The sequence below is a fragment of the Kribbella hippodromi genome, assembly GCF_039531045.1.
GTDB classification, from domain to species: Bacteria; Actinomycetota; Actinomycetes; order Propionibacteriales; family Kribbellaceae; genus Kribbella; species Kribbella hippodromi.
Genome location: NZ_BAAAPH010000037.1, coordinates 1 through 57,511, shown reverse-complemented (window position 1 = coordinate 57,511; position 57,511 = coordinate 1). Strand labels below are relative to the sequence as shown.

At 67.6% G+C, this 57,511-nt stretch carries 51 protein-coding genes; 24 read left to right on the top strand and 27 right to left on the bottom strand.

The window, feature by feature from the left end; genetic code table 11:
• Positions 1–470: 470 nt before the first annotated feature.
• Positions 471–3,563, bottom strand: coding sequence for a DEAD/DEAH box helicase (locus ABD260_RS36085; RefSeq protein ID WP_344241242.1), 3,093 nt, complete (start codon positions 3,561–3,563; stop codon positions 471–473).
• A gap of 362 nt (positions 3,564–3,925) precedes the next feature.
• Between ABD260_RS36085 and ABD260_RS36080 the strand changes: the two genes are divergently transcribed.
• A complete protein-coding gene (locus ABD260_RS36080; RefSeq protein ID WP_344241240.1) occupies positions 3,926–4,606 on the top strand; it encodes a ferritin-like fold-containing protein in 681 nt (226 codons plus the stop codon).
• A 390-nt stretch (positions 4,607–4,996) separates the two neighbouring features.
• Here the strand turns inward: ABD260_RS36080 and ABD260_RS36075 are convergent, their stop codons facing one another.
• The 5 genes from ABD260_RS36075 to ligD all read right to left on the bottom strand — a co-directional run bounded on the left by ABD260_RS36075 (position 4,997) and on the right by ligD (position 7,873).
• A complete protein-coding gene (locus ABD260_RS36075) occupies positions 4,997–5,272 on the bottom strand; it encodes a GlsB/YeaQ/YmgE family stress response membrane protein (protein ID WP_344241238.1) in 276 nt (91 codons plus the stop codon).
• Positions 5,273–5,419: 147 nt separating this feature from the next.
• Positions 5,420–5,647, bottom strand: a complete 228-nt coding sequence (locus ABD260_RS36070) for a DUF3107 domain-containing protein (protein WP_184841807.1) — start codon at positions 5,645–5,647, stop codon at positions 5,420–5,422.
• A 210-nt stretch (positions 5,648–5,857) separates the two neighbouring features.
• Positions 5,858–6,487 (bottom strand): TetR/AcrR family transcriptional regulator, encoded by a 630-nt coding sequence (locus ABD260_RS36065; RefSeq protein ID WP_344241237.1) that lies wholly within the window; start codon positions 6,485–6,487, stop codon positions 5,858–5,860.
• A gap of 207 nt (positions 6,488–6,694) precedes the next feature.
• Entirely contained in the window at positions 6,695–6,907 is a 213-nt protein-coding gene (locus ABD260_RS36060; protein ID WP_344241236.1) for a hypothetical protein, read from the bottom strand.
• A 39-nt stretch (positions 6,908–6,946) separates the two neighbouring features.
• Complete coding sequence (gene ligD, locus ABD260_RS36055; protein ID WP_344241234.1) at positions 6,947–7,873, bottom strand: non-homologous end-joining DNA ligase; 927 nt, start codon at positions 7,871–7,873, stop codon at positions 6,947–6,949.
• Between the two features lie 42 nt (positions 7,874–7,915).
• Here ligD and ABD260_RS36050 point away from each other — a divergent pair, with 42 nt between their 5' ends.
• The 3 genes from ABD260_RS36050 to moeZ all read left to right on the top strand — a co-directional run bounded on the left by ABD260_RS36050 (position 7,916) and on the right by moeZ (position 13,042).
• Positions 7,916–8,848, top strand: coding sequence for an alpha/beta fold hydrolase (locus ABD260_RS36050; RefSeq protein WP_344241232.1), 933 nt, complete (start codon positions 7,916–7,918; stop codon positions 8,846–8,848).
• Between the two features lie 155 nt (positions 8,849–9,003).
• On the top strand, positions 9,004–11,730 hold the full coding sequence (locus ABD260_RS36045; RefSeq protein WP_344241230.1) for a Calx-beta domain-containing protein: 2,727 nt from the start codon (positions 9,004–9,006) through the stop codon (positions 11,728–11,730).
• A 121-nt stretch (positions 11,731–11,851) separates the two neighbouring features.
• A complete protein-coding gene (moeZ, locus tag ABD260_RS36040; protein ID WP_344241228.1) occupies positions 11,852–13,042 on the top strand; it encodes an adenylyltransferase/sulfurtransferase MoeZ in 1,191 nt (396 codons plus the stop codon).
• Positions 13,043–13,045: 3 nt separating this feature from the next.
• On the opposite strand, the gene ABD260_RS36035 is transcribed toward moeZ, so the two are convergent.
• Both ABD260_RS36035 and ABD260_RS36030 read right to left on the bottom strand, forming a co-directional pair.
• Entirely contained in the window at positions 13,046–13,834 is a 789-nt protein-coding gene (locus ABD260_RS36035) for a maleylpyruvate isomerase family mycothiol-dependent enzyme (protein WP_344241226.1), read from the bottom strand.
• Entirely contained in the window at positions 13,831–14,469 is a 639-nt protein-coding gene (locus ABD260_RS36030; protein ID WP_344241224.1) for a TetR/AcrR family transcriptional regulator, read from the bottom strand. Before ABD260_RS36030 ends, ABD260_RS36035 begins: the two co-directional genes overlap by 4 nt.
• Positions 14,470–14,554: 85 nt before the next feature.
• Between ABD260_RS36030 and ABD260_RS36025 the strand changes: the two genes are divergently transcribed.
• The 5 genes from ABD260_RS36025 to ABD260_RS36005 all read left to right on the top strand — a co-directional run bounded on the left by ABD260_RS36025 (position 14,555) and on the right by ABD260_RS36005 (position 22,822).
• On the top strand, positions 14,555–14,821 hold the full coding sequence (locus ABD260_RS36025; RefSeq protein ID WP_184841823.1) for a DUF2277 domain-containing protein: 267 nt from the start codon (positions 14,555–14,557) through the stop codon (positions 14,819–14,821).
• A gap of 73 nt (positions 14,822–14,894) precedes the next feature.
• On the top strand, positions 14,895–15,734 hold the full coding sequence (locus ABD260_RS36020; RefSeq protein ID WP_344241221.1) for a TIGR03560 family F420-dependent LLM class oxidoreductase: 840 nt from the start codon (positions 14,895–14,897) through the stop codon (positions 15,732–15,734).
• 9 nt (positions 15,735–15,743) lie between these two features.
• Positions 15,744–16,040, top strand: a complete 297-nt coding sequence (locus ABD260_RS36015) for an MGMT family protein (protein WP_344241219.1) — start codon at positions 15,744–15,746, stop codon at positions 16,038–16,040.
• Between the two features lie 327 nt (positions 16,041–16,367).
• Entirely contained in the window at positions 16,368–19,586 is a 3,219-nt protein-coding gene (locus ABD260_RS36010; protein ID WP_344241217.1) for an ATP-dependent helicase, read from the top strand.
• Entirely contained in the window at positions 19,586–22,822 is a 3,237-nt protein-coding gene (locus tag ABD260_RS36005; protein ID WP_344241215.1) for an ATP-dependent helicase, read from the top strand. The genes ABD260_RS36010 and ABD260_RS36005 overlap by 1 nt, the downstream gene beginning before the upstream one ends.
• Here ABD260_RS36005 and ABD260_RS36000 read toward each other — a convergent pair.
• From ABD260_RS36000 to ABD260_RS35980, 5 genes are all read right to left on the bottom strand, one after another.
• Complete coding sequence (locus ABD260_RS36000; RefSeq protein WP_344241213.1) at positions 22,812–23,345, bottom strand: Uma2 family endonuclease; 534 nt, start codon at positions 23,343–23,345, stop codon at positions 22,812–22,814. The genes ABD260_RS36005 and ABD260_RS36000 overlap by 11 nt on opposite strands.
• A 3-nt stretch (positions 23,346–23,348) precedes the next feature.
• Positions 23,349–23,891, bottom strand: a complete 543-nt coding sequence (locus ABD260_RS35995; protein ID WP_344241211.1) for a Uma2 family endonuclease — start codon at positions 23,889–23,891, stop codon at positions 23,349–23,351.
• Between the two features lie 138 nt (positions 23,892–24,029).
• Positions 24,030–24,512 carry a Uma2 family endonuclease gene (locus tag ABD260_RS35990; RefSeq protein WP_344241209.1) on the bottom strand — a complete coding sequence of 161 codons (483 nt, stop codon included), beginning with the start codon at positions 24,510–24,512 and terminating at the stop codon, positions 24,030–24,032.
• 39 nt (positions 24,513–24,551) lie between these two features.
• Positions 24,552–26,273 carry an IucA/IucC family protein gene (locus ABD260_RS35985; protein ID WP_344241207.1) on the bottom strand — a complete coding sequence of 574 codons (1,722 nt, stop codon included), beginning with the start codon at positions 26,271–26,273 and terminating at the stop codon, positions 24,552–24,554.
• Entirely contained in the window at positions 26,273–26,860 is a 588-nt protein-coding gene (locus tag ABD260_RS35980) for a GNAT family N-acetyltransferase (RefSeq protein ID WP_344241205.1), read from the bottom strand. The genes ABD260_RS35985 and ABD260_RS35980 overlap by 1 nt, the downstream gene beginning before the upstream one ends.
• A 151-nt stretch (positions 26,861–27,011) precedes the next feature.
• On the opposite strand from ABD260_RS35980, the gene ABD260_RS35975 reads away from it, so the two are divergent.
• Positions 27,012–27,695 (top strand): GOLPH3/VPS74 family protein, encoded by a 684-nt coding sequence (locus ABD260_RS35975; protein WP_344241203.1) that lies wholly within the window; start codon positions 27,012–27,014, stop codon positions 27,693–27,695.
• On the opposite strand, the gene ABD260_RS35970 is transcribed toward ABD260_RS35975, so the two are convergent.
• The 3 genes from ABD260_RS35970 to ABD260_RS35960 are packed head-to-tail and all read right to left on the bottom strand — an operon-like array spanning position 27,681 to position 31,187.
• Entirely contained in the window at positions 27,681–29,246 is a 1,566-nt protein-coding gene (locus tag ABD260_RS35970; protein ID WP_344241201.1) for an acyl-CoA synthetase, read from the bottom strand. The genes ABD260_RS35975 and ABD260_RS35970 overlap by 15 nt on opposite strands.
• 8 nt (positions 29,247–29,254) lie before the next feature.
• Positions 29,255–30,379, bottom strand: coding sequence for a DUF5938 domain-containing protein (locus ABD260_RS35965; protein WP_344241199.1), 1,125 nt, complete (start codon positions 30,377–30,379; stop codon positions 29,255–29,257).
• A gap of 1 nt (position 30,380) precedes the next feature.
• Positions 30,381–31,187 (bottom strand): SDR family NAD(P)-dependent oxidoreductase, encoded by an 807-nt coding sequence (locus ABD260_RS35960; protein WP_344241197.1) that lies wholly within the window; start codon positions 31,185–31,187, stop codon positions 30,381–30,383.
• A gap of 168 nt (positions 31,188–31,355) precedes the next feature.
• Here ABD260_RS35960 and ABD260_RS35955 point away from each other — a divergent pair, with 168 nt between their 5' ends.
• Entirely contained in the window at positions 31,356–31,997 is a 642-nt protein-coding gene (locus ABD260_RS35955) for a TetR/AcrR family transcriptional regulator (protein ID WP_344241195.1), read from the top strand.
• A gap of 48 nt (positions 31,998–32,045) precedes the next feature.
• Here the strand turns inward: ABD260_RS35955 and ABD260_RS35950 are convergent, their stop codons facing one another.
• Positions 32,046–32,345, bottom strand: coding sequence for a hypothetical protein (locus tag ABD260_RS35950; protein WP_344241193.1), 300 nt, complete (start codon positions 32,343–32,345; stop codon positions 32,046–32,048).
• A 275-nt stretch (positions 32,346–32,620) separates the two neighbouring features.
• Entirely contained in the window at positions 32,621–33,334 is a 714-nt protein-coding gene (gene deoD, locus ABD260_RS35945; protein WP_184841847.1) for a purine-nucleoside phosphorylase, read from the bottom strand.
• A 39-nt stretch (positions 33,335–33,373) separates the two neighbouring features.
• Between deoD and nudC the strand changes: the two genes are divergently transcribed.
• Positions 33,374–34,297 (top strand): NAD(+) diphosphatase, encoded by a 924-nt coding sequence (gene nudC, locus ABD260_RS35940; RefSeq protein WP_344241189.1) that lies wholly within the window; start codon positions 33,374–33,376, stop codon positions 34,295–34,297.
• Here nudC and ABD260_RS35935 read toward each other — a convergent pair whose 3' ends face one another.
• Positions 34,298–36,667, bottom strand: a complete 2,370-nt coding sequence (locus ABD260_RS35935) for a hypothetical protein (protein WP_344241187.1) — start codon at positions 36,665–36,667, stop codon at positions 34,298–34,300.
• Positions 36,668–36,759: 92 nt separating this feature from the next.
• Complete coding sequence (locus tag ABD260_RS35930) at positions 36,760–36,999, bottom strand: mycoredoxin (RefSeq protein WP_344241185.1); 240 nt, start codon at positions 36,997–36,999, stop codon at positions 36,760–36,762.
• A gap of 101 nt (positions 37,000–37,100) precedes the next feature.
• On the opposite strand from ABD260_RS35930, the gene ABD260_RS35925 reads away from it, so the two are divergent.
• The 4 genes from ABD260_RS35925 (at position 37,101) to ABD260_RS35910 (ending at position 40,562) form a co-directional block, all read left to right on the top strand.
• Positions 37,101–39,218 (top strand): ATP-dependent DNA helicase UvrD2, encoded by a 2,118-nt coding sequence (locus ABD260_RS35925; RefSeq protein ID WP_344241183.1) that lies wholly within the window; start codon positions 37,101–37,103, stop codon positions 39,216–39,218.
• A 443-nt stretch (positions 39,219–39,661) separates the two neighbouring features.
• A complete protein-coding gene (locus ABD260_RS35920; protein WP_344241181.1) occupies positions 39,662–39,859 on the top strand; it encodes a hypothetical protein in 198 nt (65 codons plus the stop codon).
• Positions 39,860–40,024: 165 nt separating this feature from the next.
• A complete protein-coding gene (locus ABD260_RS35915) occupies positions 40,025–40,312 on the top strand; it encodes a WhiB family transcriptional regulator (protein ID WP_132151798.1) in 288 nt (95 codons plus the stop codon).
• 31 nt (positions 40,313–40,343) lie between these two features.
• Positions 40,344–40,562, top strand: a complete 219-nt coding sequence (locus ABD260_RS35910) for a hypothetical protein (RefSeq protein ID WP_344241176.1) — start codon at positions 40,344–40,346, stop codon at positions 40,560–40,562.
• Between the two features lie 72 nt (positions 40,563–40,634).
• Here ABD260_RS35910 and ABD260_RS35905 read toward each other — a convergent pair whose 3' ends face one another.
• Positions 40,635–41,162, bottom strand: coding sequence for an NUDIX hydrolase (locus ABD260_RS35905; protein ID WP_344241174.1), 528 nt, complete (start codon positions 41,160–41,162; stop codon positions 40,635–40,637).
• A gap of 17 nt (positions 41,163–41,179) precedes the next feature.
• Here ABD260_RS35905 and ABD260_RS35900 point away from each other — a divergent pair, with 17 nt between their 5' ends.
• Entirely contained in the window at positions 41,180–41,347 is a 168-nt protein-coding gene (locus ABD260_RS35900) for a hypothetical protein (protein ID WP_344241172.1), read from the top strand.
• A 1-nt stretch (position 41,348) separates the two neighbouring features.
• Here ABD260_RS35900 and ABD260_RS35895 read toward each other — a convergent pair whose 3' ends face one another.
• Entirely contained in the window at positions 41,349–42,134 is a 786-nt protein-coding gene (locus tag ABD260_RS35895) for a DUF899 domain-containing protein (protein ID WP_344241170.1), read from the bottom strand.
• Between the two features lie 118 nt (positions 42,135–42,252).
• On the opposite strand from ABD260_RS35895, the gene ABD260_RS35890 reads away from it, so the two are divergent.
• Entirely contained in the window at positions 42,253–43,725 is a 1,473-nt protein-coding gene (locus ABD260_RS35890) for an MFS transporter (RefSeq protein ID WP_344241168.1), read from the top strand.
• Here the strand turns inward: ABD260_RS35890 and ABD260_RS35885 are convergent.
• Both ABD260_RS35885 and ABD260_RS35880 read right to left on the bottom strand, forming a co-directional pair.
• The gene (locus tag ABD260_RS35885) at positions 43,712–45,034 is read right to left on the bottom strand and encodes an ABC1 kinase family protein (protein WP_344241166.1); all 1,323 of its coding nucleotides are present in this window, start codon (positions 45,032–45,034) and stop codon (positions 43,712–43,714) included. The two genes, ABD260_RS35890 and ABD260_RS35885, sit on opposite strands and share 14 nt — an antisense overlap.
• Positions 45,035–45,164: 130 nt before the next feature.
• Positions 45,165–45,323 carry a DUF5679 domain-containing protein gene (locus ABD260_RS35880; RefSeq protein ID WP_012922897.1) on the bottom strand — a complete coding sequence of 53 codons (159 nt, stop codon included), beginning with the start codon at positions 45,321–45,323 and terminating at the stop codon, positions 45,165–45,167.
• A 526-nt stretch (positions 45,324–45,849) separates the two neighbouring features.
• Between ABD260_RS35880 and ABD260_RS35875 the strand changes: the two genes are divergently transcribed.
• The 3 genes from ABD260_RS35875 (at position 45,850) to ABD260_RS35865 (ending at position 49,514) form a co-directional block, all read left to right on the top strand.
• Complete coding sequence (locus tag ABD260_RS35875) at positions 45,850–46,386, top strand: M48 family metallopeptidase (RefSeq protein ID WP_344241164.1); 537 nt, start codon at positions 45,850–45,852, stop codon at positions 46,384–46,386.
• A 188-nt stretch (positions 46,387–46,574) separates the two neighbouring features.
• On the top strand, positions 46,575–48,773 hold the full coding sequence (locus ABD260_RS35870) for an MMPL family transporter (protein WP_344241161.1): 2,199 nt from the start codon (positions 46,575–46,577) through the stop codon (positions 48,771–48,773).
• A gap of 60 nt (positions 48,774–48,833) precedes the next feature.
• Entirely contained in the window at positions 48,834–49,514 is a 681-nt protein-coding gene (locus ABD260_RS35865; RefSeq protein WP_344241159.1) for a nucleoside/nucleotide kinase family protein, read from the top strand.
• 27 nt (positions 49,515–49,541) lie between these two features.
• Here the strand turns inward: ABD260_RS35865 and ABD260_RS35860 are convergent, their stop codons facing one another.
• The gene (locus ABD260_RS35860) at positions 49,542–50,135 is read right to left on the bottom strand and encodes a CGNR zinc finger domain-containing protein (RefSeq protein WP_344241157.1); all 594 of its coding nucleotides are present in this window, start codon (positions 50,133–50,135) and stop codon (positions 49,542–49,544) included.
• Between the two features lie 64 nt (positions 50,136–50,199).
• Here ABD260_RS35860 and ABD260_RS35855 point away from each other — a divergent pair, with 64 nt between their 5' ends.
• The gene (locus tag ABD260_RS35855) at positions 50,200–51,369 is read left to right on the top strand and encodes an MFS transporter (protein ID WP_344241155.1); all 1,170 of its coding nucleotides are present in this window, start codon (positions 50,200–50,202) and stop codon (positions 51,367–51,369) included.
• Here ABD260_RS35855 and ABD260_RS35850 read toward each other — a convergent pair.
• Complete coding sequence (locus ABD260_RS35850) at positions 51,344–53,599, bottom strand: FdhF/YdeP family oxidoreductase (RefSeq protein ID WP_344241153.1); 2,256 nt, start codon at positions 53,597–53,599, stop codon at positions 51,344–51,346. The two genes, ABD260_RS35855 and ABD260_RS35850, sit on opposite strands and share 26 nt — an antisense overlap.
• A gap of 986 nt (positions 53,600–54,585) precedes the next feature.
• Here ABD260_RS35850 and ABD260_RS35845 point away from each other — a divergent pair.
• Together ABD260_RS35845 and ABD260_RS35840 are read left to right on the top strand one after the other, a co-directional pair.
• The gene (locus ABD260_RS35845) at positions 54,586–55,194 is read left to right on the top strand and encodes a DUF2064 domain-containing protein (protein ID WP_344241151.1); all 609 of its coding nucleotides are present in this window, start codon (positions 54,586–54,588) and stop codon (positions 55,192–55,194) included.
• A gap of 1,272 nt (positions 55,195–56,466) precedes the next feature.
• Positions 56,467–56,868, top strand: a complete 402-nt coding sequence (locus ABD260_RS35840) for an SGNH/GDSL hydrolase family protein (RefSeq protein ID WP_344241149.1) — start codon at positions 56,467–56,469, stop codon at positions 56,866–56,868.
• Between the two features lie 43 nt (positions 56,869–56,911).
• Here the strand turns inward: ABD260_RS35840 and ABD260_RS35835 are convergent, their stop codons facing one another.
• Positions 56,912–57,463, bottom strand: a complete 552-nt coding sequence (locus ABD260_RS35835; protein ID WP_344241147.1) for an NUDIX hydrolase — start codon at positions 57,461–57,463, stop codon at positions 56,912–56,914.
• Positions 57,464–57,511: the final 48 nt, after the last annotated feature.

Genomic DNA, 57,511 nt, shown 5'->3' with positions numbered 1-57,511 from the left:
ACCGTCGTTCGGTACGTGCCCGCGGGTGGTCGCTCCGTATGGTCGTGCCCCGTCGTTCCCGCACCTGGTCACGCTGGCCAGTGCCTGACCATCACCGTCGTTCGGTACGCGCCCCCGGTGGTCGTCCCGTACGACCGGACGCACCTCGCCGACGTGATCGCCGACGAGGGCCGGCGTGATCGTCGGCAGATTGCTGTGCGGCTGAGCGGAGTTTGGCTCCGCGGACTCTGCTCGGGAAGCCACCGACGTCCTCCACCAGTGCGGCCGGTCACCGCACCTTTCGCCGCCTGTCGCCGTAGCCCGGCGACGACATACGCGGGCGCCGGGCGGAACGTGCGTTGACATAGCTCACCGGCACGACCGTTGATCGGCCGCGCCGGTGAGCTGGGACTTGCTATTCGTCAAGAGCGTTGGAGCCGCGCGACCGACTTGGCCTTAGCCGCACCCGCCGCCCGCTTCGTGATGCCCGCCTACTTCTTCGTACCTGAAGCGCGCTTCTTCGCAGCCGCCGCCGTCTTCTTCGCAGCTACTGGCGACTTCTTTGCCGTCGTCTTCTTTGTGACTGCGGCCGTCTTTTTCGCGGCTACCGTTGATTTCTTTGTGGCTGCTGCCGACTTTTTGGCGGTCGGCGTTGATTTCTTTGCGGTCGCCGGAGCCTTCTTTGCCGCCGTTGCCGACTTTTTCGTGGCTGCCGGCGTCTTCTTTGCTGCTGTTGCCGTCTTCTTCGCGGCTACGGTCGTCTTCTTTGCCGCTGTCTTCTTTGTGGCTGCTGCGGCCTTTTTGGCGGTCGGCGCTGGCTTCTTCGCGGTTGCCGGAGCCTTCTTCGCCGCCGTTGCCGACTTCCTCGTGGCTGCCGGCGCCTTCTTTGCTGCCGTTGCCGTCTTCTTTGCGGCTACCGCGGACTTCTTGGCCGTCGCCACCGACTTTTTCGCGGCCGGGGCTGACTTCTTCGTGGCTGCCGGAGCCTTCTTCGTGGCTGTTGCAGTCTTCTTCGCGGCTACCGCAGATTTCTTCGCAGTCGTTGCCGTCTTCTTCGCCGCCACCGCCGGTTTCTTCGCGGGCGCTGTGGCCTTCTTCGCAGTCGTTGCTGGCTTCTTTGCTGTGGCTGCGGCCTTTTTCGCGGCTGCTGTCTGCTTCGTGGCCGGTGCTGGTTTCTTTGCGGCAGCCTTCTTCGCCTGCGCTTGCTTCGCCGGCGCCTCGACCGATGCCTTGGCTGCCGGCGTGGTGGCAGTCTTCCGGGCGCCCGCCCGCTTAGCAGGCGCCGCTTCGGTTTCCGCCGGTACTGCCTGAGCGGTCTTGCGGGTCCGCTTGGCGGGTGTCGTTTCGGCCGACTTGACCTCGGAGGCCGCGTTGTCAGCTTCGGCGGGTGCGGCGGACTTCTTGCCTACGGCTCGCTTCGCCGGCTCAGCGGTCTTCTTGGCTGCAGCTCGCTTGGCGGGCTTCTCGGCCGTGGCTCGCTTTGCAGGTTTCTTGGCAGAAGCCTCGGCGGCCGCTGCTGGAGCGACTTCCGTTGCCGCGGCCGGAGCGGCTTCCGTGGTTGCCGCCGGAGCGGGCTTCGTTACCGGAGCTGGAGTGGCCTCCGCGGCCCGAGCAGCTTCCGCTGCCGGAGTGGCTTCCGCTGCTGGAGCGGCTTCCGCGGGTGTTGTTGGAGTTGCGTTCGCGGAGGTGGCCGGAGTGGCGGACGTGTTCTTGCGAGTCCGGGTGCGCGTCGGCCGTTCGTTCGCGGTCGTCGGCTCCGGAGTTGACGCGTTCGCGGCTGCTTCGGCAATCGGTGCTGTGTTCGTTGCCGCAGTGTCCGTCGTGGGGGTGGTTGAGGCCGCCTGGACGGTTGTGGGCTCAGCAGAGTCCGCGCGCTTGCGGTTGCGATTGCGCTTGCGGGGCTTACGAGACGCCGACTCGGAACCCCCGGCAGTACCAGTAGTACCAGCGGTGCCTGCAGTCCCGGTGGCGTCGGCCGACCCGGTGGTACTGGTGGTGTCGGTTGTTGGGGGGACCTCGGTGTTGGTGGTTACGTCGGCGTGTTCCTCGACCGGCTGGCCGGCGCGGGTGCGCTTGCGGTTTCGGTTCCGCTTGCGGGAACGGCTGGACGATGCGCCCTCGGGACGCCCGTCGCCGGGCCGGTTGCGGTCGCCACCGTGCTCGGTCCGGCTGCGGTCGTCCAGATCCGTACGGCCGTGGTCGTCGCGACCGTGCGTGTCACGGGCACGATCGCCACGCGCGTGCTCGTCACGACGGCGGCCGTCGCGAGTGCGATCACCACGACCGCGCTCAGTACGCCCGTGCTCATCACGAGTACGCTCACTGCGCCCGTGCTCATCGCGCCCGCCACGCGAATCACGATCGCCACGCGCACCATGCGAGTCACGATCGCCACGCGCACCACGGGAGTCGCGGGACCCGCGCGACTCGCGAGCGTCGCGTGCCTCGTTGGGATCGCGGGCGGTGCGGAGCCGGCCCTTGGCGTCGGACGGGATGCCGAGGTCGTGGAACAGCTCCGGCGACGTGGAGTAGATCTCCTGCGGCTCGTCGTACGGGAGGTCGAGCGCCTTGTTGATCACCTTCCACCGGGTCAGGTCCGGCCAGTCGACGAAGGTGACGGCGATGCCGCTCGCCCCGGCGCGGCCGGTACGCCCGATCCGGTGGATGTAGGTCTTCTCGTCCTCGGGGCAGGTGTTGTTGATGACGTGCGTGACGCCACCGACGTCGATGCCACGGGCGGCGACATCGGTACAGACCAGTACGTCGATCTTGTCGCCGCGGAACCGGGTCAGCGCCCGTTCGCGGGCCTGCTGGTTCAGGTCGCCGTGGATCGCGGCCGCCTTGAAGCCGCGGTCCTGCAGGTCGTCGGTCAGCCGGGACGCCTCGCGCTTGGTCCGGCAGAAGATCATCACCCGGCCGCGGTCGTCGGCCTGGAGGATGCGCGCGACCACCTCGGGCTTGTCCAGATCATGCGCCCGATACACGAACTGCGCGGTCGTGGGCACCATCTGGGTGTCCTCGTGCGACTCGGCGCGGATGTTGAGCGGGTGCCGCATGTGCGTACGGGCCAGCCCGATCACCGCAGAGGGCATCGTTGCCGAGAACAACATCGTCTGCCGCAGCTCGGGGGTCTTGCGGAGGATGCGTTCGACATCGGGCAGGAAGCCCAGGTCGAGCATCTCGTCGGCCTCGTCCAGGACGAGCACCTTGATGTGGCTGAGGTCGAGTACGCCGCGGTTGGCCAGGTCGAGCAGGCGCCCGGGCGTACCGACCACGACGTCGACGCCGCTCTTCAGCGCGTCCAGCTGCGGCTCGTACGCGACGCCGCCGTAGATGGTCAGCACGCGCACGGTGCGTACGGTCGACGCGGTGGCGAGGTCCTTGGCGACCTGGATGGTCAGCTCACGGGTCGGGGTGACGACCAGGGCCTGCGGTTTGCCGGGCGCGGCCAGCTCCTCGTAGTCGGCTTCGCCGGGGGAGATGGTGCGCTGCAGCAACGGAATACCGAAGCCGAGCGTCTTGCCGGTACCGGTCCGGGCCTGACCGATCAGGTCGGTACCCATCAGAGCGACGGGGAGCGTCATCTCCTGGATCGGGAACGGTTCGATGATGTTGACGCGGTCGAGTGCGTCACAGATCTCGGGGAGAACCCCGAGCTCTCGGAAGGTGGTCAGGCTGATCGCCTCTCACATGCTTGTGCGGACAGTGTGCTCAGTGGCCGGGCGCCTGGGACCGTGACGGTCCCCTCGTGAGGCGCGGGGACACTGTGCAAGCACCTCGCACCAGCTTGCCCATCTGGGCGCGTCACCGGCGAATCGCCCACCAGTGTAACCGCTCCAGACGTCAAGGCTGCGCGCTGTGGTTTGCGCCACTCGGGCCGGCCGGGTGCCGTGACCGGGAGTGTGGTTCATACCACCCGCGCTCACGGGCAGATAAGGTGCCGGGCATGGAGCAGACGGCCTTTGACGATCCCGCCTACCGGGCCGCGGCGGTGGATTTGCTCGGTGTCCTCGCGTACGGGGAGCTGACCGCCTTCGAGCGGATGGCCGAAGACGCCAAACTGGCGCCGACGCTGGACGACAAGGCGGAGCTGGCGGCGCTGGCGACCACCGAGTTCGGGCACTTCCAGCGGCTCCGGGACCGGCTCGTGCAGCTCGGTGTCGATCCGATGGAAGCGATGCGGCCGTTCGTGACGCCGCTGGACGCGTTCCACGATCACACCGCGCCGTCGGATTGGCTGGAAGGGCTGGTCAAGGCGTACGTGGGTGATGGTCTCGCCAACGACTTCTACCGGGAGATCGCGTCCTTCGTGGATGCGGAGACGCGGGCGCTGGTGATGGATGTGTTCGCGGACTCGGGTCAGGCCGAGTTCGTGGTGGACCGGGTCCGGGCGGCGATCGAGGAGGACCCGAAGCTCGGCGGCCGGCTGGCGCTCTGGGGCCGGCGGCTGGTCGGCGAGGCGCTCAGCCAAGCCCAGCGGATCGCCGCCGACCGTGACTCCCTGACCGCCCTGCTGGCCGGCAGCGTCGACCGCCCCGGCCTGGACCTGGCCGCGATCGGCCGCATGTTCACCCGCCTGACCGAAGCCCACACCGCCCGAATGACCGCCCTAGGCCTCCAAGCCTGACCCCCCGCCGCACAACCCTCCACGTCACCGCACACCCCCCGGCTCGCCGTACAACCGTCCGGTTGGGGGCTGGCCCCTGAGGTGGTGGGTTGTGGTGTCGGCATTCGAGGGGGCAACCCACCAGCTCAGGGGGCAACCCCCGGCGCGCCGTACAACCCGCCGGCTCGCCGTGCAACCCGCCGGTTCGCCGTACAACCCTGCGGGCTCGTCGTACAGCCCTGCGGCTCGTCGTGCGGCCGTCCGGTTGGGGGCTGGCCCCTGAGGTGGTGGGTTGTGGTGTCGGCATTTGAGGGGGCAACCCACCGGCTCAGGGGGCAACCTCGGATGGGTGGGGGTGCGGCAACGGCCGCCCTCCCGGGTGGGGTGGCGGCCGTTGGGGTGGTGCTTGGTTCAGGCGGGTTTGGTTCTGCTGTTGCGGGCGGAGATGATCGCCACGACGATCGCGGCGCAGATGATCTGGATCAGGTACTGGATCCAGTCCGGTCCCGGAGTGTCCTTGACTCCGAGGAGCTTTGCGATCAGACCACCGATGAAGGCGCCGATGCCGCCGCCGAGGATGGTCCAGCCGAGGCTGATGTTCTGCTTGCCGGGGAGCACCAGCCGGGCCAGTGGCCCGAAGATGATGCCCGCGATGAGGCTGACGATGAGCATCCAGACCCAGTACACGGTTCCTCCTTGTGGGGGACGACCAACCTGCGCCGGTCCAGTGCCCCGTGACAAACCAGACCAATCACGGCGCAGGTCTTATCGTCAATCGTCCTCCCACCGAGGCTCCGCGCAACCGGGACACGCAGCACCGTGTCCAGAACGGGATCAGATCGCGCCGAAGCCCACCTTGCGGGCCGACACCTCGCCGATCTCCACGTACGCGAGCCGGTCGGCCGGGATCAGCACCCGGCGGCCCTTCTCGTCGGTCAGCTGGAGCAGGCCGGTCTTCCCGGCGAGCGCCTCGGCGACCAGCTCCTGGACCTCTTCCGGGCTCTGCTCGCTCTCCAGAACCAACTCACGATTGGCGTGCTGCACGCCGATCTTGACCTCCACGAAACCCTCCGGGCACGCTCCGACCGGCGGCTTTCGCCGGTGACGCTTCGAGCCTATCCGCTCCGGTCGCCGAGCCCGCACCCGTCCGCCGAGAGCAGAACCTCTCCGGACGGGATGAGCGCCCGATCAGCGCCGGACAACGACCCGGATCAGCGTCGGAGGCGGACCGGGGCCGGGGCGGATCGACGCCGGATCAGGATCGCTCTCGGGTTAGGTGTCGGTACGTGGGAAGCCGCGGATGCCCCGCCAGGCGAGGGATGCGACCAGGTCCGCGGCGTGTTCTTGGGGCAGTGACGGATTGCCCTCGCCGAGCCAGTAGCGGGCGCTGACCTGCGCCATGCCGACCAGGCTGACGGCCAGCACCATCGACTGCTCGCGGCTCAGCCCGGCGTCCGCGCTGATCACCTCGGACACCGCCTCGGCGCAGGCGTGGGTGACCCGGTCGACCCGCTCGCGTACGGCCGGCTCGTTGGTCAGGTCGGACTCGAACACCAGCCGGAAGGCGCCTTGCGCGTTCGCCACGTAGTCGTAGAACGCGTGCATGGTCGCGGCGACCCGGAGCTTGTTGTCCTCGGTCGACTTGAGCGCCTCCTGCACGGAGGCGACGATCGCCTCGCAGGAGGTGTCCAGCAGCGCCAGGTACAGCTCCAGTTTGCCGGGGAAGTGCTGGTACAGGACCGGCTTCGAGACGCCGGCACGGTCGGCGATGTCGTCCATCGCGGCGGCGTGGTACCCGTTCGCGACGAAGACTTCCTGGGCCGCCTCGAGCAGTTGCGCGCGGCGCGCCAGGCGCGGCAGGCGGCTGCCGCGGCGGGGTGCGGTCTCCGGTGTCGTCGACACGTCGGGCTCCTTCGGTGATGCGCCCGGTGGCCGGCTTCGTCCGTCACCAGGTCGTTCCACGAATCCTACCCAGCAGTCCTCCCGACCAGTAGCTTCCCCACCACCGGATCCGCCGCCGGCTCGTGGCGCGGGCGTTCCAACGTGGTAACGATCACGCCCGCCACGACCGACGAGCCCACCGGGCAGCCCGCGTGCGCCGGGCTTGGGTTAGCGGTAGTCGTCGTCTTCGGGGGTGGGTATTTCGTGGCGTTGTTCCTCGACGTCGGCTGGGTCTGCCTCGGGTGGCAGGGCGGAGTCGGGGTTCTCGGTTCGGTCGTCCACCACGGTCGACGCCTGGCGTTGCTCGAGTGCGTCGGCCTCGGAGGCGTCGGCGGGCAGGTTTTCGTCGCCCGGACCCTCGTAGTCGGTTTCACTGGTCATGCGACTCGCTCTCCTCTCGGACTGCGACGGCTATGACACCTACGACGGTAGCGGTTGCGGATCGTCGTACAGCCCGTCCAGTACGTCGCCGTACGCCTCGATCCGGTCCAGTACGTCGTGGGGCATGAAGCGGAGCTCCTTCGGTGACGTAGCGGACGCCACTTCGTCCCAGTCGATCGGTGTGGACACCCGGGGCTCGTCGGAACCGCGCAGTGAGTACGGGGCGAGCGTGGTCTTCGCGCTGGCGTTCTGGCTCCAGTCGATGAACACCTTGCCCGGCCGGAGCGCCTTGGTCATGTTGGCCGTGACGCTCTCGGGCAGCGCCTCCGCCAGTTGTTCTGCCAGCTGCTTGGCGAACGCACTGGTCAGTTTGGACGAAGCAGGTTCGATCGGTACGTACAGGTGCATGCCCTTGTTGCCGGAGGTCTTCGGCCAGCCCTCCAGCCCGTAGTGGCTCAGTAGCTGCCGCAGCGCCAGTGCGACGTCGCAGCACTCCACAATCGTCGCTCCGGGCCCTGGGTCGAGGTCGAACACGATCAGGTCGGCCTGTGGGTCCTTGCCCTGGTCGGACAGGCCGATCCGCCACTGCGGTACGTGCAGCTCGAGTGCAGCGAGATTGGCCAGCCACACAATCGTCTGTACGTCATCGGCCACCACGAAGTCGGCCTCGTCGCGTCCGGTGGAGCTACCAGGTGTCGGCAGCGTCACAGTACGTACCCAGGTCGGCGTACCGCGCGGAGCGTTCTTCTCGAAGAAGTACGCCGCCTCCGTACCGTCCGGCCAGCGTTTACGGGTCAGCGGCCGGTCACTGAGGTGTGGCAGCAGCAGTGTGGCGACCTGGTGGTAGTAGTCGATCACCTCGGCCTTGGTGAACCCAGTCTGTGGATACAACACCTTGCTGAGGTTGGTCAGCTTCATAGTCTGCCCATCAACCTCAGTAGTCAGCTGCTGCTGCGCTCCCGCCATGTATCCCAGTCTCCACCTGAGAAGAGACCTAACATGGTCACCGTGGATAGTTACGGGCCAGTAACCGGGGACGGGGTGCCGCTGGGGGCACGGGAGTGGCCGGCGCGGCGGGTGCCGGTTGATGGGGTGGAATTGCTTGTCAGGGACGTGCCGGACGCGGCGCCGGATCTGCCGCCTGCACTGTTCGTGCATGGTCTGGGTGGGTCCTCGCTCAACTGGACAGCGCTGGGCCTACTGCTGAACGACACCATCCGCGGCGTGGCACCGGACCTGCCGGGCTTTGGGCGTACGCCGCTGGCCGGGGTGACCGGGATCTCAGAACAGGCTGCCGTACTGGTGGCGTTGCTGGAGCATGAGTTCGACCAACCGGTGCATGTGTTCGGCAACTCGATGGGTGGAGCCGCGTCCGTAGCGCTGGCTGCCCAGCGCCCCGATCTGGTCAAGTCGCTGACGCTCATCTCACCAGCACTGCCACATCCGCGGGTGTCAGCCAGTGCACTCTGGTTCACCGTGCTGGCCACGCCGCGGCTCGGTCCGGCGGTCATGGAGCGTACGCGGCGGCTGCCCTTCGACCAGCGGTTCCAGGCGTCGTTGTCGATGGTCTTCGGCGACCCGCGGTCCCTGGCGCCGGAGGTACGTGCGGCGTACGAGCAGGAACTGCACCGGCGCGACACCGACCCGTGGAGCCAAGAGGCAACGGTCTCCGGCGCCCGGAGCATTCTGCGGTCGTCACTGGCCAGGCCACGGCGGTCGCTCTGGGCGGACGCCGCGAAGGTGGATTGCCCGGTGCTGCTCATCTACGGCGGCCGGGACAAGCTGGTCGACGCGCGGATTCGTACCAAGGCCCAGCGCACTTTCCCGAACGCCCGGCTGCTCTACCTGCCGCAGTCCGGCCACGTCGCGCAGATGGAGCATCCGGACGAGGTGGCACGCGCGTTCCGCCAGTTGATCGAGTCGAATCCGAGCCTGGACTGAGACACGACTGAGCGGCTGATCCGGTCAACTTTCCGCCCGCCTGACGAGTAGTACAGGTGATGTTTGCCGGATGACAATCGAATGAGAGGACCACTGTGCGAGTGCTCGGCAGAACCGCCCGAAGTCTGTCGTTGGGAATGGTCGCACTACTGGGTGTGGGGACACTCACCGCCGCGGCGGCGCCCGAACCGCCACCGCCCGCCGCCGTAAAGGTTGCACAGGGCAACCAATGGGACGTGCGCGCGGTCCAGGGCGGCTACCAGCTGACGCTGCGCCTGGACGCGCCGGCACCGATGCGGGCGTCGCTCCCGCTGCTGGTCGTCGACGGCCGCCCGATGGGCGTGGCGAAGCAGTCCGCGAACCGGAAGACGCTAACGCTGACTACTGCTGATCCGGCCGTCCTGAAGGCGCGCGACGTACGCCTGGTCTGGTCCGGTGACCTGGGACAGCAGACAGCCGGCAAGAGCCGCGGTATCGCGCCCGCGGGACCAACTGACGCGTACTGGTTGAAGGCGCGCAGCGCACCGCTGCTGCCGGCCGACCCCGGTGCGCTTGGCAAGTACAAGGTGGACACCGCCGAGTACAACCTCGGTGACGAGGCGGTCAACCTGCCTGGTCTGGGCCACCGCTCGGAGGTACGCGGCAAGGTGTACTCGCCGCGTGGTGCCGTCGGCCCGCGGCCGCTGGTGATGTTCCTGCACGGCCGCCACGAGGTCTGCTACGGCGAGCCGACGCACCCGTCCGACAACGACAAGCCCTGGCCGTGCCCGGCCGGTATGAAGCCGATCCCGAGCTACCGCGGGTACGACGGTGCCGCGAACGCCCTGGCCAGCAACGGCTACCAGGTGGTGTCGATCAGCGCCAATGCGATCAACGCCTGGGATGCGGACGCGTACGACGCCGGTGCGCAGGCCCGTGCCGAGCTGGTCCTGGATCACCTCGCACTGTGGCGGAAGTGGTCGACAGTCGGTGGCGGACCGTTCGGTACGCGCTTCGTCGGCCGGATCAACTTGCAGAACGTCGGCCTGATGGGCCACTCGCGTGGCGGCGAAGGCGTTGCCCGTGCTGCCGTACTGAACGCGGACCGCGGCGGCCAGTACGGCATCCGCGCGGTACTTCCACTGGCACCGACCGACTTCGCCCGGGCGACCGTACCGGGAGTGGCTATGAGCGTAGTACTGCCCTACTGCGACGGTGACGTGTCCGATCTGCAGGGGCAGATGTTCTACGACGACACCAGGCACTCTGTCGACGGTGACACCGCACCGCGATCCACCGTGACGGTGCTGGGCGCCAACCACAACTTCTTCAACACCGAGTGGACACCAGGGCAGTCTGTGGCACCGTCCAACGACGACTGGGGCGGTGAGGCAAAGGAGGCTCCCTGCGGAGCGAAGTACGCAGGCCGATTGACGGCGAAGCAGCAGCAGGCCGTGGGAACGGCGTACGTCGCCGGCTTCTTCCGGCTGCAGCTGGGCCACGAGAAACAGTTCCTGCCGCAGTTCGACGGTTCTGACCTGCGCGCAGCGTCCGCGGGCAAGGCTGTGGTCCGGGTGGTGTCGCAGGCGCCGCTGGCGTCCCGGCGGGATCTGAACGACTTCGCGAAGCCGCTGCCCGCCGGCGCGGTCAGTGGGAAGGCATCGGCGACCGTCTGTGCTGGTGTGACACCACCGTCCGGGCAGGAGCGGGCGGCCACTCCGACTTGCATGAAGACGGATGACTGGGGCAACGCGCCGCACTGGGGTGCCGCTTGGTTTGCCAGCAAGACACCGACCACTGCAGTCACCAAGCTGGTGTGGACTGGTACGAACGGGGTGGTGCGAGTCGCCGTACCGGCTGGGCAGCGTGATGTACGCCGGTTTGCCGCGCTGACGTTCCGCGCGATGCCGGACCTGGCTGGTACGCCAAAGACCGATCTGACCGTTCGGGTCGTGGACGGGCGCGGGCAGGCGGCCGCCGTACCGGTGTCCGCGGTCAGTGACGCGCTGGTGCGGATGCCGGGCGCCACCGGGATGGGGCTGCCCAAGAACCTGCTGCGGACTGTACAGATCCCGGTGGCGTCCTTGAAGGGCGTCGACCTGAGTGACGTACGCGCCGTGGAGCTCCGGACCGACCGGGTGGCCAGCGGGTCGGTGTTCGTGAGTGATCTGGGGTTCTCGTCGCCTGGGCTGGGGCTGTCGGCTCCGGCGGTGCTGCTGCCGAAGCTGTCCGCGTCGAACGTCAGCGTGAAGGAGGGGGACAAGGGAACCCAGCTGCTGGACTTCTGGGTCACCATGTCGCGTCCGAGCCTCCGTCCGGTCAGCGTGTACGCCGAGTCGAGCGGTGACCTCGGCGAGACCGTCGGGGCGATTGCGCGGCACCTGGTGTTCAAGCCGGGGCAGGTACGGCAGAAGGTGACCGTACCGGTCAAGGGGAACACCCGGGACAGCTACGACCTGAAGTTCAACCTGGTGCTGTCGAATCCGCACAACGGGCTGCTGAACGAGTCCTTCGGCCACGGTCTGGTGGTGGACGACGATCCGACGCCCAAGCTGACCCTCGGCAACCTGAAGACGGTCGAAAAAGCAGGAGTGGTCAACTTCCCGGTCAAGCTGTCCGCGCCGAGCGACAAGTACGTCGGCTTCAGCGGCGTACTGCAGGACGGGACCGCGGTGATCCGGAAGGACTACACCACCGTGGACGACGACGGCACCGGCACGGTGGACCGGAGCGTCACCGGGTACATCGAGCCCGGTCAGACCACGGGTGACTTCGCGGTGAAGATCCTCGACGACAAGATCAAGGAACCGACGGAGACGTTCAGCCTGGTCGTGAAGGAGGTGGACGGCGCGGAACTGAAGCTTCCGCTCACGCTCACCGGCACCATCACCGACAACGACTGAGACGAGCAGACCGGTATGTGGACCAGCGGTGGGGTGGCCGCGGATCTGCGGGAACATGGAGAAGGGACAACTGGTTGAAAACCATCAGACCTGAACCCCGTCTTCCTGAGGAGCCGACAACGTGTCACTGCCACCGCTGGTCGAACCGGCCGACGAGCTGACGATTGACGAGGTGCGGCGGTATTCGCGGCACCTGATCATCCCCGAGGTCGGGATGGCCGGGCAGAAGCGGCTGAAGAACGCCAAGGTGCTGGTGATCGGCGCCGGCGGTCTCGGCAGCCCGGCGCTGCTCTACCTGGCCGCCGCGGGCGTCGGCACGCTCGGCGTGGTCGAGTTCGACACCGTCGACGAGTCCAACCTGCAGCGCCAGGTCATCCACGGTCAGTCCGACGTGGGCAAGTCCAAGGCGCAGTCGGCCAAGGAGTCCATCCTCGAGGTCAACCCGTACACGAACGTCGTCCTGCACGAGACCCGGCTGGACAACGACAACGTGTTCGAGATCTTCGAGCCGTACGACCTGATCGTGGACGGCACCGACAACTTCGCCACCCGCTACCTGGTGAACGACGCCGCGGTGCTGCTGCACAAGCCGTACGTGTGGGGATCGATCTTCCGCTTCGACGGCCAGGTCAGCGTGTTCTGGGCGGACAACGGCCCGTGCTACCGCTGCCTGTACCCGGAGCCCCCGCCGCCGGGCATGGTCCCGTCCTGCGCCGAGGGCGGCGTGCTGGGCGTACTGTGCGCATCCGTCGGTGCGGCCCAGGTCACCGAGGCGATCAAGCTGCTCACCGGGATCGGCGACCCGTCGCTGGGCCGGCTGAACATCTACGAGGCGCTCGACCTCAACTGGCGCGCGCTGAAGGTCCGCAAGGACCCGAACTGCGCCATCTGCGGCGAGAACCCGACGGTCACCGGGCTGATCGACTACGAGAGCTTCTGCGGCGCGCTGACCGAGGAGGCGGCCGACGCCGCCGTCGGCTCGACCATCTCGGTGAAGCAGCTCAGTGAGTGGATCAAGCTGAAGGAGAACGGTGAGAAGGACTTCGTCCTGATCGACGTCCGGGAGCCGAACGAGTACGAGATCAACAAGATCCCCGGCTCGGTGCTGATCCCGAAGGCGGACTTCCAGACCGGCGTCGCGCTGGAGAAGCTGCCGCAGGACAAGCAGCTGGTGTTCCACTGCAAGTCCGGCGTCCGCTCCGCGGAGGTGCTGGCGATCGCCAAGGGCGCGGGCTTCTCCGACGCGGTGCATGTCGGTGGCGGTGTCGTGGCGTGGGTCGACCAGATCGACCCCAGCCAGCCGTCGTACTGAGTCCTAGAACGGCATCCGGCAGGTAGCGACCGCCTCAGTGGCGGCGGGGTCACCCGTCACCACTGGGGCGTCGTCACGTCCGGACAGGGTCCGCATGTACGCCACCGCGTCCACAGAGGCGCGACCTACCGGCTCATCCCTCCCGAGCTGGTAGATCGCACCTCCCGGTCCGGTGAGTTCCAGTTCGACGGCCGGGCGGTCACCCCAGTACGGGCCGTCGATCACGTCGTACATCACTTGTGCGACGAGATCAACGGCGTACGGCCCCGCGTCGAACGGGCGCTGCAGTGCCTGGCAGACGTCATCGCGATGCATCCACAGGTCCCGCGCCAGCAGGATGTCCTGGATGTAGCCGAGGCTCAGCCGGACGTCGTCGAAACCCTCCATGCTCAGCGACACCCGCCGGAACAGCTCCGGGTTCTTGGAGATCTTGCGCGTCGCCTTCGCCCACACCTGGTCGAACAGCACGCGCAGCTCGGCCGGTGGCGTACCGCGGTGCTCATCGGCCTGGACCATCATGTGCGCGTCGATCCGGACCACCTCCGGATACACCCGCTTCGCCTTCCGGTACCGGCGCGGGAACGACAGCATCCGGTTCACGTCCTCCGCCTGCCCGATCAGGTGGCCGGCGATGTCCGCGACGTCCCACTCGTCGCACACCGTACGGCGCGTCCACTCGTCCCCCTCGATCGACGCGAGCAGCGTGTGCCATGCCGCAAGCTCACTGTCCCGGTGCATCCGGCACTGTGCCCGATCGGCCCGCCCGATCCGCTCCGCGAGTACTGCAGTCATCTCTTCCCCCTGGTTGGCGCGTAGTGCTGGTGGAACATGTCAAGGACGGTCGGGAGCATCCGGATGAAGCGTCCGTCCTCGAATGACGCGTCCGGCTCGTTTGCCATCTGCTGCGAGAGCAGCCCGGCCGTCAGCGAGGTGTACAGCGCAATGCCTTCGTCGCTGGCCGCGTCCGGATGCAGATAGCCCGCCTCCGCTGTCATCAGTAGGTGCTCGCGGAGGTCCTGCAGCGTCTCCTGCGCCGGCGCGTACGCGGCTGGGCTCGGCTCGAAGCCGGGAATGGTCCGCCAGAACAGCAGCTGTGCATAGACCGGGTTGGCCAGGCACCACCTGCAGAACGCGGTAGCGGCGACCAGGTTGAGCTCCAGCAGGTCCTCGGTCGTCGCGGTCGCCAGCGCCGTCCGGTACGCGTCGCGCTGCAACTCACTGCCGCGCTGGAACAGCGCGTCGTAGATCGCCATCTTCGACGGGAAGTACTGGTACAGCGACGGCGGTTGCAGTCCGAGCCGCCGGGCCACCGCGGACAGGCTCAGCGCCGCCACTCCCTCGGCCTCCATCAGCTCGATGGCGACGTCGAGGATCTCCCCGATCGTCTCCTGACGGCGGCGCGTACGGCGGTCCGGCGCGGTGCTCATGCTTTGAGGAAAACCTAATGCCATTAGGTAAGTCAATACCTCGTAGTTTTCAGATCTTGTCCCCGGCGGCACGTACTGTCGAGACATGTGCCGAAACATCACTGTGCTGCGCGGGCTGGAGCCGTCCGCGACCACTGAGGAGATCCACGCCGCCGCCTTGCAGTACGTGCGCAAGGTGACCGGGGTCGGTTCGCTGAGCGCGACCACCCGCGGCCCGATCGAGCGCGCCGCCGCCGAGGTCGCCAAGATCACCGAGCAGTTGCTGGCCGAGATGCCGGCCCGCCGCACCCCACCGCAGACCGTGCCGCCGCTACGCCGTCCGGAGGTCCGCGCCCGCCTGGGTCTGGACTGAGCCTCCGCCGCGCTGCCCGGGCGAGCGGTAGTGTTCGGCAGGCGGGGAATCGGTGACATCGAGGAGGCGCGGGATGCGGTTCGCGATCAAGACCAGGCCGGAGCACACCACCTGGCAGCAGCTGCGGGACGTGTGGGTCGCGGCGGACCAGTTCGAGATCTTCGAGTCGGCCTGGCACTGGGACCACTTCTACCCGCTCACCGGCGACATGCAGGGTCCGAACCTGGAGGCCTGGACGACGCTGGGCGCGCTCGCCCAGGCGACCTCGCGGATCCGGCTCGGCTGCCAGGTGACCGGGATGATCTACCGGCATCCGGCCGTGCTGGCGAACATGGCGGCGACCACCGACATCATCAGCAACGGCCGCCTCGAGCTCGGGATCGGCGCAGGCTGGAACGAGATGGAGACTGCCGCGTACGGCATCGACCTGTACCCGTTGAAGGAGCGGTTCGACCGGTTCGACGAGGGTACGCAGGCGATCATCGCGCTGCTCACCGAGAAGGTCGCGAACTTCGACGGCAAGTACATCAAGCTCACCGACGCGTACTGCAACCCGAAGGCGGTGCAGACGCCGCATCCGCCGATCACCATCGGCGGCAAGGGGCCGAAGCGTACGCTCCGCGCGGTCGCCAAATGGGCTCAGCAGTGGAACGTCATCGTCGCGAACCCGGACGAGTGGAAGCCGCTCAAGGACGTGCTGGTCCAGCGGTGTGAAGAGGTCGGTCGCGACGTCAGCGAGATCACCTGTTCGGTGAACGTCCGGATCGATCCGGACAGTCCGCTCGACAAGGCGGTCGCGGCAGCCGCGGCGTACGGTGAGGCGGGCGTGGACCTGGTCGTGATGAACCTCCCGCTCGACGCGCCACCGTCCGTACTGGAACCACTCGCGAAGGCGCTGGCCCCGCTCGCTTAAATTGTCCTTGTGGATCGGGAAGAGTACGTCGAGGCGGTGCTGCAGGCCGTGGAGTCGATCCCGGAGGGCAGTGTCGCGACGTACGGGGACATCGCCGAGTACGTAGGACAGGGTGGTCCGCGGCAGGTCGGCGCGATCATGCGCGAGTACGGCGCGGCCGTCACCTGGTGGCGAGTGATCCGCGCGTCCGGCGTACCCGCTGACGAGGTCGGCGACGAACAACTGGAACTGCTCAGAGCCGACGGCGTCCGAATCACCAACGGCCGGGTAAACCTCCGCACCACCCGCTGGAACCCCACCCACTGACACCCACCCCACTACGCACACCTCCTCGCGGTGGAGCGGCTGTCCGCCGCGATGCACCCCCGTGCCGGGCAGCTGGGCGCCGCCTCGCCTCCACCCCATCCGTCGCAACCACTGACGAGCGGCCGCGCAACACATCTCCTCGCCGTAGGGCAGTTGTTCGGGTGGAGCAGCTCGCCGGCTGCGGCAGCGTGTTGTGGTGCACAGCCGGTTGTCGTGGTGTTGCCGGGGGTGCTTGGAATGCCTTGTTTTGTGTCCGTTTTTCGGTGATCCGGGGGTTGGGCGGGGTGGCCCGCGTGGATTGTCGGTGGGGTCTGCTGGGATAGGGCGATGGTCAGCAGACAGGGCTCCCGATACCGCTTGGTCCGGGCAGCAGGGCGCAGTGCGGAAGCCCCTGTCCTGGATGCTGATCAGCAGGCCGTCGTCGATCATCCCGGCGGCCCGCTGCTTGTCCTGGCCGGGCCGGGAACGGGTAAGACGACGACCTTGGTGGAGGCCGTCGTCGACCGCGTCCGGAATCGCGGCCTGAGCCCGGACGAGGTGCTCGTGCTGACGTTCGGGCGCAAGGCGGCGACCGAGCTCCGCGACCGCATCACCGGCCGGCTCGGGCGGACGACCCGGGTGATGCCGTCGATGACCTTTCATTCCTTCTGTTACGCACTACTGCGCCGCTTCACTCCAGCCGACGCGTTCGACGTACCACTCCGGCTGCCGTCCGGCCCCGAGCAGTCGTTGCGGTTGAGCGAGGCACTGTCGGGCAGCCGTGAGGTCGGTGCGGTGCGCTGGCCGAGCAGTCTGCATCCCGCGCTGAAGACGCGTGGCTTCACCGACGAGGTGCAGGCGGTGATCGGCAAGGCGCGCCAGCTCGGGCTGGACCCGGAGGATCTGTCCGCGATCGGGCGCTCGGCGGAGCGCGCCGAGTGGGTGGCGGTCGGCGACTTCTTCGAGGAGTACCTGCAGGTTCTCGACGCCGAGCAGGTGCTGGACTACTCGGAGCTGATCCACCGCGCGGTGATCCTCGCCCAGCAGCCGCAGGTGCAGGACAAGCTGCGCGCCGAGTTCAAAGCGGTGTTCGTCGACGAGTACCAGGACACCGATCCAGGACAGACCAAACTGCTCCAGGCGATCGCCGGCGACGGGCGCGATCTGGTCGTCGTCGGCGACCCGGATCAGGCGATCTACACGTTCCGCGGCGCGGACGTCCGCGGCCTGCTGCGCTTCACCGAAGAGTTCCCGGCGCGCGGCGGTGGCGAGGCAGCGCAGATCGCCTTGGGTACGACCCGCCGCTTCGGCTCCACCTTGCAACGCGTATCCCGCAACGTCGTGAACCGCCTCGGCGTACCGGGCACGCTCGACCGCGACACCTTCGACCGCTTCCGCAACCCGGACGCTTCGAGCTGCGTGTACGGTCCCGGGAAGGTCGAAGCGAACCTGTACTCGACGAGCGGCGCCGAGCTCGAACACATCGCCGATCTGCTCCGCCGCGCACACGTCCAGGACGGCATCGGCTGGCACGAGATGGCCGTGCTGGTCCGTTCCGGCAGCCGATCGATCCCGCCGCTGCGCCGCGCACTGGCCGCGGCCGGCATTCCGGTGGATGTCGCGGGCGACGAGTTGCCCCTGTCGCGGGAGCCGGCCGTACGCCCGATGTTGCTGGCGTTGCGCGCGGTGGCTGACCCGGAAACGTTGACGGTCGACGTCGTACGTGCATTGGCGTTGTCTCCGTTGGGCGCCATGGACGCGGGGCAGTTGCGCCGGCTCGCGCGCGTGCTGCGACGACGAGATCGGGACGCGGCGGGCGGTCAGCGGCTGCCCCGGTCGTCGGACGAGCTGCTGCGCGAAGCCTTGCTGAATCCGTTGCTCCTTGACGAGGAGGCGTCGCCGGCCGAGGCACGGTTCGCGGCGCTCGGCGAGCGGTTGCTCAAGGCAAGGAACATCGTGACCGCGGGCGCGGCGCCGGACGAGGTGATGTGGTCGCTCTGGGCGGAGTCGCCGTGGTTGCGGCGGTTGCGCGGCCAGGCGCACTCCGGCGGCGAGCCGGCCCGCGCCGCGAACCGGGATCTCGACTCGTTGTGCGCACTGTTCGACGCGGCCGGGCGGGCTGAGGAACAGGTCGGTTTCAAGGGTGTGTCGGCGTTCCTGGCGGAGCTGGAGTCGCTGGACATCGCGGCGGACAACCGCTTCGACGGCACGTACCGGGAGGCCGGCGTGCAGCTGATGACCGCGCACCGGTCGAAGGGCCTGCAATGGCGGCTCGTCGTGGTGGCGTCGGTCCAAGAAGGCCAATGGCCGGACCTGCGGCGCCGCGGCTCGCTGCTGGAGCCGGACCGATTGGGTACGGATGGGCTGATCGATCCGCTGTCGGCCGGCGCCCTGCTGGCGGAGGAGAGACGGCTGTTCTACGTCGCGATCACCCGCGCGCGTGAGCGGTTGATCGTGACGGCGGTGCAGGCGCCCGAAGCCGATGGCGACCAACCGTCCCGATTCCTTGCTGAGCTGGACATTCCGTTAAAACTGGTCGCCGGAAGACCGCGACGCCCGTTGTCGCTGCCCGGCCTGGTCGCGGACCTCCGCTGCGTACTGGCGGATCCGGCTTCGTCGCCGGCCTTGAAGCGGGTGGCGGCGGATCGGCTGGCTGCGCTGGCGGACGCGGTCGATGATCGTGAGCAGGCCTTGGTGCCGACGGCTGATCCGTCGCGCTGGTGGGGTGTGCGGGAGCGTACTCAGTCGGTGCGGCCGATCGCGGACCCGGAGCTGCCGGTGCCCTTGTCCGGGAGTGCGCTGACGACGATCGTGGACTGTCCGTTGCGGTGGTTCCTGACCCGGCGGGCCGGCGGCGAGACCCCGAGTACGTCGGCGATCGGCTTCGGGATGGTGCTGCACACACTGGCCGACGCGGTCGCGACCGGGACCCTGCCGCCGTCGGTCGACGAGCTGAACGGCTGGCTGGACAAGGTATGGACGCAGCTGGAATTCGAGTCGGCGTGGATTTCGGACCGGGAGCGCGGCGAGGCGGAGCAGGCGTTGCGCCGGTTCATCGCCTGGCACCAAGGCCGGCCGGACCGGAAGCTCGTCGGCAGCGAGGTCGACTTCGACGTGTTGCTTCCCGATGAGGAGAATCCCGCGGTCCGGGTGAAGGGCCGGATGGACCGGGTCGAGCAGGACCCGGAGGGGACGATCCGGGTCGTCGACCTGAAGACCGGGCGGAACATCCCGACCAAGCCGGCGCTGGCGCGGCACGTTCAGCTCGCGATCTATCAACGCGCGATCAACTCCCGCCAGCTGAAGAAGCTCGGCGAAGACGCGACCGCGGGTGGTGCGGAGCTGGTTCAGCTTCGGCACGACGACAACGGGGGTTTCCCGAAGGTCCAGCACCAAGGCCCGCCGGAGACCGACGAGGACGGCCGCACCTGGCTGGACGACGCCGTCGACGAGGCAGAAGCCATGATCCGGACCGAGAACCTCACCGCCCAGCGCAACGACGGCTGCAGCCGGTGTGAAGCGCGCGCCCTTTGTCCCATTCAGCCCGAAGGCCGGGAGATCGTCTGATGCCTGCCGTACAGCTACGGACGACGGCCGACCTGTGTGACCTGCTCGGTATTCCGTTCAGTGACCAGCAGTTGGCCGCCATCACCGCGCCGCTCGCGCCGGGCGTGATCGTCGCGGGCGCCGGGTCGGGGAAGACGACCGCGATGGCGGCGCGGGTGGTCTGGCTGATCTGCACCGGGCAGGTGAAACCGGAAGAGGTACTCGGGCTGACCTTCACGAAGAAGGCCGCGAACGAGCTGGACGTGCGGATCCGGGAGGATCTGACCAAGGCCGGCGTGCTCGGATCGACGTTGCCTCCGGACCAGAACCCGATCCTCGCCGCGCACCTGCGCAGCAACGTCCCGAACTGGGAGCCGGAAGAACCAGGCGAGCCGGTCGTGTCTACGTACCACGCGTTCGCCGGCACGTTGATCGCCGAACACGGACTGCGCCTCGGGCTCGAGCCGGACTCGCGGGTCCTTGCCGACGCGACCCGGTTCCAGCTGGCCGGCCGGGTGGTGCGACGATCCGCCGGGCCGATCCGGTTCGCGTCACACCACGTTCCGACGCTGGTGAACAGTCTGCTCTCGCTCGACGGCGAGCTCGCGGATCATCTGCTCCGGCCGGACGAGATCCGGGAGCACGATGACGCCGTACGCCAAGAGGTCGCGGCGGCGCGCAAACAGACGGTTGAGGTACGCAAGCTCGCCGAGACCGCGTTGAAGCGGGGCGAGATCCTGCAGCTGGTCGAGGAGTACCAGGCGTACAAGGGTGAGCGTGGGGTGGTCGACTTCGCTGATCAGATGGCGCTTGGGGCGCGGCTCGCGGAGGAGTGTCCTGAGGTCGCGGGCGTGGAGCGAGCGCGGTACAAGGTCGTGCTGCTCGATGAGTACCAGGACACGTCGGTGTCGCAGCGGCGGATGCTGACCGCGCTGTTCGCGGGGCCGGACGTAGCGCACGGGCGCGGGCATCCGGTCACCGCGGTCGGTGATCCGTGTCAGGCGATCTACGGCTGGCGCGGCGCCTCGGTCGCGAACCTGGACGAGTTCCCGGAGCATTTTCCGCAGGCGGACGGGCGGCCGGCGCAGCGGTACGTACTGAGTGTGAACCGTCGCTGCGGCAGCCGAATCCTGGCTGCGGCGAACCAGCACGCCGCCGAGTTGTACGAGCAGCATCCCGGCGTGATTCCGCTGGAGGCGCCGGAGAACGCGCCCGAGGGTGCGATCACGGTCGGGTTGTTCGAGACGCGGTCGCAGGAGATCGAGTGGATCGCCGATGCCATCGTCGCCGCCCATCGCACCCGGAACCGCCGATGGAAGGACATCGGCATCCTGATGCGTACGAACGTCGACCTCAGCGCGGTGCACGAAGCGCTGATCGCGCGCAAGGTGCCGGTCGAGGTTGTCGGGCTGGGCGGTCTGCTTGCGCTGCCGGAAGTCGTCGACGTGGTCGCGACGCTGCAGGCCGTCAACGATCTGACCGCGAACGCGGCGATGCTGCGAATCCTCACCGGCCCGCGGTACCGGATCGGCCACCGGGATCTCGCGCTGCTGGCGAACCGGGCCCGGCTGCTCGCCGATGCCGGCGCACGGCCGGCCGCCGACGACCTGGTTGCCGCGCTGGACGCGGCCGTCGCGGGGATGGATTCGACCGAGGTCATCTCACTTGCCGAAGCCGTCGACGACCCGGGGCCGGGGGAGTACGCGCCGGAGGCACTCGTCCGGTTCAAGGAACTGTCGGTGGAGCTGCGGGAGTTGCGCGGGCATGCCGGGGAGCCGCTGCTCGACCTGGTCCGGCGCGTGATCAGCACGATCGGGCTGGATGTCGAGCTGACCGCGACACCGGATCATGTCGAGGCCGGGCGGCGGGATCATCTCGCCGCGTTCCTCGATGCCGTGGGCAACTTTGTGTCGACCGAGTCCGATGGTTCGCTGGACGGGTTGCTGGCGTACCTGGCGGCCGAGGAGGAGTACGCGGCCGGTCTGGATCTTGCGGTGCCGAGTGAGGCGGATTCGGTGAAGCTGCTGACCACGCACCGGTCGAAGGGCCTGGAATGGCCGGTTGTTTTTGTACCGACGCTGGTTTCGAAGGTGTTTCCGTCCGATCGCGGGCGGGACAAGTGGACGACCAACGCGAAGGTGCTGCCGTGGCCGCTGCGCGGTGACGCGGACACCTTGCCGGACATCCACGACCTGACGAACGCCGGGCTGAAGGCGTTCGCGGACGAATGCAAGGACGTGAACGCGCTGGAGGAGCGACGGCTCGGGTATGTCGCGTTCACCCGGGCGAAGGACTTGCTGGTCGCGACCGGGCATTGGTGGGGTCCGACCCAGAAGCGCCCGCGCGGCCCGTCGGCGTACTTGGAGACGTTGAAGAAACATGCCGGCGAGCGGGTCATCGAGTGGGCCGAGCAACCGGAGCTGACCGCGGAGAACCCGGAGCTCGCGGAGCAGACGCAGGCGCCGTGGCCGACGCCGTACGACGTCGAGTCTTATCAGCGCCGGTTGGAGTCGGCCGCGTTGGTGCAGCAGGCGCGGGCCGAGGGGCCGTCGGTCGAGGCGGAGGATTCGCTACTGCTGGACGAGCAGGCGACGGTCGCGCGATGGGACTCGGAGTTGGAGCGATTGTTGTCCGAGGCAAGAGAAAGCCGGAGCCGGAAGGCGTACGAGGTGGCGCTGCCGGCCGCACTGTCCGCGACTCAGGTGATGCGATTGGCGAAGGACCCGGACGGACTGGCTGCCGAGCTGGCCCGGCCGATGCCGCGCAAACCCAACCGGGCGGCGCGATTCGGGACGCGGTTCCATGCGTGGGTGGAGAGCTATTTCGGTCAGCAGCTGTTGCTCGACCCCGATGATCTCCCCGGTGCCGCGGACGAGGACATCGTCGACGACCGGGACCTGACCGAGTTGATGGACGCTTTCCGGGACGGTCCGTTCGGCGAAACCACACCGTACGAGATCGAGGCTCCGTTCGCGCTGTCCCTCGCCGGGCGGGTGATCCGCGGGCGCATCGACGCCGTGTACCAGGTCGTCCGCCCCGACGGCTCCCGCGGCTACGACGTGATCGACTGGAAAACCACCCGCGGCGAAACCGCCGACCCCCTCCAGCTGGCCATCTACCGAGTCGCCTGGTCAGAACTCATGAACATCCCCCTCACCAACATCACCGCCGCCTTCTACTACGTCCGCACCGGCGAAATCACCCGCCCCCCAAACCTCCCCGACAAACCCCAACTAACCCAACTACTCAACGGCTGAGCACCCCGGGAACCACCCGCACCGGAAACGGAACCCGCGCCTCGAACGCTTCATCGCCGGTTACAACCGCCCGCTCGACATACCGGCGATCCTCCAACTCGTACACAGTGAGCCGTTCCGCCTCCGGATCAAGCACCCAGAACGCCGGCACCCCAGCCCGCTCGTACAGCACCGGCTTCAGCACCTGGTCGACCGTACGAGTAGTCGGCGACACCACCTCCACCGCCAGCACCACCGCATCAACCCACCGCGTGGTGCTCTCGTGCTCAGGAAGCACCAGCAAGTCAGGCACCAACGCCAACCGCTCATGAGCCCGAAACTCCAACGGCCCCGGCAGTACCTCGAGATGGTCCGGACAAGCGGACACCAGTTGATACATCAGTTTGCCGAAGGCCCGCTGGTGGGTCTCCGACGACATGTAGGTGACCAGCAGAACCCCATCGACGAGTTCGTACCGCGGGCCGTCGTCCGGCGCAGCGTCGAGGTCGGCGGTCGTGAATTCACCTGGTTGAATCGGTCTCATCAGCTAGTCGATCAGGTCCGCGGGAACGATCTGCACTTCGAACGGCAGTTCAGCAGTGAAGGCGTTCTTGCCTCGTACCTTCGCGCGCTGCACGTACCGTCCGGCCACGAGTTCGAGCACCGTCAATTCTTCGCGGTCCGGGTCGACGATCCAGTACGACTGGACCCCGGCCTCCTCGTACAGAGCTCGCTTGAAGAGAAGGTCCTTCGAGCGGGTGGCCGGTGACAGGACTTCCACTGCCAGCAGCGACCGGTGGATCGCCTTCGGGCCGACATCCGCCCGACGACAGACGAGTACGTCCGGTTGCAGCGATCGATGGGTTGTCGGCCGGAAGTCCGTCGGCGCCATGAACACCTTCAGGTCCTTCGGGCAGTGAAGCCTCAACCGGAAGCCGATCTCGAGAGCTGCCGTCTGGTGGATCGGCAGTGGTGCCGGTGTCACCAGCAGCGTCCCGTCGACGAGCTCGTACCGCATTCCGTCGTCGGGCAAATCGTCGAGATCAGCGAGTGTGAACGTCCCTGGCTCGATGGTTTCCACGGACCCCATGGTGCCTCCTTCTTGGTCACTGGACCAAGCATGGGGGTGATTGGACGGTGGTTGGGGGCGTTTTGGGGATCTGCCCCTGGTTGCCCCAGGTTGCCCCGAGGGATGGCCCGGGATGGACGGGTTTGGCTGGGGTTGGCCTTAAGGGGTGAGGGTGAGCGTGACGGGGAATGGGGTAGTGGTGTGGAAGCTCTCGGGGGCTTGGACTACTGCCTCGCAGGTGTAGCCGGTGGGGGTTAGGGATAGGGCGGTCAGTTCCTGGTGGGTGGGGTCGTAGTGCCAGTAGGACGGGACGTTGTGGTGTTCGTAGAGGGCGCGTTTGAGGACGATGTCGGTGGTGTGGGTGGTGGGGGAGAGGACCTCGATGACGAGTAGGGGTGGAGAGGAAACCGGGTGGTCGCGGGGGCAGATGAGGAGGTCGGGGCGGAGGGTGGTGTGGGGAGCGGGACGGAAGGGGATGGAGCCGACGGCGACCATCAAGTCCGGTGGGCAGGCGGATTTGAGTTGGATCATCAGGGCGACGACAGCAGCGTGGTGGATGGGTGGTTGGGGGCCGGTGATGTGGAGCCGGCCGTCGATCACCTCGTATCTTTGGCCGTCGCGGGTGGGTTCAAGCGTTCTCACCTCAAGAGGATGCCCGAAATCGCGAAAGCGCCGAGGAAGTTATCCACAGGCCAGCGGGTTCTCCAGCGTGCCGGCGAACTGCAGCGAGCCGGCGACGTCCGTGAGGTCGACCATCTGCTGGTTGTTGCGCAGCTGAAGCCGGTTCAAGCAGGACAATGCGAACTCCCCAGCAAAGATGTCGTACTTGGCGAACGCCTCCGCCAGCTCCAGAGTCGCACTCTGGTAGTCGCGGATCGACGTACTCACCACGTTCCAGAACTGCTCCGGCGTCAACAGCCCCTCCCGATCCAGCAACGGCGACAAGAACCGGAAGATGCAGTCGAACACATCGGTGAAGATTGAAAGCAGCTTCTCGTCGTCCGGCACCTCGGCGCGTACCCGCTCCGCTTCCGCCGGAAGTGCGGTCGCCGGGCTGAGTACCGCGATCTCCTCGGCGAGGTCCTTCATGATCACGCGGATCGGTATCGCATCGCGCAGTACGAGGATGAGGTTCTCGCCGTGCGGCATGTACACCAGCTCGTACGCGTAGAAGCAGTGCAGCAAGGGGATCAGGTACGCGTCCACGTACGCCCGCAGCCAATCCGCCGGCGCCAGCCCGGACGCCCGTACGAGGGCAGCCGCCAGCGATGCACCATGTCGATCGACGTGCAGCAGTGATGCCATCGTCGCCAGCCGCTCACCGGACTCCAGTTGCGGTACGGGACTCTCCCGCCACAGCGCCGACAACATCTTCCGGTACGGCGAGCTCTTCTCGGTAGCGTTCTCGTAGTACCGGTTGTGGTACCCAGCAGCCGCGATCTCCCGCAGTACGGAGAACCCGTACCGCTTGAGCACCACGTCGTTCTCGACCACGGAGTACACCCAGTCGTTAATTGCCGGGGTCGCCGCCATGTACGACGGGGACAGCCCGCGCATGAACCCCATGTTCAGCACCGACAGCGCCGTCTTCACGTAGCAGCGCGACGGCTCCGACCGGTTGAAGAACGTCCGGATCGACTGCTGTGGCTGGTAGTCGTCGTCGCTCGATCCGACCAGGATGATGTGCCGCTGCGCGATGTCCGCGGCGAACGTGATCGATGTCTTGTTCTCCCACTGCCACGGGTGCACCGGCAGATACACGTACTCGGCCGGATCGGCGCCGACGGCAACGATCTCCGCGGCGAACCGCTCCAGCGTCTCGGCACCGAGCTCTGACCGCAACAGCGTGTCGAAATCAAGACTGGTGCTGTGCGAGACAGTGGTCCGGTCCTTCCGCGTCGCGATCCAGGTCAGCCGAACCGCCGCGCCGGTCTCCGGTGCGTACGCCCGGTAGTCCGCAACCCCGAACCCGAGCCGCCCGTTGTTCGCGACGAAACACGGATGCCCTTCGGTCATCGCTGCCTCGACGGTCTGGAAGTCCGCCGAAACCAAATCGGCCGCGGTCAGATCAGGCTTCGACAGTTTGTACGCGGCCGACGCGAGCGTACTGCTGATCTCCTCGAGGTACACCGGCAGGATGCCGGCCCCGATCCCGAGCTGCTGATGAAACTCGGTGATGAACTCCAGCGCGTCCACCGGCTCACCATCGTCGCGCGCAACGGCGCCGATCTGCCAATGATTCAACGGATAACGCCGAGCGTCAAAGACATACCGACCGACCCGATAACCATTGCCGTAAGCAGCCGGTTCGAGAATGCGCTCGTGACTGAACTCGGCCAGTGCCTTCCGCACGAGAGCTTGATTGACAACAGTCCAGACCGACGGGCTCAGGTGCGAGATCATCAGCCCACCTCACCCATCCGCGTCGCGTCGGCGTACTGGTCGCGGGTGCAGAAACTCAGCCAGGCCTGCTTGTCCGGCAGCTCCACGATGCTGTGCTTCCGGAATCCCATCCGCTCGTTCAGCGCCTGGATCTTCAGGTTGCGGACGTCCGGCTCGACCACGATGCGATCGACCAGCGGATCGCCGAACAGGCTGTTCATGATCGTCTCGAAGACCGCTCCGGTGAAGCCGGCGATCGGCGTCACCGGCGGTCCGGCGAGTACATGCATGCCGATGTCGCCCGGCGCCACGTCGTACACCTGGCCGACCGCGTCGTACGCCGGGTCGTAGCGCTCCATCAGGAACGCCGGCCGCCCGTTGTGCTCGCCGAGGAAGGCGCGGTGGTGCGTACTGCGCTCGATCCGCAGGTACTCCGCGTGCACGTCGGCGACGGAGGCGGTCAGGAGACCCCAGTACCGCGCGTACGGCTGGGTGACCCAGCTGTGCAGCGTGCTCACGTCCGTCGTCAGATCGAACGGCCGCAGGCTGAGGGTGCCGATCCCGGCGGCGAACCGCCGGTACGTCGGCTCGGGCAGTGCTCTGGTCATGGCTGCTCTGCTTTCGAGGTGGGCGAACCTGTCAGGTAAGGCTAACCTAACTAATATCCGGCCAGGCACCCGGTCCACGACTGGAGACGGATGCCGGAGATAGTCCGCGCGGCGGATGTGACAGGTGCCCGGTTCTGCCTACGTTGGGTACATGCTGATCGCTGAGGACCTCCTGCTGCTCCTGTACGACGACGAGACCGGTAAGCCGGTGACAGGGTCGCCTGGCCTCGACTACGCCCTGGCCGGTGCGGTGCTGATCGAGCTGACGCTGCAGCGGAAGCTGGACATCACCGCGGCCGGAGGCGGTGAGAAGCCGGGGCGCCTGAAGGTGCTGGACGGCTCGCCCACCGGTGATCCGATCCTGGACGAGCGGCTCTCGCTGGTAGTCGACAAGCCCGGCAAGAAGCCGAAGGACCAGATCGGTCAGCTCTCCAAGCGCCTGCGTGACCAGGTGCTCGTGCGGCTCGCGGAGCGCGGCGTACTGGAGCAGGACCAGGGCAAGGTACTTGGACTGTTCCCGGTGACCCGCTGGCCGGCCAAGGACGCACGGCACGAGCTGGAGGTGCGGGCGCAACTGGAGAACGTACTGAAGGTCGGTACGACGCCGGACGAGCGTACTGGTGCCCTGATCGCACTGTTGAGCGCACTCAACGTCGTACCGAAGGTTATTACCGACGCGGTGGACAAGCGGGCGCTGAAGCAGCGTGCGAAGGAGATCGCCGAGTCGGACTGGGCCGCCGACGCGGTCAAGAAGGCGGTTACCGAGATGCAGGCCGCTGTCACCGCAGCCATCATGGTCTCGACGACCGCAGCCACAACGTCAGCCGTCAGCTAACCGGGCCTTGATCTCCGGCTTGACCACCTTGCCGACCTTGGACCGGGGCAGGTCGGGCCAGACGAGCACCTCCTTGGGCGCCTTCACACTGCCGATCCGTGCCTTGGTGAACGCGATCAGCTCGTCCGGCTCGACCACGCTGCCCGGTTGTAGCTGTACTACCGCGACAACGCGCTCGCCCCACTTCTCGTCCGGCTGACCGATCACCGCACAGTCCCGTACGGCTTCGTGTGCCATCAGTGCCTGCTCTACCTCGGTGGAGTACACGTTGAAGCCGCCGGTGATGATCATGTCCTTGGCCCGGTCAACGATGTACAGGTAGTTGTCGCTGTCCAGGTAGCCGATGTCGCCGGTGTGGTGCCAGCCGTACGCCGAAGCGGCCGCGGTGGCGTCGGGGTCGCGGTAGTACCCGCGCATTACCAGTGAACCGCGGACGACGATCTCGCCGCGTTCACCAGGTTGGAGCAGTACGCCGTCGGCGCCCATGATCGCCACGGTTACCAGCGGGGACGGGCGCCCGGCGGAGGACAGCCGACCGGATGCGACGTTGCCGCTCGCATCGAAGTGTGCGGCAGGTGGAAGGACGGAGATCATCATCGGCGCCTCGGTCTGCCCGAACAGCTGCGCCATCACCGGTCCGATCCGGTGCAGTGCCTCTTCCAGTCGTGCGACCGACATCGGCGCAGCGCCGTACCAGAAGCACTGCAGTGACGACAGGTCGGTGGAGTCCAGTTCGGGCGCTGCCAGCACCATGTAGATCAGTGTGGGCGGCAGGAACGTGTGGGTGACGCCGTGGCGCGGTATGAGCTCCAGGAACGTGTGTACATCCGGAGTGCGCATGATGACGATCTCTCCACCGGACGCGAGCACCGGGAAGCACAGCACTCCAGCTGCGTGCGTCAACGGCGCCAGTGCCAAGTAGACCGGCCGCGTACCGAACGGGTACCCCATCAGGGTCAGCGCGGTCATCGTCTCCAGGTTGCTGTTACCGAGCATCACTCCCTTCGGCCGGCCAGTAGTACCGCCGGTGCCGACGATCATGGCCAGGTCGTCCGGGTCGGTCAGCTCGGGTGCCGGCTGGGACGCGCCCCCGCAGAACGCGTCCCAGCCGACGGTGCTCCGGCCAGCAGGGTGGGGGGTGAGGCCGGAGCTGCTGGGCTCGCCGTCGAGGCACACGAACGTGTGCACCTTCGGCAGCGAGTCCCGAATGCGGTCCACCAGGGGCGCGAACGCCGCCTGATAGATCAGTACTTCGCAGTCGAACTGGTCGAGCAGTTCACGGTTCTCCGCGGCCTCGTTCCGCGGGTTGATCGGGCACCAGATCGCACCGGCCCGGCTGATGCCGAACACACAGCTGAACGCCACCGGGTCGTTCGCGGACAGGATCGCGACCTTCCCACCGGGGCGTACGCCGGTTGCCGCCAGCGCACCGGCGATCCGGTACGAGAGCTGCTGTACTTCGGCGTACGTCAGCGTCTCGCCGTCCGTCGTCAGACAGGCAGCGTCCGGGCCGAGTGACGCACCCTTGTCGAGGTAGTCGACCAGCCGCACGGCGACTCCTACCGCTGCACGGTCAGCTGCGGCTCGGACACCAGCCCGAAGCCGCGCAGGACGCCGAGCAGCTCACGATGCCCGAACGCCTGGCAGCCGCTGGCAAAGCCGACCCGCTTCGGCGGCGTCTGCAGCAGGGAGTACGCCGCGTACGCCTGCAGCAGGCCGGTCTGCTGGTAGTTGCTGTTGCCGTGAATGACACAGTGCGCGCGACCGAGCGGTCCGGACGCATGTACTGAGTCCAGCGACTTGTTGACGCGGGGGTTCTCCCGTGGCGGCATCTGGTTCATCACCTGACGCGCTGTCTCGGTCAGAGCCACGTTGCGCTCGTCGGCGGACATGTCCTTCGTGGCCTCCAGTGCACCCGCCACAATCTGCGGTACGCCGTGCATGAGGGCCGCATTGAACACGCCACCCTGCGCTTTGCAGTTGGCCACTCGCGGGTCGCGCTTGAACCAGACCGGGTGCGACGTGCCGCCCCAGGGCAAGGAGAGTGCCAGCTCATGCTGTCCAGGCACTACCAGCGGCACGAGGCCCTGCTCTGGGAACTCGACGTACTCGTTCTGATCGAGGAAGTGCGCTTTCGACGTCGCCGCGTTCACCAGGATCGTACGAGTAGAAGCGATGGTCGGACTGCCGCCCCAGAAGACGGCGATGTCCAGCGTGTCCAGGCCAGGCTCTTCCAGACACAGCTGCGCCGCGATCTCACCAGTCGTGTACATCTGCGCAATGCCCGGCGACAGCAGCAGCCCAGCTTCCGCGAACTGCTTGCCGTACTTCTCGTCGCACGTGATCAGCCAGTCCTGCTCACCCGTTGTGTCGGTGTAGTGCGCTCCCGCCGCAAGCGCCGCCTCCACCGCCGCCGGACCGAGCTCACTGAACGGCCCAACCGTGTTCAGTACGACAGACGCGCCCGTGAACAACTCAGTCAGCGCCGCGACGTCATGCTCAACCGCGGTGATCTCGTAGTCGGCCGTCTCGATCCCAGGAACACTCGACTCCATCGAAGCCTTGAGCTTCTCCTCACTACGCCCAGCGGCGACAAACGGCACGTGATAGTGCCGCAGATACTCACAGACCAAGCGCCCGGTGTAGCCAGAAGCGCCATAGACAACTACTGGTTTCGTGGTCATGTCACATCCCCATTCCGCCGTCGACGGGCAGGCCGATTCCGGTGATGAAGCGGGACTCGTCGGAGGCCAGGAAGACGACTGCGTCGGCCATGTCGGCGACTTCGCCGAGGCGGCCGGCGGGGGTGAGGCCGATGACAGCCGCGACGGCGGCGTCCGGTGACTCGAAGAGGCCGAGCTGGGCGACGTCGTTGGCCAGGCCGGCGCCCATCGCGGTCGGGACCAGGCCGGGATAGATGCAGTTGACGCGGACGCCGTAGCCGAGTTTGCCGGACTCCATCGCGGCGACGCGGGTGAGGCGGTCGACCGCGGACTTGGTCGCGGAGTAGACGGCGATGCCGGGGAACGCGATGGTGGCCGCGACCGAGGCGACGTTGATGATCGCGCCGCCCTGACCGGCCAGGCCGTCCGGGCGCATCGTCCGCAGCCCCCACTTGACGCCGAGCGTGGTGCCGAGCACGTTCACCTCGAGCATCTTCCGGATCTCGTCGGCGGTGACCTCGGTGAGCAGGCTGGTGATCTCCACGCCGGCGTTGTTCACCAGGATGTCCAGGCCGCCGAGGATGTCGTTGGCGGCGACCACCGCGTTCTCCCAGTCGCCGTCGTCGGTGATGTCGTGGGCGACGAAGCCGTTGCCGGCGCCGTAGGCCTGGTCGAGCGCGTCGGCGACCGCGGCCCCGGCGTCCTTCTGGATGTCGCTGATCACCACTTTGGCGCCGGCTGCCGCGAGGGCTTTCGCCATGCCCTCGCCGAGCCCCTGCGCGCCGCCGGTGACCAGGGCCTTGCGGCCGGAGAGATCGAGTGAACCCATCTGTAGCTCCTTTGCTGACCGGACCCGCTGGGTGTTTCACACTCTGGCCATTCCTTTGACACTCGTCAAGACTTTGTTTGACAGTTGTCAAGAAAACGCCGGACGGCCGGACCGGACCGGCCTGCGGCGGGGTACTCTGACGCAACCGGCGATCAGGAAGGTGGGTGCGTGACGGTGGCATCTGCGACCGCGGCCGAACCGGACCGGCCCGCCCGGGTGTCCGGGATCGACAAGATCGAGCGCCGCCGAGTGGCACTGGCGGAGTCGGCGCTGAAGACGCTCGGCGAGCTCGGCTACGCGCGCACCAGCCTGCGCGAGATCGCCAACAACTCCGAGTTCACGCACGGCGTCGTGCACTACTACTTCCGCGACAAGATCGACCTGATCAGCTACTGCGTGCGCTACTACAAGACCAAGTGCGCCCGCCGGTACGACGAGGTGGTCGAGACCGCTGCATCGGCGGACGAGCTGTCCACCGGCTTCCTGGCGAAGATGACCCAGACCCTGGTCGAGGAAACCCCGATGCACAAGCTCTGGTACGACCTGCGGGCGCAGAGCATGTTCGAGGACCAGCTCCGCCCGGACGTAGAAATGATCGACAAGCTGCTGGAGGACATGATCTGGCGGCTACTGACCAGGTACGCCGAGCTGACCGGAAGCACACCGGCCGTGGACGCACCTACGGCGTACGCGCTGGTCGACGGACTGTTCGAGCAGGCCGTAGTCGGCTACTCGGCGAATCCGGACACCGTCCCGGGGCAGCTGGCCGGCCGGATCACGCAGGTGCTGCCCAAGCTGGTCACGGCGTAGCGGCTCCTGAGCACCGGTCGCTGCAGGCCGGCGCTCAGGAGACTGGAGTCATTCCGCTCCGCAGTTGACCTTGCAGAGCTTGTCGGTGAGCGTCAGGATCGCTCCCGGCTGGTCGGAGTCCACCTCGGTGGAGAACTCGACCGTCCAGTTGCCCGCAGTGGTCGTACCGGATGCTTTGCCCTGTTGCTGCTTCAGCCAGTCGACGATCTGGCCGCGTGGGTTCACATGCGCCAGCTCAAGCGCCTCCGGGGCGAACTCGGTCAGCTTGCTCGTCGCCTCGGCGGCTACACCGGTCGCCTGCAGTGACAGCACCGGCGGTCGCGGCTGGCTGCCGATCAGTGCCTGCACCGAGGTAGTGCCTTGGCTGCACGTCTCGTACGCCTCGTCGGTGGTGCACTTGTAGTTCTTGCCGGTGAGTGCGGTGACTACCTGTGCGGTGGTCAGCTCCGGCAGCGTCTCCTCCGGACCGGACGAACTGCTGCTGGCCTGCGGTGCACCGGCGCTACCGGAGCTGCTGGAGGTACCAGTGGCTGCCGGCTTGTCGTCGGCGGACTTGCCGGAGCAGGCCGTCGCACCGGTGAGGACAGTGGCGCAGATCAGGGCGATCGCGCCGTACCGGCGGTTCAGACCGGCACCTCGATCGCTGCGTCCAGGGCGATGGTGATCATCTCGGAGAAGGTGGTCTGGCGCTCCTCGGCGCTGGTCTCCTCCTTGGTGATCAGGTGGTCCGACACCGTCATGATGCCGAGCGCCCGGCGGCCGAACTTCGCGGCCAGCGTGTAGATCGCCGCCGCCTCCATCTCGATCCCCAGCACGCCGTACTCGGCGGTCCGGGAGACCAGGTCGGCCCGGTCGTTGTAGAACAGGTCACCGGAGAACACCTGGCCGACGTGTACGTTCAGCCCGGCCGCCTCAGCGGCGTCCACGGCCGCGCGGAGCAGCTTGTAGTCGGCGGTCGGCGCGTAGTCGATGCCGTGGAAGCGCAGCTGGTTCATCTGCGAGTCGGTGCTCGCGGACATCGCCACGATCACGTCCCGGACCCGGACCGCCTCGGTCAGCGCACCACAGGTGCCGACCCGGATCAGGGTCTGGACGTCGTACTCTGCGAACAGCTCGTTCGCGTAGATGGACGCGGACGGCTGACCCATGCCGGAGCCCTGCACGGAGATCCGCTCACCCTTGTAGGTGCCGGTGAAACCGAACATGTTCCGGATCTCGGTGTAGCAGATCACGTCGGACAGGTACGTCTCCGCGATCCACTTGGCCCGCAGCGGGTCACCGGGGAACAGTACGCGCGGTGCGATCTGCCCCTTCTCGGCGGCGATGTGAATACTCATGCCGGGATGCTCTCACGGAGGCGGGATATGTTGAGGCACGTGGCCTACTCCATCGCACCTGGTTCGCTCGCGCTGTCCCGCCCCGTACTGGACCGTGCGGCCGACCGTAGACGTGACGACGACTGGCTGGACAAGGCCTGGGCCGCGTCCGACACCCAGGTGGTCCTGGTAGCCGGGGACCAGGTCCAGGTGGTCGACGACCGCACCGCCTTGCGCTTCCTGCCGCCTGCTGAGGCGCCGGAGGGGCCCCGGGTCTTCCTGGGCATCGACCGGGAGTCCGGTGCCGGCATGACTGCTGACGGGCGGGCCGTGTTCGCCGTCCTGCTCGAAGGCGAGGCAGACGAGTCGTACGGCGGGCTGCGCGAGCTGGGCGGTGTACTGAACGACAGAGAGGCCGGGATCGCGGCCCATGTCGTCGGACTGGCCAACTGGCACGCCGTACACACCCACTGCGCGAACTGCGGCGAGCACACCGAGGTGGTGGACGCCGGGCACGTACGGCGATGCCCCGCGTGCGGACTGTCCCACTTCCCGCGCAGCGACCCGGCGATCATCGTGCTGGTCACCGACGACCAGGACCGGGCGCTGCTGGGACGCAACGCGGCGTGGCCGGAGGGCCGGTACTCCACACTGGCCGGCTTCGTCGAGCCGGGCGAGTCGCTGGAGGCCGCCGTACGCCGGGAGGTGCTGGAGGAGACCGGGGTGATCGTCGGCGCGGACATCGCGTACGCGGGCAGCCAGCCGTGGCCGCTGCCCGCGAGCCTGATGCTCGGCTTCTACGCGAAGGCGACTGGTTTCGACATCGAGGTGGATGACGACGAGATCTCCGAGGCGAAGTGGTTCACCCGGGAGGACCTTCGTGCGCTGGCCGAAGCCGGCACGATGGCCCTCCCGGGTGCGATCTCCATCTCCCGCCGCCTGATCGAGGGCTGGTACGGAGACAGCCTCACCGGTAGCTGGTGATCACCTGCCCACGTTCGATCGGGCCGCGGCGACTCTGATCAGTACGCCCTCCCAGCGCTCAACCGAACCGGCGGACTCGAGCTCACGGAGCTTGCGGTCGACTGCGAGCAGATAGGCGCCGTGGCTCGACCAGTCCGCCTTCGCGTCCGGTAGTACGTCGGTCAGCGTGCAGCCGTAGCTCAGGAACCGGTTCGAGACATGGCTGTCGATGTTGCCCGTCCAGACCGTCGAGCGCACATCCGACCGCGGACACGGGTCGACCGGTGGTGTGTACGACGCCAAGTTGGTCGGGTTCACGTAGCCGTCCGGGCGGAGCAACATGTAGTACGTCCCGTCCGGTGTTTGCGTGAGTCGATTGAGACCGCGGCTCCTTAGTACGGTGGTGTGGCCGCTGAGGCTGTCCACAACGAACAGCCGCCCACCGGCCACTCCGTACAAGTAGCCGTCGCGCCAGGACAGTGCACCGTCTTGCGCGCCGGTGGCTCCGCTGAAGACGGGCAGCTGGCGCAGTACCGCACCAGTCGCCGGATCAGCCACGAAGACGATGCCGTCGGCCAGTCCCCAGATGTTGCCGTCCGGCCCGGTGGTCAGCTCGTTGATGCTGGCTGCACCGGGCACTGGTACGACATCGGTGAGCACCTGGCCGGTGGACGGGTTCACGTTGATCAGATGTGCCTCAGTGGCTTTCGGATCAGTGCCTTGACCGCCTTCGATGCTGGAGCCGGCCCAGACCGTGTTACCGGTCGGCAGCACGGAGGCGATGGTCTGGTCGGTCACCAGGTTGCGGTACACGGTGTGGGTGCCCGTTGGTACGTCGTACACGGTCAGGGCGCCGCCGTACTCGCCGTACGACGGAGTAGTGCCGACGTACACGCGATTACCTGCCGGGACTACTGCGACCGGCCTGTTCTGGTGGTCGCTGTCGACCAGGCTGAACAGTTCCTTCGGGTTGGTCGGGCTCTCCGGTGCTCGCGGATCCCAGAGGGACAGCCGGCCGTACGGATAGATGCCGACGTACATCTTGCCGGTACTGTCCCACGCCCAGCCCTCTACCTGTCCTTGCCGGGTGGTCGTGGTGCTCTTGCCGGTAGCAGGGTCGTAGACGGCCGTTGTGCCGTTCAGATAGACGTTGACGAACACCTTGCCGGTACTGGGATCAGCTAGGGCGTGCATCAGCGGCGACGGTACGTACTGGAACGGGGAGCTCCACTGCGCGAGGGTCCCGTCCTGGGGGTTGTACCGGAACGTTCCGCCGGAGTAGTTGCCCGCTAGGCCGTACAGGACGGGTACACCGTTCTCCGTCACCCACCCGTAGCCGATGGACGCGCCACGGGTCAGTGTGCGTGGCGGCGAGACGGGGCCGACTGTGTTGGTGGCCAGGTCGTAGTGCGTGAGGGCCAAGGTGTTGTTGGTGAAGTACACGCCACCCGGACCGGCTGCCGAGACACCGCGCGCAGCGATTGGGTAGTCCATCACCTGCTGGCCGGTCGTGGCATCGGTGTACTTGATCTGCTCGCCGGTGACTGCATCGACAACGACCAGCCGGCTACTGGCGTTCGCAAACACCTTGCCGCCCGCGTAGTCCAGGTCGATGAAGTCCTTGGCCGTAGTACCCGGGGGAGTGATGTCTTCAACGGCTTTGGTGTCCACATCGATCCGGAGCAGCCGGGCGTTCGGAGTGGAGACTCCGACGAACAACTTGCGGTGATCCGGGTCGTAGACGGTGGAGCGTGCGTACTGCTGCACCGGGTCCAGTGAGCCGTAATCGGTGACCTGTCCGTTCGACGGGTCGTACTTGAACGCATGCGCATTCGGATAGGTACCGGCGTACACGTTGCCGTCCGGGTCGGCGGTCAGACCGTAGATGACGGACTGACCGGGGATCGGCTGACCCAGGTCGGTCAGTGTGGCGGTGCCTGGGCTGTAGCGGTACAGGTGCGCGTTGGAGTACGTACCGAGGTACACGTCGCCGTTCGGCACGACGACGATCGCCCATGCGCCGGCGGCACCTGGCAGTGCGACGCTGTTGAGCAGTTGCCGGCTGTGCAGGTCGACAACGTTCAAACGGGCGTTCTCGCCGGCCGGTACGGCGTACACGACGTCGCGGCCGTCCGGCGTACGCCCGACCGCGCCCTCCATGATGGTCAGCGAACTGACCGGGGAGCCGAGGTCCTTGATGACCTCGTCGGTGGGACCGAACGGCCGGACCGGTGGACCGAGCGGCCAGTTCTCGGACGGGAACGGATCCGGCCGCTCGTGGCCGGGCGGACTCGGCGGATTTGCGCCGGCGGGTGACCCGGCGGTCGCGAGCAGGCCGGCCGCGACGGCGAACGTGATCAGGAAACGGCGGAAAGAACGGCGCGAGAACATGGCGGACTCCCTGCGACGTAAGTTTCATCGCAAGGTATAACGGTCATGACCGTAAAGTCCATAACTCAGCCGGTATGGCCTGAGCCGGAGAGTTACGCCGCGAGCTTCTCCGCGACCTGTGCCAGCGACGGGTTGGTCATCGCGGTGCCGTCCGGGAAGACCACCGTCGGTACGGTCTGGTTGCCGTTGTTGATCTTCTCGACCAGCTTCGCGGCGTCCGGGACCTGCTCGATGTCGACCTCGGTGAACTCGATGCCGGCTCGCTTGAGCTGGCCCTTGAGGCGGTGGCAGTAGCCGCACCACGGGGTCGAGTACATGGTGAAAGCTGACATCGGCGGACTCCTGGGGGAGTGGAGGGGACAATCTGTCGGGCGTCCCGTCTAGGGTTGCCCTCGACGTATCCGAACCATGATGCAGGTGGTGCTGTTCCCGCATGTCCCAGCCCGTGAGCGACTTCACACGCCCCTCCTCCGCGGAGGAGCTCCTGGACGCCCTCGACCCGGAGCAGCGGGAGGTCGCGACCACCCTGCAGGGCGCGGTCGCGGTGCTGGCCGGGGCGGGCACCGGGAAGACCCGGGCGATCACCCACCGGATCGCGTACGGCGTGCGGATCGGGACCTTCGACCCGGTCCGGGTGCTCGCGGTGACGTTCACCCAGCGGGCGGCCGGCGAGATGCGCGGGCGGCTGGCCCAGCTCGGCGTGCAGGGTGTGCAGGCGCGGACGTTCCACTCCGCCGCCCTCCGGCAGGCCCGCTTCTTCTGGCCGAAGGTGTACGGCGGGGAGCTGCCGCCGATCGTCGACCGGAAGTTCCCGCTGCTCACCGAGGCGGCCTCGCGCTGCCGGGTCCGGGTGGACACCCCCGCGCTGCGCGACCTCGCCGGTGAGGTCGAGTGGGCCAAGGTGAGCAACGTCCGGCCGGACGACTACGCCCGGCTGGCGCCGAAGGCGGGGCGTACGCTCGCGGCCTTCGACCCGGCCACGATCGCCCGGATCTTCGCCGCCTACGAGGACGTGAAGCTCGAGCGCGGGCGGATCGACCTGGAGGACGTGCTGCTCTGCGCGGTCGCGCTGCTGGCCGAGGACGAGCGGGTCGCCGCGGAGATCCGCCGGCAGTACCGGACCTTCGTCGTGGACGAGTACCAGGACGTCTCGCCGCTGCAGCAGAGCCTGCTCGACCTGTGGCTGGGCGGCCGCGAGGACGTCTGCGTGGTCGGCGACCCGGCGCAGACCATCTACTCCTGGGCCGGCGCCGAGCCGGAGAACCTGGTCCGCTTCGCCGCCCGGCACCCGTCCGCGAGCGTGATCAAGCTGGTCCGCGACTACCGGTCGACACCCCAGATCGTCGACGTCGCGAACAAGATCCTCGATGCCGCCGGCCCGAAAGGCCTGCCCGGGCGCGTGACCTTGCGCTCGCAGAAGGAGGCCGGCCCGGCGCCGGTCTATCGCGAGTACTCCGATGAGGTTGCGGAAGCCGATGCGGTGGCGCGGGCGGTGGTGAGGCTGCGGGACGAGGGCGTGGCCCTGCGCGACATCGCCGTACTGTTCCGGACCAACGCCCAGTCGGAGAACTTCGAGCAGGCGCTGGCCGAGCGGAAGATCCCGACCGTGCTGAAGGGCGCGGAGCGCTTTTTCGAGCGGGCCGAGATCCGGCAGGCGGCGTTGCTGCTCCGCGGACAGGCGAAGGCCGGTGATCTGTCGGACGACCTGGTCACCACTGTCACCGGTGTGCTCGGTGGCGCCGGGTGGACGCCCGAGCCGCCGACCGGTACCGGCGCCGTGCGAGACCGTTGGGAGTCGTTGAGCGCGCTCGTGACCATGACCGGTGACTTCGCCGCGGAGCATCCGTCGGCCGGCCTGGCCGAGCTGATGACCGAGCTGGACCGGCGCGCGTCGATCCAGCACGCGCCGCTGGCCGAGGGCGTCACGATGGCGACGCTGCACGCCGCCAAAGGGCTGGAATGGGAGTGCGTGTTCATCGTCGGCGCGCATGAGGGCACGCTGCCGATCAGCTACGCCCAGACTCCGGCGCAGGTGGAGGAGGAGCGGCGGCTGTTCTATGTGGGCGTGACGCGGGCGAAGCAGCAGCTGTTCGTCAGCTGGTCCACCTCGCGCTCACCGGGAGGGCGTGGGCAGCGCGGACCGACGCGATTCCTGGATCCGATCGGCGTCCGTACCGCACGCTCCGAGTGGAAGCCGGCCGCTCCGGTGAACTGGGAGCGCCCGGCGAGCTCGAGCCGGTCCGGCCGGCCGATCCCCAAGTGCCGGGTCTGCGGCCGCGGGCTGCTGGACCCGGGCGCCCGCAAGCTCGGCCGGTGCGAGAGCTGCCCGTCCACGATCGACCAGAAGCTGTACGACGCGCTGATCGAGTGGCGCACCGAGCAGGCGGAGTCCGAGCGGATGCCGGCGTTCGTGATCCTGACCGACGCGACGCTGACCGCGATCGCCGAGACCCGGCCGAGCGATCCGCAGGCGCTGCGGCAGATCCCGGGGATCGGGACGGCGAAGCTGGCCAAGTACGGCGAGCACATCCTCAACCTCTGCACCCGCTGACTTCCGCACTCGCTGACCTTCCGCACCGGCTGACCTTCCGCGCCCGTGGGCCGCGGCTGTCCGGCGCGTGCCTGACCGGGCAGCGGCGGAATTGCCTTGCCAGGCACGGACTCCGCAGCGCACCCTGGAGGACAGGCCGTGTTCTGCTCCCGGCAGACGTGGCAGTTAGATGACACAGGCAACGATCCCGGAGCGTGCGGACGGCGTCCCGGAGCGTGCCGGAGGCGTCCACGATGTGATGCGAACGGGTCGCAGCAGTGAGATCCGGCCGCGGTGGCGGCAACTTCCGGCCAACTTCGCGAACCGGCGTTAAATAGTTTGCGGGCTCCGGCGCGGACAGCGTACTGTTCTTTCTGCGGTCGAATCCTGGCCGAAAACTTCAAACCACCATAGCGATCGAGCTTACCGCCCGCTTCGCCACAACGAGAGGAGGTGCCTTGGAAATGATCACCAACACGGTTAAGAAGCCGTTCAGCGACGCTGCCGCGCTGCCGTGCGCCCAGATTCAGGGTGCCTCGCCGCGCCTGCACGTCGCGACCGTTGTGCTCATGGCTTCCGGCAACGCTCAGATCAAGGGCGGAGCTGTCGGCGATGTGAAGTACGGCGGTTCGGGTTCTCGAGCATGGAGTCCACCGGTCTGACAAGCGTCAGAGCCGGCACCTCCAAGGCCGCGGAACCCGAATAGGGTCCGCGGCCTTTTTGTTTGATCACTGCAGTTTTGTCAGCACAGTTTTGGTGGCTACCACCCGGTAGCCATCACGGACGACAAGAGATCAGCACACAACAGTCACTGGGAGGTGACCGGAATGAGCGTGAGCTTCCTCGATGTCTTCACCGAGGTGGCCTCGTCGCAGGACCTGCCCTGTCGGTCCTACGCGCCAGAACTCTTCTTCGCCGAATCGCCGGCGGACGTCGAGTACGCGAAGTCGCTTTGCACGACCTGCCCGCTGAAGGCGGAATGCCTGGCCGGAGCGCTCGAGCGTTCCGAGCCGTGGGGAGTGTGGGGTGGCGAGCTGTTCGTCCAGGGTGTGGTGGTTCCGCGCAAGCGGCCCCGTGGGCGTCCCCGCAAGAGCGACACCGTTACCGCAGCCTGACGACAAACCCCTACGAAAACGAGTCCCAACGATGACCAGCCAGACTTTCACCAGGAGCACCGAAATGCATTTACTTCATGAAGATCTCGCCCGTGCTCATTGTCGTACTTCACTGAAGGACGCAGAGCAGAACCGGCGCTTCCGCCTCGCTCACCAGATCGAGAAGGCAGAGAAGCAGGCCGAGCGGGCCAACCGGCGGGCCGCGAGGGCCAGCGCGCGTGCGCGCCTCGCACTCGCCCGCCTGGTCTGATCCACCCAGTAACACCAGTCTGACCAGCTGAAACACAGTCTGAGGGGCGGCTCCCACCAGGGGAGCCGCCCCTCAGGCGCGTTCCTGGAGCAGTAGCTGCTGCAGACCGATCAACGTGATCCCACTGACGATCTCGTGCCGGGCAATCATTCCTGGAAGGTCGGTCAGCGGAATCCACTCGATCCGATCCGACTCGTTCAATTCGGTCGGCTCACCGATTCGTACGGCGCCCTCCGCCCGGTACACAAAATGCCGCGAATCCATGATCCCGGCCGCCGGCTCCGACCGAATCAGCTCAGTCAACCCCTCCGCCCGCCACCCGGTCTCCTCCTCGAGCTCCCGCCCCGCCGCAACCTCCGGACTCTCGCCGGCTTCGATGATCCCCATCGGGAGCTCCCACGCCCAGGTGTCGGTCAGGAACCGGTGCCGCCACATCAGCAGTACGTGCTGGTCGCGGGTGACGACCGCGGCAGCAATGTTCCGCATCCGGACTGCGTGGTAGTCGAACCGTTTGCCGTCCGGCTGTTCGACGTCCAGGCGGCGTACGCTCAGCCATTGGTTGGTCCAGGCCTCGGCCTCATTGTGAACAATCCATCGCACCGGGGCAGACTAGTGCCATGGCATTGGCTACTTGTGCACTGTGCGGCCAGCAGGCGGAGTCCGAGGACGCGCCGCTGACCTGGATGACGTCGTTCGAGGACGGGCGCAAGCTCGTGTACTGCGACCGCTGCGCCCGCGAGAACGTCCGCAGCATCGAGGGCAAGCTCGACCCGGTCTACTGGTAGATCACGAGTCGTACTGGTCGGGAGCCCGCATCCCCGGCCCACCGACCTGTCGGCCGAGCACCTCGGCCCGGCCCTTCGGCTCCTCCCACTCCTCCTGACGGCCAAGTACGGTCAGATCGAGGTACCGGTAGCAGTTGTGGAAGTCCTCCAGACCGCGCCCGAAGGTCGAGTAGGTGTGGAAAACCTCCTCCCCGACCCGTACGAACGTACTGATCCCGGGCATCTCCTCGCCGTTCATGTCAGCCGTCCACGGGCCGTCCGTCCAGGGCGTACCCGTCTGGTTCAGCTCCTCCTGCGTACGGAAATGCAGCAGCACCGGCGCGACCCGGTCATCGAGCGTGGCGTGGAAGTCGTAGTTGAAGTCACCCGGGTACGACGAGTACCACGGGAACTTCCACCCCATCCGCTCCCGGTACGCGGCCAGCTTCGGGTACGGCGCCCGCGAAACAGCTGCCAGTGACGTGTTGCGGGCGTGCAACTGCCGCAAGTTGCCGATCTCATCGCCGGCGGACGAGCAGCTGGAACAGGCCTCGTCCCAGTCCGGCCCGAACATGAAGTGGTGGATCACCAGCTGATCCCGCCCCTCGAACAGGTCGAGCAGCCCCACCGGCCCATCCGGCCCCTCGAAGCTGTACGGCTTGGTGATCCGCACCATCGGCAGCCGCCGCCGCTCCGCGTTCACCCGGTCCCGTGCGCGGGTCAGCTCCTTCTCCAGCCGCAGCAGCTCGCGGCGCGCCTCCAGCCACTCCTCGGGGGAAGCGGCTTCGGGAAGATTTCCGGTCGTCATCGTGACTCCACTCGTTCTGGCGAAACAGCCCTTCGCTATCTATGTCGATCCTGAGCGCGTCCGCTCGACGCAGGTGTACAGCGCAACTTCGTGCTGACCCTCCCGGAAGGACCTGATGATGACCATCACCCGTGCGACCGACGGGGTGACGAGCGGTAGGCGGCAGTGGATCGCGCTGGGCGTACTGTGCCTGGCCGCGCTTCTGGTGTCGCTCGACCTGTTCGTGATGCTGCTGGCGGTGCCGGCCATCACCGAGGCGCTCGGCGCCACCAGCAACCAGCAGCTGTGGATCCTGGACGTGTACGGCTTCATGGTGGCCAGCCTGATGATCACCATGGGTACCCTCGGTGACCGGCTCGGCCGCCGCCGGTTGCTGCTGATCGCCGCGGCCGTGTTCGGCGTCGCCTCGATCGTCGCCGCGTACTCCGTGAACCCCGGCATGCTGATCGGTGCCCGCGCCGCGCTGGGCCTCGCCGGTGCGGCGATAGCGCCCTGCACCTTGTCGCTGATCTCCACGTTGTTCCCGGATGCACGGCAGCGCGCCACCGCCCTGGGCGTTTGGGGCGGCTGCTTCACGGTCGGTGCGATCATCGGCCCGATCGTCGGCGGCGTACTGCTCGATCACTTCTGGTGGGGATCGGCGTTCCTGATCGGCGTACCGGCCATGGTTGTGCTGCTCGCGCTGGGCCCGGTGCTGCTGCCGGAGTACCGCAATGAGCGTGCGGGGCGGATCGACGTACCCAGTGTGCTGCTGTCGCTGGCGGCGATCTTGCCGGCGATTCACGGTCTGAAGCAGTTCGCCACGCACGGTGCCGGTGCCGAGTCCATTGGTGCATTGCTGGTTGGTGCGGCGTTCGGCTGGTTCTTCGTACGCCGGCAGCATCGGCTGAGCGATCCGCTGGTGGACGTACGCCTGTTCACCCGGCCGGTCTTCAGCGTCACGTTGGGCAGCATGACGGCGTACTCGATGCTGTCCGGCGGAGTGATGGTGTTCGTCGCCCAGTACTTCCAGCTGGTGAAGGGGATGACTCCACTGCAGGCGGGGCTGGCGCTGGTACCGGGCATGATCACGTCGACGATCAGCTTCCAGGTGGCGCCCCGGCTGGCGCAGCGCATCCGCCCGGGCGTACTGATCCCGGCTGGTATCGCGTTCACCGTCGCAGGGATGGCAGTGGTCAGTCTGACCACATCGACCACCGTGCTGGTGATCGCCTTCGCGGTGCAGTGCATCGGCCCCGGCGCACTGGTCACGCTGGGTACGAACCTGGTGATCGGATCGGTCCCGCCGGAGAAGGCTGGTTCGGCAGGTGCGCTGACTCAGACCGGCAACGAGTTCGGTTACTCGCTGGGCATCGCGGTACTCGGCAGTGTGGTCGCCGCGGTCTACCGCAGCCGGATGGATGGGCAGGGCGGCAAGTCACTGGGCGAAGCAGTCGGCCAGCGCGTACCTGCTGACGTACTCGACCAGGCGCGCGACGCCTTCACCTCCGGCCTGCACCTGGCTGCGGGCATCACCACGGTGACACTGATCGCGATGTCGATCCTGCTGGCCGTCACGCTGCGGTCGCTGCCGGTCCTCAGTCGTCGGTGAAGCCCGGCAGCAGCTCCTCCAGCACGGGGCGGAACGGCGCCTCCGCCTCGAGCTGGGAGAGCACCGCGATGCCGCCGATCCACACGCGGTGGATCAGCATGTAGGACGGCGGCAGGTTGAGCCGGAGCGCCAGTGAGGCGTTCGGCGAGCGGAAGTCACCGGTCCGGTTCGCCTGGGCCCGCATCCAGGCCCGGCTGAACTGGAACGTCGGCTCCCGGGCCGGCTCCGCGAACGGGGCCAGGTAGTCCATCAACTGGTCCGGGTCGATGTCCATCCGCGGCTTGATGAAGCCCTCGGCCCGCAACCCGTCCCGCACCGCTTCGCCGTCGCCGTTGAGCGAGATCCGCAGCAGCCGCCCGATCGCCGGCGGCAGCCCATCCGGGAGCCGGGCGCAGAGGCCGAAATCGACCACGCCGAGGCGGCCGTCGGCCATCACCCGGAAGTTCCCCGGATGCGGATCGGAATGCAGCAGCCCGGCGTACTTCGGCCCGCTGAACATGAACCGGACGTACTTCAGCCCAATCGCGTCCCGCTCTTCCTTGCTGCCGTCGGTGATGTACGAGGACAACGGCCGGCCCTCGATCCACTCCGAAACGATCACCGTGGGGGAGTGCTTCACCACCCGCGGTACGACGAACTCGGGATGATCTTTGAAGGCATCCGCGTACTGCTGCTGGGCCTGCGCTTCCCGGTCGTAGTCGAGCTCCTCGCCGATCCGCTCCTGCAGCTCGGCGACCAGCGGCTTCACCTCGAGACCAGGGACCAGCGTGCCCAGGGTCCGGGCGAACCGGCCGAGCTGGCGCAGATCGCTGCGCAGGGCCTCCGCGGCGCCCGGGTACTGCAGTTTGACCGCGACTTCACGGCCGTCCTTGAGCCGGCCGCGATGCACCTGGCCGATCGACGCGGCCGCCGCGGGTAAGTCGTCGAACTCGTCGAAGCGGTCCCGCCAGCGCTTGCCCAGCTCCCGGGACAAAATCGAGTGCACGGTCGAGGCCGGCATCGGCGGGGCGGAGTCCTGCAGCTTGGTCAGGGTGGCCCGGTAGGGCGCCGCGAGCTCCTCCGGCATCGCGGACTCCATCAGGCTGAGCATCTGCCCGAACTTCATCGCGCCGCCCTTGAGCTCGCCGAGGACGGCGAACAACTGCTCGGCGGTGCGGCGCTGGAACTCGGCCAGCACGGCCTCGGCGGGCGCGCCACCGATCCGCTTGCCCAGGCCGACCGTCGCCCGTCCGGCGGCGCCGAGCGGCAGGCTGGCGAGTTTCGCGGTCCGGCTCAGCGCTTTGCGGGGGAGGTCCGACACGTCTCCCATTCTGTCCGGTCACCCAAGGCCGGCCGCTCCGGGGTGCCGTGTGTCGCGCCACGGGTCTGGTGGCCGGGACGACGAGAGGCGGTGCCCGGCACGCGCAACGTGCCGGCCACCGCCTCTACGACTTGGTGCGTCAGGCCTTGCCGAGGATCCGGTTCAGGTTCGTACCGCACTCGGGGCACTTGGCCTTCGCCATGCGCGTGCCCTTGTCGTTGACCTTGACCTCGCCGTCGGCGGTGCGCTTGGCCTTGCACTTGACGCAGTAGAACTCGCCGCTCCAGGTCTCTGCCATGAGGGCCCTCTCCTTGCTCTGAATTCCAGCCCGGGGGTGTGGCCCCGCGGGCAGTCGTTGGATGCTAACGGCAGAGGTTCCTGCCGTAGGCCGTTCGGCCCAGTCGGGATTCACCCTACGACAGCCTGGCGCAGGCTCAAGCGCACCTCCCGGTCCGGGACCCGCCGGAATCCCGCGAGGAAAGCCTTTACCGAAACTTTCGGCGGGACGGAACAGGCTCCCGGTGAGCCGCCTCCGGAACTGCTCGGCTTCCCCTCCGAGCGTCCCCGGAAGCGGTCCGGGAGCCTGTTGGAACCGACGCTATGAGGCCGCGGCCGAACCGGCAAGCCCGGGTTGTCCACCCCTGTGGATAACTCTGTGGGCAACCTGTGGGACGCGCCGCCGGGGGTTGTGGACCGGCGGGGGAACAGGGTGTGAACAACGGGCGGCGGCGGGTTCAAAATCAGGCGCCTGACCTGCGGAAACATCGATGCACAGGATGTGGACCGAAGAAAGTTGTCCGATTCTGGGGGTACATTTTTGAGCCATGGCCGACTCTCCACCGCGCCCGATCCCGCCGTACGTGGACATCCGTCGCAGCAAGCGCCGCAAGCGCACGGTCAGCGCGTACCGCGACGGTGAGCGGGTGGTCGTGCTGATGCCCGACCGGCTGTCTGCCGCCGAGGAAGCGCGCTGGGTGGAGACCATGCTGGCGCGGCTGGAGAAGCAGCGCAGCCGATCCCGCGTGTCGGACGAAAAATTGTTGGCCAGAGCACACGAACTCGCGTGTCGCCACCTCCCAGAAGTGCCCGAACCTGCGTCCGTGAGGTGGGTTTCGAACCAAAACAGACGGTGGGGATCGTGTACTCCGGCGGATCGGTCGATCCGGTTGTCGACCCGGCTGCAGTCGATGCCGGCCTGGGTCGTGGACTACGTCCTGGTGCACGAGCTGGCCCACCTGATCGAGCCGACCCACAACGCCACCTTCTGGGCCCTGGTCCACCGCTACCCCAAGGCCGAGCGCGCCGAAGGCTACCTGGAAGGCGTCTCCGCCGCCTCCTCCCTGAACCTCGAAGACTTCTGATCCGCCCGGCTCCGGGTGGTCCCGTACGGCGTACGGGAAAGGGTGGGGTGGGGATTCCCCCAGGGTGAGCTCGGGGGCTTCCTGCATGGCCGGGACCGGGCTCCGGCGGCGAGGCTTTTGGCCGTAGCCAGCGCCACGCCAGGTGCGCTGGGTGGGGCGCCGGTCCGGCGCGGAGGGGCAGGAACGTTATGGCCAGGGGACAGATCACGGTCCGGGCGGCGCGCTGGAGCGCCACCCATCCGTGGCGGGCGATCGCGATGTGGGTGGTCGTGGTGGTCGCCTGTTTCGCGCTCGGTTCGATGACCGGCACGAAGCAGTCGAAGAACGAGGGGGACATCGGCGAGGTCACCCGGGCGGACAGCATCGTGAAGTCCGGCAACTTCGCCGACCCGGACGTGGAAAGCGTGCTGATCACGGCACCGTCCGGGCAGCTCGACCAGGCGCAGGCGACAAAGGCGGCCGGCGTTGTCGTGCAGCGGATGCGCGCCCTCGGTGGGGTCGCGGAGGTCGCGCCGCCGATGCCGGCGCCCAAGCACGACGCGGTGATCGTCAGGGTGACCCTGAAGGACGCCGCGGAGGGTACGAAGGCGGATGCTCGCGTGCAGCCGCTGCTCGACACCACCGCCCAGGTCCAGCAGCAGTACCCGGATCTCCGGATCGAGGAGGTCGGCGGCGTCTCGATCGACAAGGCGCTGACCGAGACACTGGGCAAGGACTTCAAGCGCGCCGAGATGTTCAGCCTGCCGGTGACGCTGGCGATTCTGCTGATCGCGTTCGGTGCGCTGATCGCCGCGTCCGTGCCGCTGCTGCTCGCGCTGTCCGCGGTCGCCGCCGCGATCGGTCTGGCTGCCGCGGCGTCGCAGCTGGTGCCCGCGGTCGACGCGGTCAACAGCGTGATCCTGCTGATCGGGATGGCGGTCGGCGTCGACTATTCGCTCTTCTACCTCCGCCGCGAGCGTGAGGAACGCGCCAAGGGCCGCGGTCACGTCGACGCGGTCGAGATCGCCGCGGCGACCTCCGGCCACGCCGTCGTCGTCTCCGGTACGGCAGTGATCATCTCGATGGCCGGGCTCTTCCTGGCCCGGGACGCGGTCTTCTCGTCCTTCGCGGTCGGCTCGATCCTCGTGGTCGCGGTGGCCGTCGTCGGTTCACTGACTGTGCTCCCCGCCGTGCTCGCCAAGCTCGGGCGCTGGGTGGACAAGCCGCGGATTCCGCTGGTCTGGCGACTGACCGCGAGCAAGGGCAAGCCGCGCTTCTGGCCGGCGGTGCTGAAGCCGGCGCTGAAGCACCCGATCGCCACGCTGCTCGTCGCGGTCACCGCGCTGCTCGCGATCGCGTCGCCGGCGCTCGGCATGACGCTGAAATTCCCCGGTACGGAGGACCTGCCGCGGACCACCTCGGTGATGAAGGCGTACGACCGGTTGACGGCGGCCTTCCCGAGTACGGGCACCAGCCACCAGGTCGCCGTACGTGCTCCGGCGAACGAACAGCCCGCGGTGAAGGCGGCGCTGGCTGACCTGATGCAGCGGACCAAGGGCAACAAGCTGTTTGCGGCGGATGGTCTGGAGGAGCCGCGGTTCTCCAAGGACGGCACGGTTGCGACGCTGGAGGTCGCGACTCCGTACGAGGGCGGTAGTCAGCAAGCACGCGACTCATTGGCCAAGCTGCGCAAGGATCTGATGCCGGAAACGGTCGGCAAAGTGCCTGGTGCCGAGTACGCGGTCGGTGGGTTCGTGGCCGCGGACGTCGACTACGCGGCGCATACGCGGGCGAAACTGCCGTTGGTGATCGGGTTCGTGCTGCTGCTGACGATGATCGTGATGATGGTGACGTTCCGCTCGGTGGTGGTCGCGGTCACCGCGATCGGCCTGAACTTGCTGAGTGCGGGCGCGGCGTACGGTGTCGTGACCGCGGTCTTCCAGAACACCTGGGCCGAAGGGTTGCTGCACTTCCGGTCGAACGGTGCGGTGGTGAGTTGGCTGCCGCTGTTCTTGTTCGTGGTGCTGTTCGGGTTGTCGATGGATTACCACGTGTTCGTGGTCAGCCGGATTCGCGAGGCGGTGCTGCGCGGCGTACCGACCAAGCAGGCGGTGGCCGAAGGCATCACCGGTTCGGCCGGCGTGGTCACCAGCGCGGCGGCCGTGATGGTCGGCGTGTTCGCGGTCTTCGCGACGCTCAGCACCCTGGACATGAAGCAGCTCGGCGTCGGCCTCGCGGTCGCGATCCTGATCGACGCGACGATCATCCGCGCGGTCGTCCTCCCGAGCGCGATGATCCTGCTCGGCGAAGCAAACTGGTGGGCCCCCAAGTGGCTCCGCCGCAACCCCGCCAAGCACGCGGCCCCGGCCCCGGTGGAGGAGGAGCGCGAGCTCACCCCGGTCGGTTGAACTGCCACAGGCGCTCCGCCCTTCGGGGTGGAGCGCCTGCCGTGGTGCAGGATGCCCCACATGGCAACCCGATCCGAGGTACTCGCCGAACTGACCGAAGAAGTGCTGTCCGTCACCCGTCCGCATCCACTCCGGGTCGGCATTGACGGTTGTTCCGGGGCCGGCAAGACCACCCTCGCCGACGAGCTGGCCGACGTGCTCCGCGCCCGGACCGATCGCGAGATCATCCGCGCGAGCCTCGACTACTTCAAACAAGCGCCGGCGTTGCGTACGAAGTACCCGATCGAATCGCCGGAGAGCTACTACTTTGAGATGTACGACAACGCGGCGATCCGTGAGCGGTTGTTGTTGCCGCTCGGACCGGATGGGGATCGCCGCTACACCACCGCGATCCGCGCGGCGAATGCCCAGTCGGCGCTCGATTCACCAATTGGTGTTGCGGCTGACGATGCGATTCTGCTTGCGGACGGGGCGTTCCTGCAGCGCGCGGAGCTCAACGGGTACTGGGATCTGCGCATTTACGTACACGTGAGTTTCGAGACTGTGCTTCGGCGGGGGACCGAACGTGATCAGGCCTGGATGGCCTCAGCCGAAGCCGCAGCGGAGCGCTACCGGAACAGGTACATCCCCGGCGAACGCATCTACCTCGACCAGGTCCACCCGGCCGACCGCGCCGACCTACTGCTCAACAACGAGGACCCGCACGCCCCAACCCTCACCCGCCGGCCAGCCGCCTCATAACCAGCACCCCCGCCGGCCGGCTGCCTCCTAGCCGGCTTGCTGACGGGCGCGGTGGGCGGCGGCCTTCACCCGGCTCTGGCATTGCGGCGAACAGAACCGGCGCTGCCCGTTCTTTGAGACATCAACGAACACCCGATCGCACTGCGGCGCCGCGCATACGCCGAGCCGCCCGGCCAGATCGCTGCCGACCGCGAGCGCCAACCCGGCCGCACACCCGGCCGCCCACCCGTTGGCGAGTTGCTCGTCAGGCCCGTGGAAGTGCAGACTCCACGGCCGCTCCCGGCCGCGGTCGAGCTGCGGGCGCGCGTTCGTGTCCACGAGTAGCGCGTTGATCTCCGCGGCGGCCGCGTCCAGGTCGCCGGAGTTCGCCGCCTCGAAGACGATCCGCATCCGTCCCGCCAGCCGTACCAGCCGCCGCGCGTCGTCCACCGGCACCGATGCAGCTGAGTACCCGAGCGCGGTCAGTGCGTCGGCGACGGCCCCGGTGACTGCCTCGGGTTCGTCCGCCGGCGCCTCGTACGCGACCCCGCCGGAGTACCCGTCCGTCAGCCGGTTCACGTACTCCACCGCCGCGGCCAGCACCGCCCGGGCATGACTATCAAAAGACACTTGACCAGTCATGCGTTGCCTCCTTAAGCTCGCTCGTGACCGATCATATCCATTTAGACAGTCACGGAGAAGCGCGATGAGTGCTGTGTCGACCCTGATCGCGCCCTGGCGCGGACTCTCTCCGGCGGTCTGGATTCTGGTGCTGGCCCGGGCGGTCAACAAGATCGGCGCGTTCACCCTGCCATTCCTCGGCGTGGTGCTCACGGTCGCGTTCGGCGCGTCGCTGAGTCAGACCGGGGTGATCCTCGCGGTCTTCGGCGCGGCAACGATCCCGTCCCGGCTGCTCGGCGGCCAGCTCGCCGACCGCCTCGGCCGCCGCCGGACGATCGTCCTCGGCCTGACCGGTTGCGCGATCGCCCAGCTCTGGATCGCGTTCAGCCACGCGCTCTGGTCAGCCGTGCTCGCGACGATACTGCTCGGTTTCGCGTTCGAGATCTACGAACCACCAAGTCAGGCGATGATCGCGGACGTCACCAACCCGGAAGACCGGCCCGCCGCGTACGGCCTGTACAGCGCTGCCCTCGCCGCCGCCGGCGTACTGGCCGGGCTGCTCGCCGCCGCGATCAGCCACTGGGATCTCCGCTGGCTGTTCGCCGCCGACGCGATCACCTGCCTGGCCTGCGCCGTACTGGTCGCGCTGACCCTCCCAACTGAGACACGCGAACCGAAGGAACCGACGTCGACCGTGCCGGTGTGGCGCGATCGCCGGCTGATGCTGCTGCTCGCGGGCGGCACGGTCTTCGCCACCATCTACATGCAACTCGTCATCGGCGTACCGCTGACGCTCCTCGAGCAAGGCCTGCCGAAATCAGGGACCGGCATCATCCTCGCGGTGTCGGCCGTGACCTTGATCGCTGCCCAACGCCTGCTCCGCGTGCAACAGCTCGACGACTTCCGCGCCATCGCCACCGGCTACGTACTGGTCGCGATCGGCCTGGTCGTCGTCGCGCTCGCGCACAACCTCGCGATCTTCCTCCTCGCCGCAGTCCTCTGGAGTCTCGGCGAGCTCTTCCTGCTGACCCGCTACCTCACCCAAGCCTCCGGCCTCGCGCCCGAGCGGGCCCGCGGCCGGTACTTGGCGGTGTTCGGCCTGAGCTGGGGCATCGCCACCACGATCGCGCCGCTCACCGTCACCCAACTGCTCAAAACGGCTGGTCCGGCCGGCCTCTGGCTCACGACCGCCGCGGTGGCCGCCGTACTCGCCGTGCTGCAGCCGTGGTTCAGGAGGCGACTGGCTCCAGCCTGACTGTCAGGCCCTTCGCGACGGGCGTGTTGCTGCCCTTCGCCAGGTCATCGGCCGACATCAGCACATTGGTTTCCGGGTAGTACGCCGCGACGCAGCCGCGCGCCGTCGGGTACGCGACCAGGCGGAAATGCGCTGCCCGTCGCTCGACGCCCTGGAATTCGCTGACGATGTCGACGTACGCGCCGTCCTCCAGCCCGAGCTCCGCCAGGTCGTCCGGGTTCACGAAGACGACCTCGCGGGTGCCATGGACGCCGCGGTACCGGTCTTCGAGCCCGTAGATCGTGGTGTTGAACTGGTCGTGACTGCGCAGCGTCTGGAGCAGCAGGCGACCGGGCTCGGTCGGCAGCCAGGTCAGGTCGTTCGCGGTGAACTGCGCCCGCGAGTCGGACGTCTTGAACTCGCGCTTGTCTCGCGCCGCATGCGCCAGCAGGAACCCGCCATCGCCCGCCCGCAACCGGTCCTCGTAGTTCTCGTACCCGTCCGCGACCCGCCCGATCCGCTGCCGGATCAGGCTGTAGTCGTCCGCGAAGTCCGCCCACGGGATCTGCCCGACGTCCGGCACGACCGCCTGCGCTAGCCCGCAAACGATCCCGATCTCCGACTTCAGCTCCGGCGCCGGAGGCATCAGGTTCCCCTTCGAGAGGTGTACGGCGCCCTGCGAATCCTCCACCGACACGGACTGCGGTCCGGCCGCGGTGTGATCGTGATCCGTCCGCCCGAGGGTCGGCAGGATCAGCGCCTCCCGGCCGGTGATCGTGTGTGAACGGTTCAGTTTCGTGGACACGTGGACAGTCAGGTCGCACGCGCGCAGTCCGCGATGGACGACCTCCGTGTCCGGGGTCGCGGAGGCGAAGTTCCCGCCCATCGCGAAGAACACCCGTACGTCCCCGTCCCGCAACCTCTTCACGGTTGCGGCCGCGTCGATGCCGTGCTCCCGCGGCGACGTGAACGCGAACTCGCGATCGAGTCTGTCCAGGAAGGCGTCCGGCATCTTCTCCCAGATCCCCATGCTGCGGTCGCCTTGGACATTCGAATGGCCGCGCACCGGGCACGGGCCCGCGCCCGGTTTGCCGATGTTTCCCTGCAGGAGCAGCACGTTGACGATCTCGCTGATCGTCGCGACCGCCTCACGATGCTGCGTCAGGCCCATCGCCCAGCAGATCACCGTCGCCTTCGACTTGACGAAGCGATCCGCCAACTCCTCGATCTCCGCGCGGCGCAGTCCGGTGGCCAGCTCGACGGCATCCCAGTCCAGCTCGGCGTTGTGCTTCGCGTACAGCTCGAATCCGCTGGTGTGCGACTCGACGAACGCCTTGTCCAGCACGGTTCCCGGGTTCGCCGCCTCGGCCTCGAGCAAAAGGTGGCCGAGGGCAAGGAAAAGTGCCTGGTCGCCGCCGATCCGGATGCCCAGGTGCTGGTCGGCGAGCTGCGTGCCCTTGCCGACCAGGCCGCGCGGTTTCTGCGGATTCATGAACCGCATCAGGCCGGGCTCGGGCAGCGGGTTGACCGCGACGATCGAACCGCCGTTGCGCTTGGCGACCTCGAGATGGGTCAGCATCCGGGGCGCGTTGGTGCCCGGGTTCTGCCCGACGATCACGATCAGCTCGGACTCTTCGAGCATCTTCAGCGTGACGGCGCCCTTGCCGCTGCCGATCACCCGCGACAGAGCGGTCCCCGACGACTCGTGGCACATGTTGGAGCAGTCCGGCAGGTTGTTCGTACCGTAGGCGCGGACGAACAACTGGTACAGGAATGCGGCCTCGTTGCTGGTCCGGCCGGAGGTGTAGAAAACGGCGTCGTTCGGGTCGGGGAGTGCCTTCAGATGCCGGGCGACGACCTGGAACGCCTCGTCCCAGCCGACCGGCTCGTAGTGCGTGGCGCCCTCCCGGAGCAGCATCGGCTCGGTGATCCGGCCGAGCTTGCCCAGGTCGAACTCGGAGATCCGGTCCAGCTCGGCGACCGAATGAGTCGCGAAGAACTCACGCGGCACCCGTTTCCGGGTCGCCTCCCAGGCCACCGCCTTCGCCCCGTTCTCGCAGAACTCGGCGGTGTGTTTGTGCTCCGGATCCGGCCAGGCGCAGGACGGGCAGTCGAACCCGCGATCCTGATTCATCTTCAGGAAAGCGCGCCCGCTGCGGACCGTACCCATCTCGCGGAGACCGAACTTGAACGACGACAGCACGGCCGGTACGCCCGCTGCCTTCTGCTTCGGCTGCTCGATGTCGACCATGTTTCAACCATAGATCCATCTATCGTGGCGCGCGGCCTTGATAGCCAGGACTGTGGATATCTGGGTCGTGCGCTTGGTGTGTGGGTCAGGTTCGGGCAGGAGGGGTGGTCTGCGGGCCGCCGACGGTGAGTATGGAGAGAACCCCACCATCATGAGTAGGGGATGCGGGTAACGCCTCAAGCCGTGGTCGAGTCTTGGAGCGGAGCGTGAACAGTCCGTGGGGAGTGTCGACACGTGCTCAGCTGTCCACGGCCCCCGCCGAGTGTTCACGCCCCGCCAGTTACCCGCAGTCCGGCAGTTGCCCGCGCTCCGGCAGTCTGACGCACCGACCCTGCAACCACGACTGCACCCACCCGCAGTGGACGATCGGCCCGGCCTCGCACCCGGCCGGCCCCGGCCGTGCTCGCAGCCGACAATCGGCAGCTCGACAGGTAGTGCACTCCCGAGACGCCGTACACCTCAGCCCCTTCACGCTCAAGTGCACTACCCACTCAACGCATACCTCCTGTCCACTCGCACACCACCCACCCCACAACCCAGCCACCCACTCCGCCTCACGCCGCCCCCACGCGCCCACACCCGCCCCGCACCCGCTCCGCCCCACGCCCGCCCACAACACGACGCTGCACCGTCGCGGGAGCCTTTTCCGTTCCGGGCAGGAGCCTTTCTGGCGCTATTCCAGCAAAAGGCTCCACCAGCACCCCAACGAGCGAGGGGTTCCTCCCCAAACCGGTTTGGGGAGGAACTTGCTCGTGCACCAGCGTGCCGGGCCGCAGTTGGTAACTGGGGAGAGAAGCGGCGGGTGCGGTTGCGCGGCCTGGCGCCGGCGGCCTTCGGGAACGCCCCGTTCCACCTGACCCACACATCAGTCACAAGATCCGGATATCTTCTCGGCCGGGGGAGTAGATACTGGGCCGGGACCGCGGGAGTGGCTGGGCGATGGGAGACCGGTGTCGATGAGTGACTGGGACGGAGACCGAGCGCCGATGGACAGGCGAGTCGTCGTACTCGTCGCGCCGGCGCGCGGGACCTGGGCACCACCGGGCCGTGACTCCGAGGCCTGGCGGCTGGCCCTGGCCGAGGACACGTACGAGGTCCTCGCCGCCCTGGATCGGGTCGATGTTGCCGTTGCGGTGTCCGGTGGCGACGACAGCGCAGTTGCCGAGCTCGGTGCACTCACCTGGCCGGGCACCCCCGCGTACGCCGTCGATGCCGAACGGGCTGTGCTGCACGCGGTGGAGCTCGCCGGTCCGGCCGCGGCTGTCGTAGCCGTCTCCCATGACGTACCCGACCTTCCGGGCCTGCTGATCGGCAAACTCTTTCGTGCTTTGAGCCACGCCGACATCGCCGTCACGCCCGCCGAGGACGGCTCGCTCGCGGCGATCGGTGTCAAACTTCCCGTCGCCGAGTGGCTCACCGAGCTCGCGCCGACCTTCGACACCCCGCTGGCCCTGCTGGAGTCGCGCAAACCCCGCCGCCACGCCGTCGCCACCGGCCCCGGCTGGCACCGGCTGCGATCGAACGCCGACCTGGCCCGCCTGGACCCCGGCCTGGAAGGCTGGGACGCGACCCGATCCATCCTCCGCCACGCCTGACCCGTCACCTTCCGGGTCGCCGCTCGTTCTCCATGCAACGGGGAACCAGCGGGGAACTTTCAGCTGATCGCCGATGCCGTTCAGGGGCGGTACCCGACGTCAGCGACCCCGGCCGGCCGCATCGGGGGGATGCGGCCAGCCAGGCCGGTTACGCCAGGTCGCGGAACTATGATCTGAGTCATACACCCGGAATTCGCCCGACTCAGCCGGACATCCCGGTTGTACGGTGCTGACCGTCCGCGTACCCCGTCCCGGTGGGCGTTCGGTGCCGGCGCGGCAGGCGTCTCGTTCTTCTTCATCCTGTCCGGCTTCATACTGGCCTGGTCCGCCCGCCCCGCCGACCGGGCCCGCAGCTTCCGGCGACGCCGGCTGGCTCGCTTGTACCGAGTTCACCCGGTCACTGCAGCTCTCGCGGCGGCGCTCGCGTACACAGTGGTCCCCGCTCTACGACCTGGCAGCTTGAACGAGGCTGTCGCGAACCTGCTGCTCGTCAGCTCATGGAAGTCGGAGTGGTGGCAGGCTCAATCCAGTCAGCTGGTCGCTGGTCTGCGAGGCGTTCTTCTACGCCACCACTCCCGCGCTAGCCACCACAGCCGCAACCCTCGCCATCTCCCTAACCCTCGCCTGGGCCCTACACACCCACATAGAAACCCCAGCCCACCACCTACTCCTCCGCAGTTGGAGCACCCGAGACCGACTGCTCCACGCATGGCTCTCACCCGGCCGACTTGCCCCGGACCGACTGCTCCGTGCATCGCGCCCACCGGGCCGACTTGTCGCGGACCTGCCGCTCCGGGCATGGCGCTCGCCGTGCGGGCGCCGCCTCCCGGTGCGCGGCATACGTCTTGCAACCCCCGCCGCTCGCGGCACCTAGACGCGGTCATGCCCCACGTCGGCCACGCCGGGAGGCCCTGACATGACTGCCACCACCCGCCGCCGCGCCACGGACATTTCCACCGCCCTCCTGATAACCGCACTCACCTTGACCGCCTGCACCAGCCGACCGGGCCTCGACGCCCACGGTCGGCCCGCATCCACCAGCACGGGACTGGGAGCGGGAGTCAGGGCTCGGGCCGGTGCTGGGGATCGGGCTGGGGATCGGGCTGGGGTGGTAGTTGTGATCGGAGCGTCGGTCTCCGGCGGCTACAACGCCGCGCTTGGCATGGACTGGCCCCGCGAACTCGCCACCCGCCTACGCCAACAAATCCGTCGAACCACCCGATCAACGCCAGCATCAGCGCCACCCGTCTGCTCACCGACAACGGCCCCACGATGCCCAGCTCGCTGACCCGCGAAGACAAGGACGCCCTCGCGATACCCGGAGTACGCACCGTCGTCCTCACCGACGTCATCAACGACATCCAGCAGACACCACATCAGTACAACCCAGCGGCGATCATCGCAGGCCTCAAGTTCTTCGTCGCCAAAGCCCATCGCAAAGATGTGAAGGTCATCGGCACCACCATCCCGCCCTACGGCGGCTTCGAACGCTACGAAACCGCCGGCGAAATCTGCCGCCAAGCCGTCAACGCAGCCATCCGCACCAACGAACTCTTTCAGCGATTCCCACCCCGGCTCGCAATCCGACGCGAATCAGCGACTCAGCATCCCCCAGTCGCCAACCGAACAGCCCGAAGCCGCCTGAACAGGTCAGCAGGGCATGTCGGGGCTTGAGAACGGTAAGGCCAGGGAACGGCTGGGCCAGAGCGCGGTTGGGCTAGAGGTCTCGGTGTGCGAACGCCAGTTGCGCGCTGGCTGCGAGTTGCTGCACCGAGGTGTCCAGGTCAGCGGGAAGGGCGTCGAGCGGGAACCAGGCGAGGCCATCGGACTCGTCGCTGATGGTGTGCTCGGTGTCCGCGGTGGCGATGATCAGGAACTCGACGTCCAGGTGGTACGCGCCCGCGCACCCACCGCGTTCGAGTAAGTGCCGCGACAACCGGAGAGGCTGCGGACTGATCGTCAGGTCCGTAAGCCCAGACTCCTCGGTCGCCTCACGAAGCGCGGCGCCCGCGAGCGTACGGTCGCCCGCCTCGCAGTGCCCGCCCAGTTGCAACCAGCGCCCGACTGTTTTATGAAGCGTCAGCAACGTGCGCGTACGCGATCCGTCGACCACCAATGCGCTCGCCGTGATGTGCTCCGGACGGCACGTCCTCCACATCCCATCCGAATGCTCGGCAAGATGCCGCAGGTAATGCACCCGCAACCCCTCCTGCTCCCCATCAGCCGCCCGCCACCCCTCCAAAACCCCAACCGCATCCTCAAGAAGCACCCACCAAGTCTCCCCCCCCCCCCCCCCCCCCCCCCCCCCCCCCCCCCC

Coding starts and splice junctions, on each gene's coding strand:
- ABD260_RS36010 (WP_344241217.1), top strand. CDS start 16,368: ATGGTCAGCAGACAGGGCTCCCGATACCGCTTGGTCCGGGCAGCAGGG.
- ABD260_RS35995 (WP_344241211.1), bottom strand. CDS start 23,891: ATGGGGTCCGTGGAAACCATCGAGCCAGGGACGTTCACACTCGCTGAT.
- ABD260_RS35840 (WP_344241149.1), top strand. CDS start 56,467: ATGCCCAGCTCGCTGACCCGCGAAGACAAGGACGCCCTCGCGATACCC.
- ABD260_RS35865 (WP_344241159.1), top strand. CDS start 48,834: ATGGCAACCCGATCCGAGGTACTCGCCGAACTGACCGAAGAAGTGCTG.
- ABD260_RS35985 (WP_344241207.1), bottom strand. CDS start 26,273: ATGATCTCGCACCTGAGCCCGTCGGTCTGGACTGTTGTCAATCAAGCT.
- ABD260_RS35910 (WP_344241176.1), top strand. CDS start 40,344: ATGACCAGCCAGACTTTCACCAGGAGCACCGAAATGCATTTACTTCAT.
- ABD260_RS36030 (WP_344241224.1), bottom strand. CDS start 14,469: ATGAGCACCGCGCCGGACCGCCGTACGCGCCGCCGTCAGGAGACGATC.
- ABD260_RS36000 (WP_344241213.1), bottom strand. CDS start 23,345: ATGAGACCGATTCAACCAGGTGAATTCACGACCGCCGACCTCGACGCT.
- ABD260_RS35935 (WP_344241187.1), bottom strand. CDS start 36,667: ATGTTCTCGCGCCGTTCTTTCCGCCGTTTCCTGATCACGTTCGCCGTC.
- ABD260_RS35850 (WP_344241153.1), bottom strand. CDS start 53,599: ATGGTCGACATCGAGCAGCCGAAGCAGAAGGCAGCGGGCGTACCGGCC.
- ABD260_RS36005 (WP_344241215.1), top strand. CDS start 19,586: ATGCCTGCCGTACAGCTACGGACGACGGCCGACCTGTGTGACCTGCTC.
- ABD260_RS35975 (WP_344241203.1), top strand. CDS start 27,012: ATGCTGATCGCTGAGGACCTCCTGCTGCTCCTGTACGACGACGAGACC.
- ABD260_RS35930 (WP_344241185.1), bottom strand. CDS start 36,999: ATGTCAGCTTTCACCATGTACTCGACCCCGTGGTGCGGCTACTGCCAC.
- ABD260_RS35880 (WP_012922897.1), bottom strand. CDS start 45,323: ATGGCAGAGACCTGGAGCGGCGAGTTCTACTGCGTCAAGTGCAAGGCC.
- ABD260_RS36085 (WP_344241242.1), bottom strand. CDS start 3,563: ATGACGCTCCCCGTCGCTCTGATGGGTACCGACCTGATCGGTCAGGCC.
- ABD260_RS35980 (WP_344241205.1), bottom strand. CDS start 26,860: ATGACCAGAGCACTGCCCGAGCCGACGTACCGGCGGTTCGCCGCCGGG.
- ABD260_RS35965 (WP_344241199.1), bottom strand. CDS start 30,379: ATGACCACGAAACCAGTAGTTGTCTATGGCGCTTCTGGCTACACCGGG.
- ABD260_RS35915 (WP_132151798.1), top strand. CDS start 40,025: ATGAGCGTGAGCTTCCTCGATGTCTTCACCGAGGTGGCCTCGTCGCAG.
- ABD260_RS35845 (WP_344241151.1), top strand. CDS start 54,586: ATGGACAGGCGAGTCGTCGTACTCGTCGCGCCGGCGCGCGGGACCTGG.
- ABD260_RS36020 (WP_344241221.1), top strand. CDS start 14,895: ATGCGGTTCGCGATCAAGACCAGGCCGGAGCACACCACCTGGCAGCAG.
- deoD (WP_184841847.1), bottom strand. CDS start 33,334: ATGAGTATTCACATCGCCGCCGAGAAGGGGCAGATCGCACCGCGCGTA.
- ABD260_RS35885 (WP_344241166.1), bottom strand. CDS start 45,034: ATGGGAGACGTGTCGGACCTCCCCCGCAAAGCGCTGAGCCGGACCGCG.
- ABD260_RS35900 (WP_344241172.1), top strand. CDS start 41,180: ATGGCATTGGCTACTTGTGCACTGTGCGGCCAGCAGGCGGAGTCCGAG.
- ABD260_RS35855 (WP_344241155.1), top strand. CDS start 50,200: ATGAGTGCTGTGTCGACCCTGATCGCGCCCTGGCGCGGACTCTCTCCG.
- ligD (WP_344241234.1), bottom strand. CDS start 7,873: ATGGCGGGAGCGCAGCAGCAGCTGACTACTGAGGTTGATGGGCAGACT.
- ABD260_RS36025 (WP_184841823.1), top strand. CDS start 14,555: ATGTGCCGAAACATCACTGTGCTGCGCGGGCTGGAGCCGTCCGCGACC.
- ABD260_RS35860 (WP_344241157.1), bottom strand. CDS start 50,135: ATGACTGGTCAAGTGTCTTTTGATAGTCATGCCCGGGCGGTGCTGGCC.
- ABD260_RS35920 (WP_344241181.1), top strand. CDS start 39,662: ATGATCACCAACACGGTTAAGAAGCCGTTCAGCGACGCTGCCGCGCTG.
- ABD260_RS35925 (WP_344241183.1), top strand. CDS start 37,101: ATGTCCCAGCCCGTGAGCGACTTCACACGCCCCTCCTCCGCGGAGGAG.
- ABD260_RS35870 (WP_344241161.1), top strand. CDS start 46,575: ATGGCCAGGGGACAGATCACGGTCCGGGCGGCGCGCTGGAGCGCCACC.
- ABD260_RS36060 (WP_344241236.1), bottom strand. CDS start 6,907: ATGACCAGTGAAACCGACTACGAGGGTCCGGGCGACGAAAACCTGCCC.
- ABD260_RS35890 (WP_344241168.1), top strand. CDS start 42,253: ATGACCATCACCCGTGCGACCGACGGGGTGACGAGCGGTAGGCGGCAG.
- ABD260_RS35875 (WP_344241164.1), top strand. CDS start 45,850: ATGGCCGACTCTCCACCGCGCCCGATCCCGCCGTACGTGGACATCCGT.
- ABD260_RS35895 (WP_344241170.1), bottom strand. CDS start 42,134: ATGACGACCGGAAATCTTCCCGAAGCCGCTTCCCCCGAGGAGTGGCTG.
- ABD260_RS36035 (WP_344241226.1), bottom strand. CDS start 13,834: ATGACTGCAGTACTCGCGGAGCGGATCGGGCGGGCCGATCGGGCACAG.
- ABD260_RS35960 (WP_344241197.1), bottom strand. CDS start 31,187: ATGGGTTCACTCGATCTCTCCGGCCGCAAGGCCCTGGTCACCGGCGGC.
- ABD260_RS36080 (WP_344241240.1), top strand. CDS start 3,926: ATGGAGCAGACGGCCTTTGACGATCCCGCCTACCGGGCCGCGGCGGTG.